We start from the raw sequence: 57,671 nt of genomic DNA on the forward strand, positions 1-57,671 counted from the left end.
ACTTGAAGACATGATTGGGGTGAAACTTTTTAAACGATATAACCGGTCTTTACAACTGACAACGGAAGGTCAGGTTTATCTGTTATCAATCATGGAAGCCTTAGAAAAACTGGAGAAATCAACACAACAGCTTGCAAACCGTAACGCCAAAGGAATGCTAAATTTATCACTTCTACCCTCTTTTGCAACAAAGTGGATGGCGAAAAGGATTTGGAAGTTTCAGGATAAGTTTCCTGAAATTGAAGTCAGTATTTCTGCATTTGAGTGGTTGGCAGATTTTAAAAAGGAAGATATTGATATTTCCATTCGTTGGGGAAAGGGAGATTGGGATGATGTTTATTGCGAGTTATTATTTGAAGAGCGGGTCTTTCCAATTTGTAATCGCAAAGTTTATAAGGCTCTTGGAAAGAATCCTTCTCCTGAAGTTCTACTGGATTATAAACTGCACCATGATGACTTCTCACCGGAGGATTGGGATATGTGGTTCACTGAAGCCGGACTCTCTCAGCACGAACCTATAAAAGGAACACGCTACAGTCATTCTGTGATGATGCTTGAGGCTATAGAAAACAGCGAAGGTTTTGCATTAGGAAGAACCACATTGGTTATTGATGATTTAAAAAGAAAACTGTTTTTTGCCCCTTTTAATATCAGTATCAAAAGTGATTATGCCTATTACTTTGTTTGTCCCAAAGGAAATGAAACGCTACCTAAAATAGCTGCTTTTAAAAAATGGTTATTTGCCGAAGCTCAAGCTAGTATGCAGTATGCTGAAGAAATATTTTCAGGAAATCATCAGCAATAAAAAAGCCGATACAAGAAAACGTTAACCCCTAAAACTTATATCGGCTTCACCCTTTTTATTGATTGATATAATGTGAAATACAATCTTTTGCCTAAAAACCAGGAGTAATGATAAATACTAAGAGACTAAATCTAATTTCTAAGCGTTTTTAATTATACTCAAATTTCGAGTTGTTTTATAATGTGTGTACAATAATGTGCACACTACTATGTCAAATAAACAAATTCAAATATCAACACCGGTGCAATTACAGGTTGCATTGATCCCTGTATGCAAGATGGTTATTCGATTCGGAATGCATTTTTATGAATTCGTCAGAAACATGCAAAAAGCATATATACATGCAGCAGAAGAAATCTTAAATGAATCTGACATCAAGCCAAACCATCAGGCGATAGCCATAAAAACAGGCATGGATCGGCGCACCATTGCAGAACAAAAGAACAATCCGGAAAGTCAAAACCATAACCCTTTAAACAAAATGGACATGGTGATTGTTCAGCTTCAACTCTATTTTGCCAAAGAAGACAAAAGCTCGATTTCAAATGTTATGTTGAAATCAATCATTGATTCCATATACGCAGGACACATTCGTTCAGGCGCAGTGATCGAAGAACTATTATCAAATAAAATTATTATTAAATCATATGACGATCATTACAAACTCAATCTGACTTTGCAACAACAACTTGCCGATATTCAAATGATGGCGGATGAAGTTGATTACACTGCAAAAAGATTGTTTCAAACTTACTACAAAAATATGTTTGATGACAAACATCAATATAAATTAGGGCAACAAACTGTTATTTCAACAAAAATCGCCCCCAGTAAACAAGCCACAGTTCTGGAACTCTTAGGCAAAGAGCTCCAGAATTCGAAGAAACGAATGGAAAAAATTCTCAAAGAGCATGAATCCAATGTTCCGGAAAACACTTACCCCGAACTTGGAGTGACTGAATTTCAGTTTAGTTCATTGGAATAGTTTGAATTGATTCGCAGAAATGAAAGATGTCTTATCATTCCATTTACAATTGATTCAAGGCTAGTAAAATACAGCACAACTATATGGAGGAAAATTATGAAAATTCATAGTTTTATGATTATTGCCGGATTGTTGATAATCACAAATATTGCAGTGGCTGATAAATTAATCATCGATAGGGTTTACGAGTCTGAAGCATTTAACGTTCCGCAAAGAGGTTTGTCAATGAACCAGGTCACCGCAACTTACGGTGAACCTTTAATGAAGTTTGATAGTATTGGCAACCCGCCAATTACGAAGTGGGAATATCCGGATTTTTTGGTTTATTTTGAAAGAAGTTGGGTGATTCGATCTGTTGTAAAAAAAGCCGATGAAACCGAACAAGGACCCAAAGCAATAAAGAACTAATTTTAAATCAAGCCCAACTCAAGTGCTTTCAAAACAGCGCGGGTTCGGTCTCTCACACCTATTTTTGCCAGAATATTGGAAACATGGTTCTTCACAGTTCCTTCGGCGACAAACAGTGATTTGGCGATTTCCTTATTGCTGTGACCACCGGCCATGAGTCTGAGAATTTCAGTCTCACGAGAAGTTAATGGTTCGGGCAAATCAAAACTGATAAAATCATTTTTCAAATCTTCAATGCCTTGTAGTATTTTGCGTGTGACTTGCGGACGCACCAAAGTTTTACCCTCGGCAACTTTTTTAATGCCGTCAACCAAATCTTCCAAAGGCACATCTTTCAGCAAATAGCCTTTTGCACCAGCCTGAACTCCGGCAAGCACTAATTCATCATCATCAAAAGTGGTAAGAATAATAGTCGGAGGTAATTGCTCACGCTTTTGCAATTCATGCAAAACATCCAAACCGGATAATCCGGGCATACGCATATCCAGTAAAACCACATCAGGCTTCGCCTCAGGAATCTTATCAATAGCTTGCTGACCGTTTTCTGCTTCACCAATTACAGAAATATCATCAGCAATTTCCAATAATGCCCGAACCCCTTGTCTGACCAGGTTTTGATCATCTACCAAATATACACTAATCATTTTCTAACTTGCCCTTAAAATAATATTTACACAAATTCCCTGAGACTTATTCAAAATCTCAATTTCTCCATTAAACTGTTTCACTCGTTCCCGAATCCCTGTCAGTCCATTGCCTTCTCTTAATGATTGACTATCACCTGTTCCATCATCCTCAATTGAGAAAATCACCTCATCATCATTTTTGCTAAAATGAATCCACAAATTTTTTGCCTGAGCATGTTTAATGCTGTTCGTAATTAACTCTTGAGTGCATCTTAGCATTGTCTGAGCCAATCGAGGGTCTTCAATCGTGTAATCTTCATCAATATCTATGTGAATATTTAATTTGGGTATATCATCCGTTAATTCAACGATTGCCTGGTAAAAATTCAGATTTCCTTTATTTCTAAAAGCACTGACGACGTTTCTCACATCCGACAACAATAAACGAGCGATACTTTGAGCTTTTTTGACATGTTCTTGAGCCTTGTTTTTGGTGATATGGGAAGCAACTTCCAGATTTAAGCTCAAGGCAGTTAGATGATGCCCAATCAAATCATGCAGCTCTCTGGATATTCTGAGCCTTTCGTTAATCCTTGAACTTTCTGCAAGCAATACCTGAGTGGCTCTGAGTTCTGAATTCAACTTCCTTAATTCCTCTTTGGCATTCTGTTGTCTGAAAGCAACCAATGATAAAACATAAGAAAATGATGAAATTCCAATCCAGTAAAATTGCAATATCACGCGACCGGCTTGCATGCTCTCAAATTCTTCCCAGTATTGCATATCCGCAAAAAGTTGCCATGCCAGAAGTAAATTCTGCAAAATTAAAATCAAAACACCTTGCTTAACCGACATAATCCAAGGCAACAGAATCGCTATAATGAGCGAGTAAAACATCCCGCTCATACTAATTGTTGACCAATTGATGATATAGATGACGGCAATCATCGCAAACAGAAGCACCCATTCATCTTTATTCAACTTTTCATGCCCAAGGTGCTTGGTCAGAAGAATAAAACCAATACCAAACGACAAATGGGACAACAACCATAGGATGCTTTTTGAGTTCAACCATTGCGGATCAATGAAAACCTTCATCACAAACGGCACTGATAAACTCAGCCAGATGATTAATCCTGCTAAGCGTATTAGTGAAATGTGAGAAAAGCGATTAATCATCATTTATAATAATTGTGTAAAACTATCTATAACACCATCGGGATTTGACAAGGCAATATCATTTCCATGATTATAACCATGAGTCACTGCATAAACACTGCAACCTGCATTTCTTGCGGCATTGATATCATGCTCGGAATCACCAATCATCAAACAATCCTTAATATCAACACCACATTTTTCGGCTGCAAACAACAATGGCCAAGGATCAGGTTTTCTGAACTTGACATTATCACCGGCACAAACAACGGTAAAAAATTGGCTAATCATATTCTGCTGGAGTAAAAATTCGGTAAACTCCAATGGTTTGTTAGTGATACATGCTATTTTGATATTGTGCGACAACAATAACACAAGCAAATCTTTAATTCCGTCAAATGGAACACTGTGTTCACCGACACAATCTCTGTAAGCCTTAGAGAAAATTGGAAATGCTTTTTGGAGAAATTCATCATCCGGTTTTTCCCCTGTCGAATCTGTCAATGACCGTTCAACCAATTTTAATGTGCCATTACCAATCCATGTTTTAACCTTTTCCAACGATGGTTTTGAAATATTTAATTCATTCGACATTTGTGAAACAGCGAAAGACAAATCTTTCGCCGAATCAATCATAGTGCCATCCAAGTCAAAAAAAACAGCTTTATATTTTAAAATATCAGCCTGCTGCATTATCTGACTTTATATTTGGCATTTGAAATTTTACGATATTTTTTGAGTTTAAAATTCGGATCACCCACCAACCAGAACCTTTCCTCCACAACGGGAACGCCACCAATTCTTTCTACCAATAAAACATCACCAAAAATATAAATTTCATCATCTGATTTTAAATCAGACAACTTGATTTCTGTTTCAATTTTATTTCCACCATTGCGATTTCGTTCTACACTCCGCCTCTTATCAAGAATATCTTTTGACAAGCCAACAACATCTGCAATTTCTTCAGAGTTGCTCTCACTATTTTGAGAAAATAATTTTTTATTATCAATCACATAGTAACTTTTATCATCTTTTTTTCTAAGCCCTGAGGATTTCAAATTCAAGTTTTCACCCAGTTTATATTGAGTGATGATGTTATTCGCCAAGCGATAAACGTATTGATTACCTGAATCACTAGCAACAACTTTATCATTTCGAATTAAGTCCTTATATGTGAGAAGGTTTTTTGCAATATCAATTTTAGGAGTATTTGTAGTTGCTACACTTTGTTTTTTTTCTACAGTTTGACTGTTTTGAGAGTTTGCGTTTCCTGTCTTGCCGGAAGATCCTTCATCAAACTCTAACAATGGTAACTCTAAATCCGGCAGTTCTGTTTGCAAATTAACTTTTGTATCTTCGTCAAGTTCCACATCTTCTCGGCTAACTGTTTCAATCATTCCGTCAGTTGTGATTTTTTCAGGTTCAGAAGCTTCGGTTTGTGAGAATACCTGAAAGTTTACCAATAAAAGCAAAGCTATCAATGAATATTTAATAAGTGAGTTTTTCATATTATTTACCAATACCTCCGAGGGTCAGTTTTAAGGGGTTAAGATGTTTTTCCAGTTCTTCTCTGGATAATTCGGTATGTTCTAATGCCACATCAATGACAGCCCGACCTTCTTTATAAGCCGTTTTAGCAATTTTTGCACCCAAATCATAGCCGATGATGGCATTCAAAGCAGTAACTAATATTGGGTTGCGATTTAATGATTCAGCAACGGTATCGTGATTGACTATGAATCCTTTAATCGCTGAATCCGCCATCACACGAATAGAATTCGACATAATCTCAATACTTTGCAAGATATTTAATCCAATAATAGGCAACATAACATTTAATTGAAAATTACCCGATGCGCCGGCAATTGAAATTGTGGTGTCGTTGCCCATAACCTGTGCACAAACCATTGCCATGGCTTCAGGAATCACCGGGTTTACTTTACCCGGCATAATACTGCTTCCGGGTTGTAATGAAGGTAATGCAATCTCGCCGATACCTGCTAATGGTCCTGAGTTCATCCAACGCAAATCATTGGCAATTTTCATCATTGTTGAAGCTAAAGTTTTTAGTTGACCTGAAAGTTCAACCACACCATCTTGTGAACCAATTCCTTCAAATTTGTTTTCCATGCTATGAAATGAAGAACCGGTTTTGGCAGAAAGTTGCGCCGCAAACTTCACACCAAAATACTTATCAGCATTGATTCCGGTACCAACCGCAGTTCCACCTTGCGGCAAATTACTCAAACGATTAGTTGCATCTGTGATTCTTTGTTTATTTCTCAATATTAAATCTGCCCAAGTATTTAATTCCTGAGCGAAAGTGACCGGCATGGCATCCATCAGATGCGTACGACCGGTTTTGACGACATCTTTTAGCTCTTCGGCTTTGGCACGGCAGATTTTTTCAATATAATCCAAAGCTGGAATTAGTTTTTCACGAACATTGAGAACAGCACTGACAGCAATTGTTGTCGGAATCACATCATTGCTGCTTTGTCCCATATTAACATGGTCATTGGGATGAACGTGTAAATCATCGGTGGATGCCAGATGCGAAATCACCTCATTACAATTCATGTTCGAGCTGGTTCCGGAACCGGTCTGAAACACATCAATTGGAAAATGTCCGTCCACATCGCCATTTTGAACTTTTTGAGCCGATTCAACAATTGCCGATGCAATATCACCATCCAGATATCCTAAGGATTTATTGACCAAGGCAGCAGACTCTTTTATCAAACCCAAAGCTCTAATAAACTCTCTGGGCATGGTGATTCCGCTAATTGGAAAATTATTAACCGCTCTTTGTGTTTGAGCTCCATACAATGCATTAGCAGGAACCTGAAGTTCCCCCATGCTGTCTTTTTCAATTCTATAGTCGTTCATAAAATATAAAATCCAAGTAATTAAAACTGAGATTTTTAGCAATCTCAAAATTTCTGATTCTCTCACAATTTCAATGAGTTAACCTCATCAAACTGTCGCCAAATCTCCTTTATCCTGTAACCATGACTTTCTGTCTGCAGCTCGTTTTTTTGATAATAACATATCCATCATCTGGAATGTGTTATCACCTTCGTCAATTCTTAATTGCAATAGCCGTCTGGTATCAGGATCAATTGCACTTTCTTTGAGTTGAATCGGATTCATTTCACCCAATCCTTTAAATCGAGTCACACTCACTTTTCCTGATATTTTTTCGGACTCAATTTTATCCAGAATTCGATCTCTTTCCGAACCATCGAGGGCATAATATTTTTGCTTGCCGACATCAATTCGGTACAAAGGAGGCATCGCAATAAACACATGCCCTGCTCTGACTAATGACTCAAAATGTTTTAAAAATAAGGCACAAAGCAAAGTTGAAATATGCAAACCATCAGAGTCCGCATCCGCCAGAACGATCACTTTTCCGTATCTCAAACCGGATAAATCGGTACTTCCCGGATCAACACCAATCGCAACTGCCAAATCATGAACTTCCTGAGATGCCATGACAGAAGAGGAATCCACTTCCCAAGTATTCAGGATTTTTCCACGAAGTGGCATGATTGCCTGAAATTCACGATTGCGGGCTTGTTTTGCCGAACCACCGGCAGAATCTCCTTCCACTAAAAACAGTTCGCCTTGTGAAGGATCTGGACTACTGCAATCGGCTAATTTTCCGGGTAACGCAGGACCGGCAGTAATTTTCTTGCGAACCACCTGCTTGCCTTTTTTCAAACGACTCTGTGCTTTTTCAATTGCAATCGCGGCAATTTGCTCACCGGTTGCAACATTTTGACTCAACCACAAGACAAAACTGTCTTTGACTGAATTCGCAACAATGGATGCAATTCCTCTGCTGGATAATCTTTCTTTGGTCTGTCCGCTGAATTGCGGGTCTTTCATCTTCACCGAAAGCACATAACTCACTCTGTCCCAAACATCATCGGGAGCCAGTTTAACACCACGAGGCAACAAACTATGAGCCTCAGCAAATTCCCGAATCGCTTCAGTCAAACCGGTCCTCAAACCATTCACATGCGTTCCGCCTTGTGCTGTTGGGATTAAATTCACATAACTTTCACTTAAAACTTCACCATCAATTTTCCAACTGACAATCCAGTCAACAGTTTCACCATCAACGGTTTGTGTTCCCTGAAACCCTTCAATTGGCAGAATTTCAGAACCGGACAAAGATTCTAGAAAATACTCTTGCAAACCATCGGCGTAATACCATTTTTCGTATTCTTTGCTTTTATCATCTTTATATTCAAGAGCCAGTCCTGAACAAAGCACCGCTTTTGCTTTGAGCAGTCTTTTTAAATTTCTCAATGAAATTTGAATGGTATCAAAATACTCTTTAGCCGGTTTAAATTTAACTCTGGTGCCGGTATTCCGCTGCCCGACAGTTCCAACTTCAGCCAATTCAGATACTTTATGACCATGCTCGAAGGCAATGTGATACTCTTTGCCATCACGTTTAACCCACACATCCAACCTTTCAGAAAGCGCATTGACAACAGAAACACCCACTCCATGCAAACCACCTGAAATCGCGTAGTTTTTATCAGAAAATTTACCGCCGGCATGTAATTTAGAAAGAATCAACTCAACTCCTGAAACTTTTTCCTCAGGGTGGATATCTACCGGCATTCCCCGACCATCATCAGCGACTTCAATGAAACCATCCTCACACAGCGTAACCTTGATAGTTTTGGCATGACCAGCCAATGCTTCATCAACAGAGTTATCGACAACCTCTTGAATTAAGTGGTTAGGACGAGATGTGTCCGTGTACATTCCCGGTCTACGTTTGACAGGATCCAGACCTGAAAGGACTTCTATATCACTGGATTGATATTGATTTGACATATAACTTTATTTTTCCTTTACGATTTTATCCACTTGATAGAACATCCCATGCTTGGAATTTGTTCAGTTGTTATTTGCCCTTCTTTCGCCAATTGTTTCATGGCATTGACCATATCTCTGGGTAATTGTTCTTCCGATTTATTTCTTCCTGCTGCATCCAGCCTGCCGCGATAATGCAATACACCTTGGTTATCCAACCCGAAAATATCAGGAGTACAAACAGCTCCGTAGGCTTTGGCTACTTCCTGAGTTTCATCCAATAAATAAGGAAAAGGGTAATTTTGTTCTTTAGCAACAAGCTGCATATTTTCAAAAGAATCTTCAGGATAATCATTCACATCATTGGACATAATTGCAACCACATTTACCCCGAACTTTTGCATCGCTAAAGCATCTTCCACTAGTCTTTCCTGAATGGATTTCACATAAGGACAATGATTGCAGATAAACATCACAACCAAACCATTTTCACCCATGCATTTTTGCATATCCCAGTTTTTATTATCCACTCCCGGCAAATCAAAATCGGGCATTTTTTTACCGAATTCAACATCAGGTGTATATGTTAAAACCATTACAAATCCTCTCCTAGAAAAATATCTTTAAACGCCACATAAGCTGAACTGTATGATACCGCCCCTAACACAAATATTAAGGAATAAAACAAAAGCGAATAAATCATTACAGCTACTACTGACTGATTCCCTAAAAGGGATACCAGTAAATTACCCAGCCAGTCGGTGGCAAATATCATAATCACTAATAATAAAATATAGATGACAGCATAAACTATAATTGCCGGAAGATTTCTCAATACTGCCAGAAAGCTTAATTTAATAGCATAAAAAGCCGAATAATTTGAAAAAACAAGAATTATCGGAGCAAATAAATTAATTGCAATCACAGGTAACAGCGACAAAGCACTTACCAATAGAAATTTTGACATGACTTCAGATTCAAGCAGTGATGAAAAGGTCGCATTGGAGTTTTCCTGTAAGGTTTGCAACTCAGAAACCAACTGCTCCTGACTCACACCCATCATTGTTAAAATGATTGTACTCACCATTTGAGCAACAATTATCATCAGCATAAGCAACAACCCATAACGAAACAGATTCAATCGATTAGGGCTATTGAAACCACTTAGCAAATATTCCAGTGACATTTTTTTGTTCTGTTCAATATCAGCGCATGCCAAACTTAACCCAGCCGTGACAAACGGCAATAAAAACAAAATTATTATCTGTAAGACCGGCACTAAGAATTTAACTGCAATTAACACCAACACAATTAAAAACAGAGAAAGTATCCAGATATTTTTATAAGGTGAGAAGTACCTGAATCCTTCATTAATCCAACGCCAACCCGACGAATAGCTAACAGTTCTTGGAGACTTAATATCGAACATTTCTAGAACTTAACGTATTCCACAATTTTTTTCTGCTTCGCTGAATAAACCACATAATAAGTGCTTTGTTCTTTTGTCATGGTAAAGAACATAATTTCCTCATTTGCGTATTTAGAAGAAATACTTTTAATCTCTTCAGCTTTCTTTGGAAACTGACTTAACATGTTTTCCTCAGACAATGAATGAGGATAAAGCATCAGTTTGCTATCAGAAATAGGTTCAATGTCTTTATACGAGTTATAAATATCGAGTGTCGATAGCTGATTGATATATCCATACTTCGGAGAAGAGAATATTCCCGGTTTTAATTCTTCATATTGAATATCACCATTCTTACCAAATTTTTCGGCAAGATAGTGGAATTGCCCACTATTAAACACCACCATACTTGGACGTCCACCATTGATAATATACAGTCCATAGACTAGTGCAGCTATTTGAATAAGTGCAATAATTGACAAATCCATAACTAAAGTTTCTTTGCCTTTTTTATAAACAATCAAGGTTAAAAGCGGTCCAATAATCACATCCACAATAATCAACAATTTCAAAGGTTCAATCACACCTGAAATTTCAAAGAATGGTTTGGGGTACCAAATATAGTAAATATTCAAGAACAGCAGTCCAATCACACCGGCACTGATTAAAAGGTGAATTAAAAACGCTTTAATTTTATTCATTATAATTTTCCAAAAATGTTTTCAGCTGTGAATTTATCACTTTAGCAAAAACCCGAGATTTTAACAAACTCTTACAGTTTAAGCGAGGGAATTTCTTATCAAAAAAATGCACCGCTTTCAGTGTTCTAAAAGCATCAAACCATTCGTGTATAAACTGACTCCATTTTTCTTTGGAATTGATTTGTTTCTTAGCTTTTTGAAATGCATTAAAGCAATTGAATTCATTGAAAAGTTCAGATAACAACTCATCTTTGGGCTGATCAATTTGTAAATTATTCTCCTGCCACAAACCCTGTAAATAGTTCATCCACTTTTTTAAATACACAAAACAATCAGGATTGTAATAGCAATATTCATCTGTACTATTCAAGTCAGCAATTTTTTGCAATGCCGGACCAGTTCCGAATGGAACTCTATCTGAAATTCTGGAATTGATGCTGATTTTGGAGCTTTCATGACAATATTTTACAGGTTTGATTTTTGCCAGTTTATTCAACAAGTAGAAATCCTCGCCGGCAGATCTTTTACTAAATCCTCTGACCTGCGGATAACAATACATACTGATAATCAAAGTGCTTCCTAGGGGAATATAGTTATACCGGCTTCCTGCAAAACAGATTCCAGCATGATAGTAACGAATTTTTAAGTCGTATAAAAATTGTAATTGTGTCAGTACCTCATCATCGCTGATATGTTCAAAATCAAGAACTAGAGCTGAATAACTATCATTATCTTCAACTGAGTTTTTAAAATAATCATGAGGCAATATCACATCCGCATCGGTTGAAAATATCCACGGTTTCTCAATTTTTCCTTCAGAAAACAACTTTAAAGCAATATCACAGCCAATTTTTCTGGCTAAACCAACTCCAAACTTCTCAGGAATTTGCAAATGACCGGAATTTCTGTCCACCAGCAAAATATCATATCGGAAATTTGATTTTATCAAATTGCAATTGGATAAGAGTCGATTTATTTTTATTGAAGAATCATGCAAATATTTAATCAATAAATTATTTTGCTTTTGCCAATCCTTGCTTTGCATGTGATTCTCAGGAGAATTCACGACCAAGATAACTAATATTGCATCATCGGTAATTTGTGAAAAAATTTGATTGAAACAATCAGGCTCTTCATTACAGACAGGAATAACCACTACAAATCTGTAAGAATAGGCAAAATCAGAGATTTCTCTGCTTTCTTTTTCGGCATAAGTTTCCAAATACTGATTGAGACTTTTACCAAATTTATTTTTCATTCTTACTTGGGGAAACTGAATATTTTGGTCTTAGATTGAAGAGGTTTACAAAAATTCAAATTAATATTTAAACTATTGTCTGCACTCATCCCGTAAAAACTGGCGAATCGCTTCTCCTTTTTGTTCTTTAGGAATACTGTTCATTCGATCCTGAGTAGCCTTAAAAAAAGGCGAATTACTCAATTCCCTGCTTTTTTGTTTCATAAAAGCATCTATGTTGGCTGCCCAGTTCGTCATCCATTCTTTATTATTTCTATTATCATTTGGGTCATTTGTATCAGCAGCATTGACCCAAAATCCGGACATTTGCTGAAAAGTGTATAGCTTACAAATATCAGAACCGGATGTTCTTTGTGAAATATTATCCCATTGCTCTTGCGGGTCAAAGTTATTTATTTGATTGAGTCTGTCCATGATATTTCCACTGCGTTGCTGCAACATCTGGTCTTTTATACAGTTTTGTTTGCAATTCGGATCAGCTCTGGCGATCACAGGTTTCAACGCATCAATTTCTTCTTGCTGAATGTTAAAGTTTCCTGTTTTTGTATATTGGAATGCCATTTTTGCCATCATTACGAATCCTCCACAATCAGCACTCATTTGTTGCTGGACACACATTCGGGCCATTTTCTCAGCATCAAAACTATCTTCATTTTTGAACATATTCCTCCATGTTTCCTCATTTGCTTTAATATCTTCCATAGCCCCGCTAAGTGCCTGAACCGGAGCTTTGAGACAGTTTTCTTTACAATCTGAAGCGGCTCTGTTTGCTACACTTCTAACCGCATCCCACTCTTCCTGAGTTGGGTTAACTTGTCCTGTTTTAGTGTATTTAAAGGCAACCATTGCTTTTAATACAAACACATCACAATTATTACCTCCCAACTGAGTCAAGCACAAAGTTGCCATTTCTTCCGGATCAAATTTCTGATTGTTTTTAAACAAATCTCTCCAGTTTGCTTCATCAGCTTTAATCTCATTCAACATGCCTGCAAGAGCTTGCTGTGTTTGATTATTTTGATTGTCTTGATTATTCGTTGCCTGAGTCGTTTGTTGTGTTTGATGTTGAGATGATTGTTGATTTGGTTGCTGTGTTTGCTCAACAGGTTGATTGTTAAATGTATCAGAGCTTTGAGACTGTTGATTGCTTTGAATGGAATCATTTTGATAGTATTCTTGCTCACTCTGTTGTTGGTCTTGATATTGCTCCTCATCTTCATAGTATTCCGAATTATCATCTTGATATTCATCCTGATATTGTCCTTCATCCTCATAATATTCTGAATTGCTATCCTGATAATCGTCCTGGTACTGTTCTTCATCAGCATAACCTTCCGAGTATTCGTCCTGATATTCATCTTCGCTTGTATAGTCTTCTGTATAGTCGTCCTGGTACAGCCCTTCATCTTCATAGTATTCTGAGTTACCATCCTGGCATTGCCCTTCATCCTCATAGTATTCTGAATTGCCATCCTGATAATCATCCTCATAGGGCTCTTCATCTGCATAATCTTCTGAGTAGTTATCCTGATAATTATCTTGGTATTCGGCTTCATCTGCATAATCTTCTGAGTAGTTATCCTGATAATTTTCTTGGTATTCGCCTTCATCTGCATAGTCTTCTGGGTAGTCGTCTTGATAATCGTCTTCATAGTCAACTGTACCTTCAGACTCATCAGAATATTCATCTTCGTAGTAGTCGTCGGTGGCGTAATCTTGTGAGAATGATAAACACGCAAACTGGATTAGTAAAAGTGCAAATATAATTCGATATAGCTTCATCAATCTGATTTCCTCATCTAAGACCTTAAATCTTACATTAGAATTGATGAAACCAAACAACTTAATTTGAGTTTTTTACGGATGAAAGGTCTCAAACAGAACAGAAAAGTTTAGATTACCAAGAAATTTAACGTAAAAGAGACTTGAAAGAAGCCTATATCTAATAGGCGCCGTTATGCTTTTAATATAATCTCTTAAAGTTTTGCAGCCAACAAAACTCCCTGCTTAATCGCTCTTTTGGCATCCAGTTCGCCGGCATATTCTGCACCGCCAATGATATGGCACGATTGAGTATCTTTAAGTTCTTCATAAAGCGAATTGACAGACACTTGTCCGGCACAGATAATGACGTTATCAACATCAAGGATTTCCGTTTTTTTATTTCTGGTGATATGCAATCCCTGATCGTCGATTTTGTCGTAATTACAACCGGAAAGTGTTTTCACACCACGCTTAGTCAATGTCATTCTACGTATCCAACCCGTTGTTTTTCCAAGAGTCTTTCCTGGCTTACCGGTTTTACGCTGTAGCAGATAGATTTCTCTGGGACTTCTTTGGTGTTGAGCTTGAACCAATCCACCTTCTGCTTCGATGTTCATATCAATTCCCCACTCTTTGCAGAAAGCCTGTGGATTGGCATAAATATCATCGCTGGTTCCGTGTAAAGAATCATCTTCTGATAAAAATTCACCAACATCAAAACCAATTCCACCGGCTCCAATGACGGCTACTTTTTGACCTGCAATCTTTTCTTTACGAATGAGTTCGTCATAAAAAATAACTTTGCCATGATCAATTCCCGGGATATTCGGATAACGAGGCTTCACTCCGGTTGCAATAACGACCTCGTCGAAACCGGATAAATCATCTTTGGTAACTTTCATATTGAGTTTCACTTCCACTTCCAGTTTAGCAAACTGGGTTTTGAAATAACGGATGGTTTTGAAAAACTCATCTTTACCCGGAATGTTTGCAGCCAAATTAAATTGCCCACCCAATTTATCAGACGCTTCGAACAAAGTGACCTTGTGTCCTCTTTCTGCCAAAGTAGCCGCACACGACATTCCGGCCGGTCCTCCACCAATAACTGCACATTTTTTGGATTGGGATGTTGGTTCAATTTTGTAGTCGGTCTCATAACATGCCAGAGGATTGACCAAACAGGTGGCTCTTTTATTTTTGAACACATGATCCAAACAAGCCTGATTACAACCAATACAAGAGTTAATTTCATCCGCTTTGTTGTCCATTGCTTTTTTCACAAAATCCGGGTCTGCCAACAGCGGTCTTGCCATGGAAACCATATCAATGTTCTGACTGGAGAGTATTTGCTCCGCCATTCCAGGAGTATTGATTCGATTGGTAGTAACTAATGGAACACTCACATGCGGACGCATTTTTTCAGTCACCCACGAAAATGCCGCCGGAGGAACACAGGTTGCAATTGTCGGGATTCGTGCTTCATGCCAGCCAATTCCGGTATTGATAATGCTAACACCCAGCTTTTCCAGCTCCTTTGCCAGAAACACAACTTCTTCCCAAGTGCTTCCCTGCGAAACCAAATCAAGCATTGATAATCGGAAAATAATAATAAAATCTTTTCCGACAGCCTGACGCACACGTTCTACGATTTCACGGGCAAAACGGGTGCGGTTTTCATAGCTTCCGCCCCATAAATCATCGCGAACATTGGTTCTTTCAACCAAAAACTGATTAATCAAATAACCTTCAGAACCCATAATTTCCACGCCGTCATAACCGGCTTCCTGTGCCAGTTTTGAAGTATTGACGAAAGATTGAATTTGTTTCTCAATGTCTTTTGTTGACATTAATTTCGGCTTAAATGGTGTGATTGGCGATTTAATCCCCGAAGGAGATAGGATAAAAGGATGATAACCATATCGCCCCGTATGCAAAATCTGCATACAAATTTTTCCATCCGCCTGATGCACGGCATTGGTTACAATTTTATGCCTTTTAACCTGAAAGCCATATTTTAGAAAACCTCCGAATGGAGCTGTCCACGCTCGAATATTTGGGCTGATTCCTCCGGTAACAATCAATCCTACCTGACCTTCGGCACGCTTGGCAAAATAGGTCGCTAGTTTTTGATAATTCTTGGCTCGGTCTTCCAATCCGGTATGCATTGATCCCATCAAAACTCTGTTTTTAATCGTAGTGAACCCCAAATCAAGCGGTTTAAGGAGATTAGGATAGTTATTCATTGCAATGCCCCGGTTGTAAAAATTCAGTATTTATTGTTTTCTAATTTCTTTTTCAATTAGCTCCATACTATTGCGTATGGTCTGCCAGTACCTATTCTGCCAAAAAGGTTTTGTTTTTGAAAGTTTTGAATGGCCTTTTAATTGAGGAAATCGTCGATTCGGAACATTTTTGGGGAGTTTATCCAGTAATTCAGCACTTAATTCGTAAGTACAAGCCAAAGCCATATCAACTCCTGATTCGACACAAGCCTGATATCGGGCATGAACATCACCCACACAATCAGCTGCTTTCATACCCAAATCATCTGAAATAATTACTCCTTTAAATCCCAGTTTTTTTTGTAAAACATCCTGACACCAATATTTTGAGTATCCGGCTGCATCCTCGCAAACTTCGGAATAAATCACATGCGACATCATCACAGCATCAATCAAGTTATTTTGAATTAAGCTGGCAAATGGAATTAAGTCTAAATTTTCAATTTCATTCAACGAACGATTATCAATTGGCAACTCGAAATGTGAATCCGCAACTACCGTTCCATGACCCGGAAAGTGTTTTGCAGTTGTCTTCATGCCGGCATCATGCATCGCACGGCAATAAAATTCCGCCAATTCAGTTGCTTCTTCCGGCTTTTGTGAAAAAGCTCTGTCTCCAATCACATTACTACCGTTGTCAATATCCAAAACCGGAGCAAAACTCAAATCAATATCTATTGATAATAATTCCGAACTCATCAACCAAGCATGGACATGAGCAAATGATTTTGCCAAATCCGGGTTAGATGAAAACACTTTGCCGGTTTCTGCTAGTGCCGGTAGTTGTGAAAAAGGTTCTGAGAATCGTTTCACACGACCGCCTTCCTGATCAACTGCAATCAGAAAATCAGAACCAAAGTGGCTTTTAATCTCATCAACGAGTCTCTTGAGTTGAAAATAATCCTGATAATTTCTTTTAAATAAAATGACACCACAAACTAACGGATGTCTGAGGAGTTCAATTTCTTCCTCATTGAGTTTAGTGGAAGTGATTCCACACATAATCGCAGTCATTATTTTTTCCGGTATTTTTGTTGATTATAAACTTAATTGGAGATTTTTGTTACTCAAATAATTGACGCATTTAGTCAGATTTTTACAACTTTGAAAATTCAAACACAGACTCGGATTAGAAAAATTTATCCTTAACACAAAAAACTCTAATTTTCTAAAAAATATATGACAAATGTTTTTTTTTATGATAATTTTGCCAACGTTTTTGGTTTTTAAAAAATGAAATGTAAAAAGTGACAATTATTGTCATGAGAAATAATAAGAATAATTTCGGTCAAAAACAAAGTTCACAATAATATCTTAAAAAGAGAGGAGATTCAATTAATGTTGAAACTAAATAAATTGGCTATGCCAATAATGGCAGCACTCGCGATGTCAAGTCAAGTTGACGCTCAAGGGTTTTCAAACAATGCTAATCTGGATGATAACATCAGTAGCAGCGTAAAAATGAACCCGTTAGCCCCTGGAATCATTGTTAAATATAAAAGCAATAACCGTTCACAATCTCTGGAACACGCAAGTGCCAGAGCGACTGAAATGGGTAATGCTTACGGTTTGAATTTAAAGTTCAAAAGAATGATGTCCGGAAATGCTGAAGTATTAAGCATTGTAAAAGATGATTCTAAGTCAGCAAAAGCAATTGATTTGGATAAAATCGTTCAACAAATCAGCAAAAGACCAGATGTTGAATATGCCGAAATTGATGCTTTGATGGTCCCTTATCTGGTTCCAAATGATACTGCATACAATACACAATGGCACTACTATGAAACTGCCGGTGGCATGAACTTACCAGCAGCATGGGATACAACGACTGGTTCATCTGCTGTTACTGTTGCTGTATTGGATACCGGTTATCGTCCACATTCGGATTTGGCAGGTAATGTCGTTGGTCAATACGATATGATTAGTGATTCAACAGTTGCCGGAGTATGGTGGCGGAAGAGACTCAAATGCGCAAGATCCGGGCGATTATCACAACCGCAGGTCAATGTTATACAGGATCTCCTGCTAGTGATAGTTCATGGCATGGTACTCACGTTGCAGGAACTGTTGCAGCCGTTTCGAACAACAATAGCTGATGTTGCCGGTGTTGCATGGAATGTTGGATTGGTACCTGTTCGTGTATTAGGACGTTGTGGCGGTTCATTATCAGACATCGCCGATGGTATTCGTTGGGCAGCCGGTTTATCAGTTACTGGCGTGCCTGCAAACCCAAATCCGGCTCAAGTTATCAATATGTCTTTAGGTTCAAGCAGCCCGACATCTTGTAGTTCAACTTATCAAAATGCAATTACAGCGGCTTATAATGCAGGAACTACAATTGTTGTTGCAGCAGGTAATGATAATAGTTCTGCCGGTTATCCACCTGCGAACTGTAGCAACGTGATTTCTGTAACCGCTACAAACAGAAAAGGTGGAAGAGCTTATTACTCAAACTACGGTTCAACAACAGACGTATCTGCTCCAGGTGGTGACGGCTGTCAGCCAACTTCAAACTCAGAACCAACATCTCTTTCAGATTGCGAAGGAAGTGTTTGGAGTGAAGCGAATATGATTCAGTCCACATATAACACAGGAACAACAACCCCAGGTTCAGACAGTATTGGTGCTTTACAGGGAACTTCAATGGCTTCTCCACACGTTGCCGGTCTTGCTGCATTAATGTATTCAGTCAAACCAACAACGACTCCGGCAGAAGTTGAAAGTGTTATGAAATCAACAGCAAGATCTTTCCCATCTGTAAGTTCACATCAATGTACAACTTCAAATTGTGGCGCAGGTATTGTTGATGCAGCTGCAGCTGTTGCAGCGATGAATGGTGGAACACCTCCGCCTCCAACAGGTAACGAGTTGACAAACGGAGTTGCAGTAACCGGTCTTTCAGGTTCGACCGGAACTGAACAAAACTTCACAATGGATGTTCCTGCTGGTGCTAGTAATTTGGCATTTAACATGAGTGGTGGAACAGGCGATGCTGATTTGTATGTTAAATTTGGTTCAGCACCAACGACTTCCAGCTACGACTGTCGTCCTTATGCTTCAGGAAATACTGAGAGTTGTCCGGTAGCATCACCTCAAGAAGGAACATATCACGTTATGCTTCGTGCTTATTCAACTTATAGTGGTGTTAGCCTTGTTGGAAGTTATGATGTTTCTGGCTCCGAATGTTGCTCCAAACGCATCATTCACATACAACTGTAACAACTTAGCTTGTACATTTGATGGTTCCGGAAGTTCAGATAGTGATGGTTCAATCTCAAGCTACTCTTGGTCGTTTGGTGGTTCTGGAGCAAATGCTTCTCACACATTCGCCGGAGCAGGCACATATTCAGTCACTCTTACAGTTACTGATAATGATGGAGCAACTGACACTTCAACTCAATCCGTTACAGTTACCGAACCTGCAAATGTAGCACCAACTGCTTCATTTACAGCTAACTGTACAGATTTAACATGTAGCTTTAACGCCTCAGGAAGTTCTGATAGTGATGGCTCCATTGCAAGCTATTCATGGTCATTCGGTGGATCAGGAGTTACAGCATCTCATACTTATGGAAGTGCCGGAACTTACTCTGTAACACTGACAGTAACTGACGATGATGGAGCAACTGACACAGCTACTCAATCAGTAACCGTAACTGAACCACCTGTTTCAGGTAATGCCTTAACAAATGGTGTTCCTGTAACCGGACTGTCCGCATCAACAGGAAATGTTGTTGAATACACAATGGATGTTCCTGCAGGAGCAACAAACTTGAATTTTGACATTAGTGGCGGTACCGGTGATGCTGATATATATGTTAAGTTCGGCTCAGCTCCTACAACTTCAAGTTACGATTGTCGCCCTTATGTTGGTGGAAACACAGAAAACTGTAATTTTGCCAGCCCACAAGCCGGAACTTACTATGTAATGGTTCGTGCTTATAGCGCATTTAGTGGCGTTAGTTTGGTAGGAAGTTATACCGAAGCAGGTGGTGGTCCAACTCCAATCAGCCAAACTGTAAGCAACATCTCAGTTTCACAAGGTGCTTGGAAACACTATACAGTTGACTTGACAAATGGTTATTCAAACCTCAATATAGCTATTAGTGGTGGTTCAGGCGACGCTGACTTATATGTCAGACATGGCGCTCAATCAACAACAAGCTCTTATGATTGTCGCCCTTATAAAAACGGCAATACTGAGTCATGTTCTTTCAGCTCACCGGCAAGTGGAACATGGTACATTGATATCAGAGGATATTCTGCAGCATCAGGAGTTACATTAAACGTAACTGCTGATTAATAAAAGCAGATATTTAAATGAATAAAAAAGGCTCGCAAATGTGAGCCTTTTTTTATTGGGAATTCCCTTATCTCAAAAATATCAGAAACCTCCTATTCCAAATTCTTTAACAAAAGAATATAAACATGATAAAATCTCCGCCTTTCAGGTTTTCACCAAGTTAATTTAAATGTCTTTGTTTGTCATTGGACTCAATCACAATACGGCTGATGTCGATGTTCGGGAAAAGTTATCAATTCCTGAATATGAAATTGGCAATGTTGTTATTCAGATTTGTAAAGACAATCGCATTGAAGCTTGTGTTATTATCTCAACATGTAATCGAACAGAGTTTTATTATTCTTCAGATAACAAACAATTGGCGATAGACTCGTTTTGCAAATGGTTTGGCCTTGATTACGATTCCATCAAACAACATATCTACATCAAATCAAAACTGGAATGTGTTCAGCACCTTTATAAAGTTTCCGCAGGACTGGACTCGATGATTTTAGGAGAGGCTCAAATTTTGGGACAGGTCAAATCATCCTATGAAATATCAAAAGATAACAAGGCATTAGATACAACAACTGATCGCTTGTTTCAATCCGCATTCAGAGTTGCAAAATCAGTCAGGAGCAGCACAGATATCGGCAAAAACCCTGTTTCCATTGCCAATAGTGCGGTCAATTTATCCAAACAAATATTTGGAGACCTTACCGAGCAAAGCATTTTAATGATTGGAGCCGGTTCAACAGCAGAACTATTACTGCGTTATTTGGCAAAAAACAATTACAAACAACTTGCCATTGCCAATCGCAACCTAAACAACGCTGAAAATCTGGCACAACAATTTCAGGGTTTAGCATTTCAACTGGATTTTTTGCATAGCAAGATTTCAGATTATGATCTGATATTTACCGCAACTGCGAGTAAAGAGCCTCTGATTGATTCAGAAATGATTAAAGCCGCTTTGCAGAAACGCAAACACAAACCAATGGTCATCATTGACATTGCTATTCCTCGTGATGTGGATAAATCGGTCAAAAAATTCAATGACGTTTTTTATTACGAAGTTGATGATTTGCAAAAAGTCATTTCTAAAAACCTGCAAAACCGTGAACTTGCAGCCATTGAAGCCGAAAAGATAATTGTTGCCGAAGCTGAAATCTTCATGGATTGGTATAAATCCCAGCAGCACACTCAATTGATTCACAATTTCCAAAGGGAAACTGCTAGAATACGTAAAGAAAGTTTGGATAAAGCGCTTAATAAAATTTCCAGTGGCGGAGATATTGAAGATGTGCTGTTTTATCTGGCGAACAACCTGACAAAAAAATTAAACCATACACCGGTTAAAGCGATTAGAAATGCCATCCAATCCGGCGATATCAATAAAATCAATACAATTAAAGAACTTTTTAACATAGATCAAAATAATGACACCTGAACTCATCGTCAAACTGGAAAAAGCAACCGAGCGTCACGAAGAAATTGCTCACCTACTCTCTGATCCTGATGTCATGGCCGATCAAAATCAGTTTCGAGAATTATCAAAAGAATATGCCAGTCTGGAAGACTTGGTCGTTACATTTGCAAAACTAAAGCAGGCGGAAAATGATATTAAAGAATCACAGGAAATGATGAGTGATCCGGAGATGTCTGAACTGGCAAAAGAAACTCTAGAGGAAGCCAAAGATAACTTTACAGAATTAGGAAAACAATTGCGAATTTTATTAATTCCCAAAGATCCTGATGATGATAAAGACATTTATTTGGAAGTTCGTGCCGGAACCGGTGGAGATGAGGCATCAATTTTCTCAGGCGACTTATTCCGTATGTATTCACGCTATGCCGAAAGAAAGAAATGGAAAATCAACATCGTCAGTGCCAGTGAGGGCGAACACGGTGGTTTCAAAGAAGTGATTGCACAGGTTGAAGGCGACGGTGTTTATTCAAGATTCAAATTTGAATCCGGCACGCATCGCGTGCAAAGAGTTCCGGCAACAGAATCACAAGGTCGCATTCACACATCGGCTTGTACTGTTGCAATATTACCGGTCATTAGCGAAGTTGAAGCCGTTGACATCAATCCGGCTGACTTGCGTGTTGATACTTTTCGCTCCTCAGGTGCCGGCGGTCAGCACGTCAATACCACGGACTCTGCCATTCGTTTAACACACATTCCGACCGGAATTGTGGTCGAGTGCCAAGACCAAAGGTCTCAGCATAAAAACAAAGCTCGAGCCATGAGCTTATTACAAGCAAAAATTACTGATGTGGAAAAACAAAAACAAGCCTCCGAACAGAGTGAAGCAAGAAGACTTCAAGTCGGTTCGGGCGATCGTTCGCAAAGAATTCGAACTTATAACTATCCTCAAGGTCGAATAACCGATCACCGTATAAACCTGACACTCTACAAACTCAGCGAAGTAATGGAAGGAGATTTAGATCAGGTGATTGAACCTTTAATTCAACAAAACCAAGCCGATTTGCTGACAGAAAACTCGTAATATTATGAAAGTTAAAAAAGTAATGCACAAAACAATTTCTTCACTCACCATTTTTATCCTCGTGGTTATGCTCGCTTCTTGTAAAACCACAACGAAATCTGACATGAAGGAAATCGCCGAGGTCAATGCATTACTTCGTAACATCACGGTTGAAGCCATCAAGGAAAAAGACTATCATCAGGCTCAACGCAGTATCAATGCACTCATATTAAATGATAAATTTAGTGCTAACGACAATCAGGAAAACTGGAAATTTATTCATCCCGCACTTGTTAGCTTACCAAAAGATTTGGCTTACGAAGTCATTGAAAACGCACTAAAAAGCAATTCGGTAAACACTTCTTCAGAAAAACTTTTTGGAATGGCAAAAGTTTACACATCTTTCAAAGACACAGAAGCCGCCTCTGAAATTGTTGATAAGTCTATTGCTTTGGACAAAAACAATTTGGACGCTATCTTCTGGCGCGCTCGTTTATCCGCTATCAAAGGCGACAATAAAAATGCTGAAAAAGATTTTGAATATGTCATCAAAAAATCTCCAAAAAACGAAGAATATATCAGCCAATACGCTAGTTTTCTGCAAGAGAATCATCAAGGAACGCAAGCGCAGGAAATGCTTTCTCGTTTAGAGCAAAATCCTGACAATATCTTCAAACGCATTGTTTTTGCGCTACAAGACAAAAACACTCAACAAGCAACCCAACTTTACCAAAAACTAAAGTCTGTTGAAGTCAGCGAAGATAGCAAGAATATGAAGAATTATCTCGCCGGCGAAGCGGCATACTGGCTCGAACTGGATGATGAAAGCATTGAATATTTCAAAAAAGTCAATGGTGGCGAGAGATATATGGATGCCCGGCAAATGCTTAGCCATCTCTATTACAATCAGGAAAAATACGATCAAGCCATCGAAGTTCTGCACCAACTGCAAAATGCCGAACAGGAATATGCCGTTCAAGCCTACCGTCTGGAAGCGACTATCGTTGGTAAACAAAAAAATGATAAAGCCGCTATCCGAATTCTAACCAACAGCCTGAAACTGATACCAAACAATTCTGACCTGCTTTATGATCGTGCCATGCTTTATGAAGCTGATGGAAAAACCAAAAAAGCTATCAAAGATTTAGAAAAAATCATTGAGGACAATCCGGAACATGAATTTGCTTTAAACGCTCTCGGATACACCATGGCAGATCATGATATCGACCTGGAAAAAGCCCATGAGTACATTCAAAAAGCCATGGAACTCAAGCCGGATAGCGCCGCCATTGTCGACTCACTCGGTTGGGTTCAATACAAAATGGGACAATACGAAGAAGCCGAAAAAAACCTGCAAAAAGCCATGGAACTCGACGACAGTGATGCCGAAATCTACCTGCACCTCTATCACGCACTGATCAAACTTGATAAAAAAGAAGAAGCCAGAGAGTTATTAATTAAAGCCAAGGACTTGTTTAAGGACAACAAAAAAGTTTTGGATATCAATCACTGAGAGTAATAATTCAAATAGCTCATACCAGTAACGCAAAAATCTCGAAGAAACTTATTTTCTACCATGAAGCACATAAAGGATATGAAGGTTTTTTGATGGCTATTACAAGAACTCAAAAGCATAAAGTTTCGCAAAGGTGTTGAGAAACTCTCAAACCACAAAACCCGTCATTCTGAGTGAAACAATTCCAACACTCTTGTCATTCTGAGCGTAACGAACTCTACACTCCTGTCATTCTGAGCGTAACGAAGTGGAGTCGAAGAATCTCGTATTTAATTCTCCAACCATTCCATCATCAATTTTTTAATCATGGTCTGGTAAGGAATCCCTTGTAACTTCGCTTTGGTTTTAAAGGCATTCAGCAGATTCTCAGGAACTTTCATACTAATCAACTTACTCTTATCAGGTTCGCGATAATGCAATTCACGGAATCCTTCAATAAACTCCACAATCTCCTCAACAGACATATCTTTGCATCGCTCTAAATACTCATCAGAAAAAGTTTGTAGAGCTTTCATATTTTTTTCAATGCCTCAATGTCCAGTAAATCCTGTTGCCGACCACTTTCCTTTTTCATCTGAATCAAATCTTCTTTGGATAAAACATTGATTGACATTTGCTGATGTCTGACCTTTTTAATTTTCATTCCTGACAAATCATGAGTTATAACAATGTCCAACTGCTCACTTGGTTTTATAGGATTGTAAAAATTCCAGGCAATCAGATTGCGATTATTGATATATTCATCTTTAAAATTAAAAATATCATCCGCAGAAATTGGCAACCTTGATTGTAAACCCATATCGATTAACACTTTTTCCAACTTCCTTAATACCGGCAACGACCATTTCAAAATAATATCAACATCCATAGTCCCACGAACCGCACCATGCAAACCTACAGCATATCCTCCGACTAGTGCATAAGGAATATCGTTTTTATTGAGCTCTTTGATAATTTTGGTAAGAAACATTCTTTAATTATATATTGGTATATACCATAGATACAATAAATAAACTCAGTATGATTCGGTTTCTTTAAAAGTAGATTTTTAAAAAATTGGTTCCCGTGCGTTCCTTAAAAACCCTTCATGAACTTCATGGGCTTCATGGTAGGATTACAATTTTTTTCACTCAAACTTATGCCTTGTCCGATTCACAATCGCTACCAAGGACAGCATAACCGGAACTTCAACCAAAACTCCAACAACGGTTGCCAATGCAGCTTTGGAATGTAAGCCAAATAAGCTGATAGCCACAGCAACGGCAAGTTCGAAGAAGTTAGATGTACCAATCAGGCAACTGGGTGCTGCTACATTATGTTTGAGTTTGATTTTCCAGGCAATCCAATAAGCTAAGGCAAAAATTCCGTAGGTTTGAATCAGTAACGGAATCGAAATCAGCACAATATCCATTGGTTGTTCGATAATTGATTTTGCCTGCAATGCAAAAAGAATCACAATAGTTACCAAAAGTCCTGTGATTGAAACCGGAGCAATTTTATGCAGAAAAGAATTCAGTCCTGATTCGCCGGATGTTGCAACTAAAAGTTTACGAGTGATAATTCCTGCAATCAAAGGAATCACCACATACAACAAAACAGAAACCAATAACGTATCCCAAGGTACAGTGATATCTGTCACGCCCAATAACAAACCGGCAATCGGAGCAAAGGCAAAAATCATTATCACATCATTGACCGAAACTTGCACCAATGTGTAATTGGCATCGCCTTTAGTGAGTTGAGACCAGACAAAAACCATTGCCGTACACGGAGCAACTCCAAGTAATATTGCTCCTGCTAAATATTCGCTGGCAGTTTGCGGATCGAGCCATGAAGCGTATAAATATTTAAAAAACAATGTACCAATTAACGCCATAGTGAATGGTTTAATCAACCAATTGATAACTAACGTCAAAATCAAACCATTGGGATTTTTGGCAACATCTTTGATGGAACTGAAATCCACTTTTACCATCATTGGATAAATCATCAACCATATCAAAACAGCAATTACAATATTGACTTTTGCGACTTCAAATCCGGCAACCAGCTGAAAAACATCAGGGAAGAATTTCCCTAATATCACTCCACCAACGATGCATAAGCCGACCCAAACACTTAAATACCTTTCAAATAAATTCATTCTTTTATAATCTCTTGTATGTTTTTCTGATTCATTTCTTGATCTTGCAAGCCAATCAATTGTTCAATCCAGTATTTTAGTCTTACAAATGTATCTTCAAACGCTTGATAGCGGTTTTGTACGACCTTGTCCGGATCGGGTAATCCCCAATGCACTTTTATCGCTTTGCCTAAATACAAAGGGCAGGTCTCATTGGCAGCATTATCACAAACGGTAATAACTATGTCGAAATCAATTTCGGAAAACTCATCCCAAGATTGGCTTTTAAACCCCTGATTGGATAAACCAAACTTTTCCAGAACCGCCAAACTGTCGGGATTAACTTGTCCGGTCGGTTGACTTCCTGCACTATAAGCCTGAAATCTTGGTTGACCATAATGATTGAGGATGGCTTCTGCAAGAATGGAACGGCATGAATTTCCCGTGCATAAAAATAAGACTTTGTACATTGATTGAAATTTGCAAAAGTAATAATTATAACTTCATATCTCCTGAATTCTGTTCTTTAATCACAGAACTCAACTAAAATAAAACCATGCAGAATCAGTTTAATCAATTTGTCATCAATCGCTATCCGCAAAACCAGCCCAATTTACAAGCATGGGATTCAGCTGATGAATACCTGTTGAGCGAACTGGGTCAATTTGTAGATTTAAAATCTCGGAATATTTTAATTTTCAATGACGCTTTCGGTGCGTTATCGGTGTCATTGTCCGAGTTCAAACCAACAACAGTTTCAGATTCGTTCATTAGCCATCAGGCGATTCAGAAAAATCTTGAATTAAATGGTATTCCGGATAACACAATCACTCTGCTCAATCCTTTGGATGAAATACAATCAGAGTTTGACATTATTTTAATGAAAATACCAAAGTCAGTGGATGACCTGATGTATTTTCTCTCGGCCATACAAAACCATTTGCAGACGGATAGCAGAATCCTACTGGCAGGAATGGTGAAACACATTCCTAAAAATCTTTGGGATGTTCTTCAACAATACGGAGAGTGCATAACCTTGCCGGGTGTTAAAAAAGCCAAGATGTTATATTTTAAATTCATGGATAAAATAACTTCGCCCTACCCTAACTACCCTAAATACTTCAAACTAGCGGATAGTGAAACAAAAATATTTAATCACGCAAATGTGTTTTCCAAAAACTCTTTGGATATCGGTACTCGGTTTTTGCTGGATAATATTCCAAAAATGGAAGCGCCTGAAAAAATCATTGATTTGGCTTGTGGCAACGGTGTGATTGGACTCACTCTAGCCAATATTTATCCTCAAGCAGAAATCACATTTACCGATGAATCGTTTATGGCGGTGGAATCTGCCAGATTGACTATGAAAGCTAATTTTGAGGATTTATCGCGCTTTGAATTTATCACAACAGACTGTTTGGATGGTTTTGAAAAGAATAGTTCTGATTTAATCGTGAACAATCCGCCTTTTCATCAAAACAGCACCATCGGGACTTTTATTGCTGAAAAAATGTTTCGGCAATCGAAAGCTGTATTAAATAAAAATGGAGTGCTGATTGTTGTTGCCAACAGGCATCTGCCCTATTTCCATAAATTGAAAAAACTGTTTAAAAACACTCAAACAACCGCATCAAACCGTAAATTTAATTTATACAAAGCGAGTATGTAGTGATGAATTTATCAAATTATTTAGCGGGGTTCGCATTAGGACTGTCATTGATTCTAGCCATTGGATCTCAAAATGCCTTCGTCCTCAAACAAGGTTTAAAGAACCAATATGTCTTTATCATTTGTTTGGTTTGTGCCTTTTCTGATGCTATCCTGATTTCACTCGGTGTCGCCGGTTTTGGTGTTATAGTCAAACAATATCCGCAAATTGAAATCGTTGCTCGTTATGGAGGAGCTATTTTTCTTGGAGTTTATGCGATATGGAGCTTTAAATCCGCATTCACCAAAAACCATGCCATAATTGCAAATGCTAAAAGTGAAATATCAATGATCAAAGCAATTCTTATCTGTTTGGCATTTACATGGCTGAACCCGCATGTTTATCTCGATACAGTTGTTCTGTTAGGCTCTGTTTCCACACAGTATCAACCAAACCATTGGCAGTTTGCTTACGGAGCAATGCTTGCTTCTTTTGCTTTTTTCTTCGCACTTGGCTATGGTGCTCGCTTTCTTTCACCTTTATTTAGCAATCCAAAAGCATGGAAGGTTCTGGATTTTGTAGTCGGCTTTATTATGACATTCATCGCGATTTCTTTGATAATATAGATTGGAATGAGCTTTCAGAGTTATTTTTCAATACTCCAATACGGAATATCACCAAAATGATTGATTAGATAATCAATCAAAACACGAACCCTGGTTTGTAAATGTCGGGTTTGAGGATAAACCGCGAAAACCCCAATTGACTCTGGAACATAATATTGTGGTAGTACAGGAATTAAATCGCCGTTTTTGACAAATTCATAACAAATGAAATCAGGTGTATTTAGCAACCCCAAGCCATCAAGGGCAGCCTGACATAAAAAATCACCATTATTTGAAATCAATGCCGTAGGAAGATTCATTGAGACATTTTTATTTTCAGAGTTCTTAAAATACAATGATGACGGTGTGTTTTTGTACAATAAATTTTTATATCCTTTCAGCAAATCCTTAGGGTGTTTTGGAATACCAAATTTTGCTAAATAATCCTGTGATGCTGTTAAAATGGTTCTCACCGATGTGATTTTCCTGGCTTTTAAACTGGAGTCATCTAACTTGCCAATTCGTATTGCCAAATCAAATCCTTCGTTAATAATATCTACTTTTTTATCATTAAAGTCGATGTCAAATTTAATCTTTGGATGCTTCTTCTGAAATTCTGTCAAAGCCTTTCTCAAATGCAATAACCCAAATGAAAGTGGCACAGCGAGCTTAATTGTTCCGGAAAGTGATGTCTCATCATTTTTTAAAGAAGTTTCGATTTCTGCGATATCTTCTAATATTTTCAAACACTTTTGGTAATATTGCCTGCCACTATCGGTTAAGGTTTGTGATCGTGTCGTTCGATTAAGCAACGTCACTCCCAACATATTTTCCAGATTTGACAGTCTCTTGCTGATTGCCGATTTGACCGTATTCATTTGCTCAGCAGCTAGGGTAATGCTACCCGATTCAACAATCCGAATAAAGGTTTTCATATCTTCAAATTTATTCATATAAAAGCTATAAACAATCCTATTGTTCATTTTTGGAGAACTATAAGTTTATAAATATACAGTTTATTAAATATTTTTCAACAATATAATAAACATAAGTTTTACAAAAAATGATTATGAAACTTAAAAACACAAATGAAAACTTCGGTTCAATTAGCATTGTGCTTCACTGGCTTATGGCTTTGTTAATTATTGGCTTATTTATTCTGGGAAAATATATGATGAGTCTGGATTATTACGATCCCTTTTATCACACGGGTCCGTGGTGGCATAAAAGTTTTGGATTGATTATTGCCGGACTTCTTATCGCCAGACTCTTGTGGAAATTTTCAAATCCAAAAGTTATACCTTTATCAAACCATAAAAAGCATGAAATTGTAGCAGCAAAGCTGGTGAAATTTATGCTTTATATTTTGATTCTAATATGCTGTATCAGTGGCTATACGATTTCCACTGCTGAAGGTGCAGGAGTTGAATTTTTTGATGTTTTCAAAGTTCCGGCTCTTATTTCAAAAGGTTCAGAGCAAGCAGATATTGCCGGAGAAATTCATGAGATATCGACTCTGGGATTAATTATCCTTGCCGGGTTACATATGCTTGCAGCACTAAAACATCATTTTATTGATAAAGACAAAACTCTATTAAGAATTTTTAAAACAAAAACCTAAATCAAACAGAGGTAATTTTATGAAAACTAAAAACTTTTTTACAACACTTATACTGCTTTCCATCATTTCGTTTGGATTGCAAGCCGCAGAATACAAGATTGACACATCAGGAATGCATGCGTCCGTTAATTTTAAGATTTCCCACTTAGGAACATCTTGGATGATGGGGCGTTTTGACAAATTTGAAGGCACCTACAGTTACGAAGCCGAAAAACCTAATGAGTCGAAAATCAGCATAACAGTTGATACAACAAGCGTCAATACGAACCATGCTGAAAGAGACTCTCATATTCGTGCAGAAGGATTGCTCAATACGGACAACTTTTCATCAGCAAATTTCGTGAGCGATTCTATCGTTTTCAACACTGAAACCAATGGAGTTGTCAAAGGCAAATTAACTCTTCATGGAGTCGAAAAAGAGGTTTCTATGGATATTGTGAAAGTTGGTGAAGGAAAAGATCCTTGGGGTGGCTATCGCACCGGTTTCGAAGGAACGATGACTTTACGTCTTGCAGATTTCGGAATCACGCGTAACCTGGGTAAAGCCTCTGAAACTCTTGAGTTAACTGTAATGCTCGAGGGTATTCGCCAATAATTCATCTCATTAAAAAAAACAACCCTTTGGAGTTTGTTCCAAAGGGTTGGTTCATTTCACAGTTGTGAAAACTTAAAGTCTCCTCAAACCATAAGATATTGCCATCAATAACTATTCATCATCTTTAGCGTTTAGCTTGGCAATTTTCTTTAATGCTTTATTTTTTTTTGCTGCTTTACTGGCAATTTCAACAATTTCATCACGAAGCAAGTCTCTTTTGTCATCCGACATTTTTTGCAATGCAATGATTTTCTTCTTGGAGGACTTCACTTTCAGCTTTATGCTCTCAACTTGTTTCACTGCTTTTTTTGCTTGTTTAGCTGCATTTTTGGCAGCTTTTGCTGCTTTTTCAGCACGCTCAATCGCTTCCAGCAAAACCTTTTCCAAATTTTCCGTATTACTTTCAGTCATATAAACTCACCCTCAATCTTCAATATAATCTACTTTCAATTTAAAAACCTGTCTAAAATCAATCTCTGTCAACGGCACGGTTGCCATAAATTGACTTAACAGAACCCACAATGTTTTCATCCGGTGAATAGGCAACAGCTTCGTCTTTATTTGGATAATCCAAATGATGCAAGAAATAACGGATACAAGCGATTCTTGCTCGTTTTTTGTCATCTGATTTAACAACAGTCCAAGGAGCATCACCGGTATCGGTATGGAAGAACATTGATTGCTTCGCATCAGTATAGTCATCCCACTTATCCAAAGATTGGATATCAATAGGAGATAGTTTCCACTGTTTCAATGGATCGAATTTTCTGGAATGAAAACGTCTTAACTGTTCCTGCTGTGTTACTGAGAACCAAAATTTAAACAGAATAATTCCTGAATTGACCAACATTCTTTCTAAGTTGGGAGCTTGACGCATAAATTCTAAGTACTCTCTGTCAGTACAGAATCCCATAACACGTTCAACACCGGCACGGTTATACCATGAACGGTCATAAAATCTCATCTCACCTTTGGTTGGCAAGTGGTTGATGTATCTCTGAAAATACCATTGACCTCTTTCTCTGTCGTTTGGCTTTTCCAGTGCGATTACTTTTGCAGCACGAGGATTCAAATGTTCCATATAACGCTTGATAGTTCCACCCTTACCGGCAGCATCACGACCTTCAAAAAGCGCAACGATTCTTTGCCCTGTTTCTTTAACCCACGACTGAACCTTCAAAAGCTCACGCTGTAATAAATGCTTTTCACTTTCATAATCAAAAAGCGACAATTTTTTATCATAAGGAAAATCGCCTGCCAGATAACTCAACCTTAATAACTTGCTTCCGCTCATGACCTTATCTGATGACATCACCTTCTCAGCATCAGTCAACTTCTTAATGACCTTCTTCGCTTGTTTTGTCGAATTCACATCTGAATATTTTAACTTTTTGACTTTTTTGTCTTTGTTAGCTTTTTCATCTTTCTTTGAATTCTTTTTTTTGTCTTCCAATTTAATAACTGTATCTTTCATTTGTTATCCATTATCATTTTATTAACCCACTATTAATTATATCAGCACCCTGTTTTCGGAATATTGATTTATATCAAAAAACAAAACATTTGCTCAAAATATTAAACAAATATCTGAACCGCATAAGTTTAATCATACATAAATATCACTATTCAAAAAGTTAATGTTAAAATACGCCTATGAAATTCGTAGATGAAGCAAAAATTGTCGTAAAAGCCGGAAATGGAGGAAGTGGTTCTGCCAGTTTTCGTCGTGAAAAATTCATTCCAAAAGGCGGCCCTGATGGCGGAGATGGAGGAAAAGGCGGAGATGTCATCCTCATTGGCGATGAAGGACTGAATACCTTGATTGATTTCACCCATAAAAAACACTTTGAGGCCGAAAATGGAGTGAGTGGCAAAGGACGACAAATGTACGGCAAAAATGGCAATGATTTAGTTATCAAAGTTCCGATTGGAACAGAGATATACGATATGGAAATGGATCGAAAAATTGGTGATGTCACAGAAAATGGTCAGACTGCCGTTGTTGCACAAGGTGGCAAGGGAGGCCTGGGGAATATGCACTTCAAAAGTTCGACAAACAGAGCTCCGCAGCAATTCACACGAGGCGAAGATGGAGAGCTAAGACATTTACGTTTGGAGTTAAAAGTTCTCGCCGATGTTGGGTTATTGGGTTTCCCAAATGCCGGCAAATCAACTTTTGTGAATGCGGTTTCCAAAGCCCGTCCAAAAATTGCCGATTATCCGTTTACAACACTTTATCCGGCTCTTGGAGTGGTTAGAATTGACTCTGAGACTTCATTTGTGGTGGCTGATATCCCCGGAATCATTGAAGGAGCCGCCGAAGGAGCCGGATTGGGAATTCAATTCCTGAAACATCTTCAGAGAACAGGATTGTTACTTCACATGGTTGAGTTGCCTGCTTATGAGGGTGTAGATGGACCGGTTGAACAATTTAAAGCCTTGGAAATCGAACTGGAGAAATTCTCCAATGAACTACAAGGTAAAGAGCGTTGGCTGGTATTCACTAAATCTGATTTGTTGCCTGCCGATGAAATTGAACAAAAAGTAAAAAAATACACAAAACAACTCAAATGGAATCGACCGGTTTTTGTTATTTCTTCGATAACTCATAACGGATTGAATGAGTTGAATCAAAAAATTGCAGAGTATTTAAACACAGCCGATGAAGATATTTGGGATTAAAAATTGCGATAAAATTAAAAAGACCATTCTTTGGTGTGCACAAAATCAGAGAATGTGTTACTTCCATGATTATCGAGTTGATGGAATCAATGAGGAGTTGTTAAACCATTTTCTTCAGCAACACTCTTTGGAAGAATTGGTAAACAAAAAAAGTACGACATGGAGAAACTTATCAGATGACGAGAAAAACCATCTTAACAAGAATCTTGTGATAAATAATCCAACACTTTTAAAACGCCCTATTGTTGAGAACAATGGTAAAATTACAATCGGTTTTGTACCTGAACAATGGTAAAATCTCAGCCAGAAGTCATTTCGCTTTCACAAGCATTGATTCGTAGGCAGTCCGTTACTCCTAATGACGAAGGATGTCAGCAAATCATCTCGCAATTATTAAGTAATTCAGGATTTGAAATACTTCACCAACGCATTGAAAATATTGATAATTTTTTTGCATGGCACGGAGATAACAATGGTGTTGGCTTACTTTTCGTTGGTCATACCGATGTTGTTCCCAGTGGAGATGTAAAACTATGGGATTCACCTCCATTCGCTGCTGAAATCAAAAAAGGAGAACTGATAGGCAGAGGTGCCGCCGATATGAAGAGCTCGGTGGCCGCTTTTGTTTTAGCCGCCAAAAATTTTGTCAATCAGTTTCCACAACACAAAGGAAAACTGTCAGTCATGTTGACCAGTGATGAAGAGGGCGAAGCTATCAATGGCATACAGAAATTCATGCCGATAATTGCCAAACAACATCATTTCGATTTTTGTCTTGTTGGCGAACCATCATGCTCAGAAACCCTTGGAGATATTGCCCGAATTGGCAGACGTGGTTCGCTTCATGTACAAATAACAATTCATGGTAAACAAGGTCATGTTGCCTATCCTGAAAATGCTGTCAATCCGGTTTTTATATCAGCAGACTTTATCAGCGATTTATCAAAACAGAATTGGGATAACGGAAATGAGGATTTTCCGCCAACCAGTTTTCAAATTTCCAGCGTTAGAACCTCAACCAATGTATCAAATATAATCCCCGGAGATCTGATTATTGAGGCCAATTTCAGATACAGTCCTGAATCCAATGAAATCGGTCTGGTTCAACAAATCAGACAGTTATTAGAGAAACATAATCTTAAAAGTACTATCAAAACAAATTTATCCGGGAAACCATTTCATAGTGTCAGTAAGAAGTTGAAGAAGGCTTTATCAGACGCAATTCGTGAAACAGTTCAAAAAGATGTCGAATTTAATACGGCCGGAGGCACTTCTGATGGTCGCTTTATTGCACCATTTGGTATTGATGTAGTAGAATTTGGTTTGATTAATAAAACCATTCATCAAATCAATGAAAGAGTCGATGTTGCTGATATTATTGATTTAGAAAAAATATATTTCAAAGTGATTGAAAATATATTAAATAAATAACCCCGATATTACAAAACAACAACTCATGGAATGAAACTTTGACCCCAGACAGGATTAAAGTTTTTTAATATCAAAACACAGACCATGAGGTGTCTATGAAAATTTTTCAATACATATTGATTAGCATTGCAATTTTACTGACGCACAATATCGCTAATTCAACCAGCCCCTGGCTGAAAAATTTGAACTCTCCCGAAAAACAAGAACAAATGCAACTTCGCTGGAAAGCCTATGGTGGTGAAGTGGATTTGAAGTTCATGTATAAAAAACTGAGTGATATGAAAATCTCAGTTTCTCCAGAACCACAGTTTCCGAACAAGCATTGGGACTTTAACCATATTGTTTATCCAATCAGTAAGAGTTCTCAATTGGAATTGCAAATGCCTTATGGAAATATTGAGAAAGTAACCTCCGGTTTGCTCAATGTCGACTCTGACTTCTCACTCACTCATGGTAAAACAACAATCAAAGTGAATTCTTTTAAGTTAATTCCTACAGAAAATCCGCTCAATCAAAGTGATATTGTGACTTTTAAGTTTATTGATCAAAATAACAACCATTTGTTCACAATCGATAGTGTTCACATCGAATATGACCGTGAAAAGGAATTGCTCCTAATGTCTAATATGGATTTATTCGCGACTCCTGAATTAGCAAAACTTCTTAATTATCCAGAACTCTCAGGACAAGTTGTTGGGCAAATACATACCTATAACCAGTTACAAGTCCCTGAGAATGCTGAGAAAGAATTACTCGGCTCATGTGTCGATCATCCTGTATGGCCACCTCAAGGGCAAGTAGACGTCACTTTAATTGATATCGGTTCAGTTCAATGGATGAGAGATATCGGAACCGATAAAATTGTTGTTGCTCCTTCAGCCCGATTAAAAAATGACGGCACGGCGGATGTTCCATGGTATTCAAAATTTTCAGGCACCTTCGCTCCATATAATAATGACCAACACCCTTTTCTAAACTGGGCTATCTACCGAGAAATTGACGGACGATTTGAACAACTAGGTTATTCGGGTGTTAAACACGCCTTCTGGACAATTAACAGCAACTGTACAATCAATTGCGGAAATAATCATATTTTATGGCTCGGTTGCGAAGATGTCTATGGTACCGGCAATAACGACTCCTCAGGTGCATTAGGTCCTCGAGCTGAAATTGAAGCGGATACCGGCTATTGGGAGAGCACATGTTCATTCTTTGATCCGGGTTGTATAGGAAGCCAGACAACCGGATCCAATGCAACCGATGAAAACCGATTGGTCGTTTACAACGATGATTTAACAGATGTGAATAACACCCAAATGTTTATTCAAGCATGGTATTTGATTCGTGATGATGTCAATATTTTTAACACAATGGGATACCGCACTATTTCTCCTGTTGACAATGGAAACAGCTGGAGTATGAATGCTGGCCCAACTTTTTCACAAGGTGCTGCACTGGATAATTATGTCCCGCCCAACACGAGTGGAGCCATGCAAGCTTCATCTACTGTAGAAACAGGTGAAGGTCAGTTTACGGTTGCTGTCAAGGTGATTGATTTGGGAGGTGGTTCATACCGATATAATTATGCAATAGAGAACTACGAATTTGATCCCCGTTTTATCTCTTATCATGTTCCTCTTTCGACAACAGCGCCACTTATAAATCCGGTGTTTGCTGACCCCGATCATGATATTGCCAATGATTGGCAATTCGGACAAAGTGGAAACATGTTGAATATCACAGGAGCTTCCAATAATGAACAAGATTGGGGAATGTTATTCAGTTTTTCATTCACAACGAACGCTGCTCCCGTACCCGGTCAAATTACGATTGGTGCGGCACATACTCCAGCAATTCCGGGTAATAGCTCAGTTACAGCAAATATCCTTATACCGGAAACTGTGATTCTTCCTGATGAGATTTTTAAAAATGGATTTGACAGGAGAATTGACTTTGAGGATTAACTGATTGGAAAATTTATAAGCTATTGATAAAATATTCTATCACAGCCGAAAAAAATATGCATTTTTAATAACAAACCGTTATACTACGCATCCTTATTTATTCTGCGAGTTTATATAAAACTCCCGAACAAAGGGCCCGTAGCTCAGTTGGTTAGAGCGTCCGACTCATAATCGGCAGGTCCCCCGTTCAAGTCGGGGCGGGCCCACCATTAAATCAATGAACACTCTATCAATCCTTCCAGCAAATTGTTTTAAGACGTAAAGTTTTGATTTTTACAGATTCTATGTTCTCACTCTGCTATCATTAACAATAATATACATAACAATAATTAATAATGAAAAAATTGGGGAATGTGCTGTCCTTTCTTGTTATTGTAATGGTAATGAGCAGTTTTGTTCTGGTTTCTATCAGATACCTGTTCAACATCGTACCGGTTAAATTTCAAGAGATAGTAGTTTATTTGCATGCCATCATTTTCATGATTGGAATCGTTTATGCCTATGCCAGAAATAGTCATGTCCGAATTGATATTTTCTATCAAAATTTCAATAAAGAAAAACAACGAAAAATCGACCGTTTTGGCGTCATATTTCTGCTAATCCCATTCTTCGCATTCATGTTATTTGTGTCGTACGATTACGTTTGGTCATCCATATCAAAACTCGAATCCTCACCCGATGCCGGAGGATTACCTTTTGTCTATGCATTAAAAACGTTGTTAATAATTATGCCAGTCTTGATGATTCTCACATCACTTTCAAAACTTTGGAGACGTGATTAAATGGAAATAATCTGGGCGTTGGGTTTATTTGTTGCGATCGCTTTAGCATTACTTATTGGTTACCCGGTAGCAATCACACTCGGTGGTGTTTCACTCTGGTTTGCATTAGCAGGATGGTTTGCAGGATGGTTTGATACCTCTTTCCTGATGGCAATGCCAAATCGTGTTTATGGAATTATGACCAATGTCACGCTCATGGCCGTTCCTGTTTTTGTTTTTATGGGACTGATACTTGAAAAGGCAAAACTCGCTGAGTCTTTACTCGAAAACATGGCTGCTTTATTCGGCAGAGTACGTGGAGGATTAGGATTTGCTTTGCTGTTTGTGGGAATGCTGCTGGCTGCCAGTACCGGAATTGTTGGTGCAACGGTTGTGACTTTAGGTTTGTTGGCATTACCGGTGATGAAAAAAAATGGTTATGATGAATCTTTAAGTGTCGGAACAGTTTGTGCAACCGGCACTCTTGGACAAATTATTCCTCCATCTATTGTATTGGTTTTATTGGGCGATGTTCTGTCCAATGCTTACCAGCAGGCTCAGATTGACATGGGAATTTTTTCTCCGAAAACGGTTTCCGTAGGTGATTTATTCGCCGGAGCTATAATTCCCGGGCTGTTGCTTGTGTTGTTTTATGCTTTGTATTGGTTGATTATTGTTTTCAAATCTCCTCAAAAAGCACCGGCGATTGAGTTTGAAAACAAAAAAAACATACTGGAAATTCTTGGCTCATTACTTCCGCCATTGCTGCTTATTATCGCTGTTCTAGGGTCAATTCTTAGTGGCTTTGCATCTCCGACGGAATCTGCTTCGGTGGGTGCTGTTGGCGCTATGTTGCTGGCAATCGCAAAAAAACAGTTATCATTATCCGTGTTAATGGAAGTGGGTAGAGAAACGGTTAAAGTCACTGCAATGGTATTTATGATTTTAATTGGAGCCGCATTGTTTTCGTTGGTATTTAAAGGCTTTTCAGGTGATGAAATCGTCCGTGACTTATTAGTTGATTTGCCCGGAGGGAAATACACCGCATTATTTGTTGTCATGGTTGTGATATTTCTGTTAGGTTTTATTCTGGACTTTATCGAAATTACTTTTATCGTGATTCCAATCATCGGCCCAATTTTACTGGCACAAGGTTTTGATCCCGTTTGGTTAGGAGTTTTATTTGCAATTAATTTACAAACTTCATTCCTGACGCCACCATTTGGCTTTGCACTTTTTTACATTAAAGGAGCCGTTGAAATTGATTCTGCCAAACTATATAAAGGCGTTATCCCGTTTATTATTATCCAAATACTTGTACTATGTTTACTGGTTTGGCAACCTCAACTCACTGATTTAATTAGTTTTTAGTACCGTGAAAGTATTTCTTTGTATTTTTTGTTTTTTGCTTTTCCCAAATTTAGGGTTATCCAGCTCATTTGATGATTTATCTAAAAACTCAAGTATGGCTAAATATGAAGAAATTAAATCAGATTGGTTCTCCAATCAATGTCACCAACTCATTGAAGACTTACATTTAGAACAATTGAAAAATTGTAAATTGATAAAATCAAAATATAGCAATGCCTATGTTTTAGCCAATGGTGACGTCTATTTCACTCTTTCAATGATGAAATTGATTCACAATAAACATCAATGGGCAGTTATATTAGCTCATGAAAATGCTCATTTAGAGCTGAAGCATTATCAACAATTAGCCGATAAAATCCAAAACCCCGACTTTTTCTTCCCAAAGAAAAAATATAAAAAATTACGCGAAAAGGTCGAATTAGAAGCCGATGATTGGGCAAAAACAATCGTGGAAAAACATGGATTTAACTCGGATCAAGTTAGTTATTACCTACAACGAATCGAATCTGGCAAAAAAGATAAAAGAACCAGCCAAAAAATTAAAAAAGATGATGCCAATGAAGTTTTGGATATGGAGTTAATCCAATCAATTGGTGAAATCAAATAGTTAATATTTTTTTGCGACTATGACTAATCTTTCAGATTCCAAATCATAAGGTTCTGCATCTAATGAACCATATACATCCACCTCGTTAAAACCTGCTTGAAAACACATGGTTTTCAGCTCTATTGGTGTATAAACAAAATGCTGATAGTTTTTCCGATATACTTTCTCTCCACTAATATAAATCCATTCATTCGAAAAAACCTGCATATCATCAATCAACAAAGGTCTCTCAATTCGCAAGTCACCGTTTTCATACTCTGTCAAATGAACTGGTTCAATAGTTCTGGCAAGCGTTTCTTTTCCAACGGTATCGATGATTAAAGTTCCGGTTTCCGAAAGGTTTGCAAAAACATTATTGATGAGTTTTTGATTCTCTTCCTGTGTATCAAAATACCCAAAAGAATTAAACATATTTACAATCAGGTCAACTTTTCTTTCAGAAACGTAATCCAGCATATTTTTATGCACGAATTTCACGCTCAGATTTTGTTGATCTGATTTTTCTTTTGCCTTGCTTAACAAAAATTCACTGCTATCTACACCAATCACTTTCATGCCCATTTTGGCAAATGACAGACAATGTCTGCCCGGGCCACAGGCTAAATCAAGAACCGTGTCTACTTTATGTTCAACCAATGCCAAGACTTGTGAAATTTGCTGTTCGGCGAGTTTAAAACTTTCTTCATCAAACATGCAATCATAGAAAACTTGCCACAGCTCTTCATCGTTATACCAATTCATTTCTCTTCCTCAAACAAAAAGAGCTCAAAAAATGAGCTCTTAATCCATTGATTTACTTAAATAATTATCTTTCATCAACCACAGTTGCATCTGCAGCATTTTTAGCAACCGATGCCATACCATTATCGCAACCACTTTTAGTTTTGTACATTTGGCTACGGCCGATTTCCTGACCATTACTTGCTTTCAATACAAAATATGTGCGTCCGTCTTTGGCTTCTCTACACTCAAATTTTGACTCATCCTGAGAGTTCTCTCTGACAGACTCAATTCCATTTTCACAACCTGATGCTGACTTGTAGCCTTGAGACTGAAGAATCACTTCACCATTACCAGCTTTTAATACAAAATAATCTTTATCGTCTTTACCTTTTGAAATTACAAATTTACCAGCCATAACTATTACCCCTTGATAAAATAAAAAAATAATCACGAAATCCGCTGTGATTTTCGTGGAAAAACATGAATATCAACAGACATTCTATCATTCACATATTAAATTATGTCGCATCTGTTGTAAAATAGAAACTCGAATATTTAACAAAAGTTTATATGTACAAATTCATTCTATCCGGATTTATTTATTTTCTCTTAATAACAAATGTTTACGCTGAATGCTATCTGGAAGAAGATGTTCAGCAAGAGCGAATTTGTCCTGAAACAGAGGTTTCAAATGATACGGTCATTGAAGCCTTTCATATTACACCATTGGAAGACAACACTTATCAACTTGATGGCGATATTTGTATTTCCATGCAAGATCAAAAGGTTAAAACTGAAAAAATAAATTATGATGATAAAAATGGTATCATTGATATTCAAACTCCTCTGATTTATCAAGATAAAAAACAAACTATCAATGCTGCCGGCGCGGTTATGGATACCAATAATGAAAAAACAGAGTTGTCACAAATTTCATACTTTGTTCATGATACCAAAGCCAACGGGGAAGCCGATACTGTCAATACAAATAAAAACCTAAGTGATTTAGAATCCATGACTTATACCACATGTCCAGCCAATGATAAACAATGGTATATTAAAGCCAAATCGGCTGAATTGGACTCCGAAACCCAAATTGGCAAGTTTCGTAAAACAACTCTTTACTTCAAAGATGTGCCTATCTTACATTTACCTTATGCCAAACTACCGCTTGCGAATCAAAGAATGACCGGTTTTTTAATTCCCGAAGTTCGCAATTCATCACGCAGTGGTTTTGACTTGGCTCTTCCCTATTATATTAACATCGCTGAAAACATGGATGCGACGATTACACCGAGATATATGACGGATCGTGGAGCTATGCTCAGCGCTGAATACAGATATTTAGGTCAGGATTATGCAGGAGAGTTGAGTGGTAGTTATATACCTAATGACAAGGAATTTGATGATAACAGAGGCTATTTGGAGTTCAGCCACTCGCAAAGATTAGGTAAAAATTGGGCTTTCAACACCAAGCTGGCGAATGTGAGCGATAATCAGTTTTTTGAAGACTTTGGAAATAATATTTACGCGACATCACAATCCTATTTATATTCTTTTCTGAACTTCAAAGGGTTTGGTGAACAATGGAAATTTGCTGCTTCGTTTGATGACTATCAAATTATTAGTGAATCCATACCACTTAACAGACAACCCTATCAAACTTTACCTGAGATTAGTTATTCTTGGTTTAACAACTCTCTTACAAGCACTTTAAATTATGGAGTTGATGTCCAATGGTCCGGCTTTTATCGAGATGATTCCATTACTGCAAATCGTCTGGATGCAATCCCCTATTTGCAAAAAACATTTCAGAACAATTATTCAAAACTGACCCCAAGACTGGCATATCGCTATACAAATTGGAGTTATTCTGATTTAGAATTCTCAGACACTGAGTTCCTTAAGGAAAACCGTGCACTTCCAATTGCTTCGCTGGATTACTCCATTTATTTTGAAAAACAAAATGATGATGGTGGGTTTAGCAGTTTAGAACCTCGTTTGTACTACTTAAGAGTTCCGTATGAAGATCAATCAGATATACCATTGTTTGATACCCATGAACTGACATTTGGCAGAAGCATTCTGTTTCAGGAAAATTCGTTTTCGGGTGCTGACAGACAAACAGATGCCAATCAACTTTCTGTTGGTTTAACACAGAGAAATTTCGACGCCAATGGCGATGAAAAATGGAATTTGACAGTTGGACAAATCCGCTATTTTTCCGACCGAAAAGTAGCTTTGGATGACACAATTGAGACATCGAACTCTTCACCAATCATTTCAGAGTTCAATTATTTTTATCGCAATTGGAAACTCAGCATGAGTTTAAACTGGGATACTGAGCTTGATGATTCTGAGCGCGCACTGGTAAGAATCCAGCATAAAGCGAAAAATAATTCCGTGTTTAACTTCGCCTACAGATACAGACGAGGTAAAATTGAACAGTTAGACAGTTCTGTTGTCCTACCCATAGGATTAAACAACAGATTTATCGCTCGTTGGAATTATTCATTAGATGCGAATCAAACCATCGAAGCCATTGCCGGCATTGAACATAAGAACTGTTGTTGGGCAACACGATTAGTTGCCAGACGGTATGTTTATAATGAACAAGGTGATGTGAATAACGGAATTTATTTTGAGCTGCAATTAAATGGCTTGGGTGCTTTGGGTAGAAATCCACGACGTTTGCTGAAACAATCAATTATGGGATATTCAGAGGAATTTTAAAACATGATAAAAAAGATACTAATTTCGAGTTTACTAGCGACACAATTAAACTCAACTGCAACTGCTGAACAACTTCTGGATGAAATTGTCGCTGTTGTTGAAGATGGAATCATTCTCAGAAGTGAGTTGGATCGTTCCGTCAATAACGTAGTTAAACAATTAAATGCAAGAGGCGGTCAGCTGCCACCTAAGTCTGTTCTTGATGAGCAAGTGCTTGACAGATTAATATTACAAGAACTGCAAATCCAAAAGGCGGATGCTGCCGGTGTGAGAGTTTCAGAGTCCGAAATTGATGCGGCTTTATCTCAGGTTGCCAGACAAAATAATCTGACTTTAGAACAAATGCAAATGGCTCTTGAAAATGACGGTTTAAATTTTGCGGAATTCAGAAATGAAATGAGTCGCGAAATCAAAACTGAAAAAATTCGTAACGGGCTCGCCAATCAAAGTGTCAGAGTCAGCGAACATGAAATTGATTTGTTCCTCGCTGACAACGAATTGTCCCAAAAAGATGTTCGTCTGAGCCACATACTCATAGCACTGGATGCCAATGCTTCTGAACAAGAAGTCGATGAAGCAAAAAACAAAGTCAACAATATATATACATCTTTGGAACAAGGAGAAAACTTTTCAAAACTGGCTACGGAGTTATCAGACGGGCAAAAAGCATTGGAAGGCGGTGATTTAGGATGGCGTAAAACCAATGAACTTCCCACTCTGTTTTCCGATCAATTGAAGGTTATGAAAGTGGGTGAGTACACTCATCCTGTTAGAAGTGCAAACGGGTTTCACATTATCAAGCTGGAAGACTCTCGCGAAGATGCCGCGCAAATGATCACACAATATAATGCACGCCACATTTTGATTGAAAACTCTGAGTTGGTCACTCCTTCTCAAGGTATGGAAATGATTAACGACCTCTACAAACAACTACAAAATGGTGGTGATTTTTCTAAAATTGCAGAAGAAAAATCCGATGATGTCAGTTCAGCGCCTTTAGGTGGAGATTTGGGTTGGTTTGAAATCAACAAATTTGGTCAACGGTTTGGAGATGTGGTAAAAAGTCTGGAAGATAATGAAATGTCAGCTCCATTTCAAACTCAGGCAGGTTGGCATATCGTCCAAAAATTGGGACAAAAAGAAACTGACATCTCTGAAGAACTTAAAAGAGAACAAGCCAGACGCGCGATTCATGCACGCAAGATGGACGAAGAAATTGAGAGTTGGTTGAGAGAAATTCGTGGCGAAGCATTCGTCGAAACCCGAATTTAATTATAAGTGACACAAAAAATTGCGATTACACTTGGCGAACCGGCAGGCATTGGAGTTGAACTGGTCGCCAAGTTAGCTTTGCAAAAGCAATTGAATGATTGCATTGTCATCGGGGATGAAAACCTGATACGAAACCATATTTCAAAGCACGATTTAAATCTAACGGTCAATTGTCCTAATCATGAAAGTTCTACTCAAAACATTCAATGCTTCCACATACCTGTTTGCGAAGAAGTAACTCTCGGACAACTAAATTATAAAAACTCAAAATATGTTCTTGAGATATTAAACCATTCTGCACTTGGATGCATGAACGGTGAGTATTCGGCAATGATTACTTGTCCTCTTCATAAAGGAATCATCAACCAAGCAGGATATAAATTCTCTGGACATACTGAATATTTGGCGGAATTGAGTGGAACTAAAAAGGTAGTGATGATGTTACTCAACAAACACATGAAAGTTGCTCTGGCAACCACTCATCTCCCACTTAAAGAAGTTGCAAATTATATAAATCGTGACTCTCTGACCGAAACACTGAATATTCTCATTGAAGATATGCAGAAAAAATTTAAGATCTCAAAACCTAAAATTGCTGTTTGCGGACTCAATCCTCATGCGGGTGAGGACGGACATTTAGGAATGGAAGAAATTGAAATCATAAACCCTCTCATACAGGAATTTCAACAACAAGGACATGATGTTTATGGAAGCATTCCGGCTGACAGTTTGTTTACGCCTGAAAAACTAAAAAAATATGATGCCGTTTTGGCCATGTATCACGACCAAGGATTAGCTCCGCTTAAATACGCCGGATTTGGTAAGTCTGTCAATATCACTTTAGGTTTACCATTTATCCGCACTAGCGTTGATCATGGAACAGCACTCGACATTGCCGGGAAAAATATTGCTTCCGCCGATAGTTTGCTGGAATCCATCAAACTCACCAGAAAGTTGGTCAATCATGTCTAACAAATACTCCGCCAAAAAGCGTTTCGGGCAGAACTTTCTCCAAGACCATAGCGTTATTGAGCGAATCATCAATGCTTTTGTTCCAAAAGAAAATGACACTATTTACGAAATCGGCCCGGGACAAGCGGCTCTGAGCAATCATTTGGTTGAGTATTGTAACCATGTTCAACTCGTCGAAATTGATGATGATTTAGTTCCGGCTTTGAAAGCTCAATTTGTAACCAAGCCTAATGTTACCGTACTCCATCAAGACGCTTTAGAACTGGAGCTGACCGAACCCAATTGCCGAATCATCGGTAATCTTCCTTATAATGTTTCTACACCTTTACTGATTTGTTTTCTGTATCAATCAGAAAACATCAGCGATATGCTATTTATGTTGCAAAAAGAAGTGGTAAAAAGAATCTGTGCAGAAGTTGGAACAAAAGCCTACGGGCGATTAAGTGTGATGTTGCAATATGCTTTTGATTGTGAAGAACTTTTTATCGTCAAACCGGAGTCCTTCCATCCGCAACCAAAAGTAGATTCTCAGATTGTACGTTTAGTCAAAAAGCAGGAAATTCCAATTGTTGATTTACAAAAAATGGAGAGTTTGGTTAAACAAGCATTTGGGCAACGCCGAAAAACTATAAAAAATAATCTGAAAGGAATTTTGACTGATGATGATTTCGAGAAACTGGCAATCGACCCAAAACTACGTCCCGAATCAATTACTATAGAAGAGTATGTGAACATCACCAACTTCATCTCTGACTGAGTTAGTGATGTTCAAATAAGAGAGCAGTTTAAGATTCTTTAGTAACCTTAGTGCTTACTTTTTTAGTTGTTTTCTTTGCAACTTTTTTTACCGCTGGCTTAGCTTCAGCAACGGCTTTTTTTGTTGCATCTTTAACATCCGCAACATAGTTTCCGGTTAATTTCGAAACTTCAGTCGCAAGCAATTCTACTTTTTTCAAAAGCGCTGTAATTTCTTCACTGGTTGGCACATCTAATTTTTGTAAAGTTTTTGCAACACGATTTTCAAAAATATTTTCCAACTTATCCCAACCTTGGCTCGCTTTTCCTTTCACTTGATTGACTTTGGATTTCACTTCCTTAGTCGCATTTTGGGAACTTTTCTTGATGACTTTCTCGAGCCCTTTACCTTCATCAACCAATTTATTAAAGATTTTTACGCCTTCTTGTTGAGCTTTGGCGAACGCACCCAAACCTGCTAACCAGATTTCATTGGCTGATTCCATGATATTTCCGGCTAAATTCGGTTTTTTAGTTGTTGTTTTTTTAGCTGTAGTTTTCTTAACTGCAGCTTTTTTATTCAATGTTTTTTTAACTGTCATTTATTTATCCTCGATTTTGATGTTGCCCATTAAATCGTAAATGTCTAGAGCAAACACACTATTTATTAGTTCTGAACGAAAAATTTTAGCATAACCGTTTAAATAATCATTTACTATTTTTTATGAAGCTTTAACAGCGAACCAATCATGTAATAAACTTATCAAAGACAAAATCGGACCATTACATAAAATAATGAATGACAACTACTTGATCTTTTATCACCCTTCATTGTTTTGGATATTACTTATCAACCAGCCATTCAATAATATCTGTTAAAATACTGGAGCGACTTGAGATATCATAGGTTCTGGTAATTTTCGCTGTTTGCTTTTCGGCTTGAATTTTAGCTTTTGCTTTGGTGACTTCCTGTTTCGCTTTGCGTGCGGCTTTTTGCTGTTGTTGAAGTAATTGTCCGGAACGAATATATTGAAGAACTTCATCCAATTCATGAATATCAAACCAGATTCCGTGTTTGCTGCAAACATCAACGACAATACCGCTGGCTTGAGCGTAATTTCTGCGATTCATTAATTGTTGGCATTGTGGACATTGTCGATAGAACTTCGTCGGTGTTTCACGGGACTGAGCAGAATGCTGAATATTAGATTCCTTGACGCCGCTTTCAACACCTGATGCCACTTCATTTTGTGCTTTACGCTCCAAATGTTTGAAAACATCCGCAGTAATCCATAAACCGGCACAATGAGAACATTCTTTCATACTAAATGCATGAGAGTTCATCTTGCGTGAATGCAACTTTACGTTATCGCAAACCGGGCAATCCATATCTGTTTTATCAAAATCCACATCTTCAGATGCAATTGGAGTTGCACAGGAATGACAAAACTTGGCTTTTGAGCTTATCCGGGTCATACAGTGCGGACAAATAGTATTTAAGTCTCTTTCGTGAATCGTAAAACTCGATCCGCAATAACTGCAAAATGGCTCTCTGTCTTTACCACGAGCTCCACCACAAGAAGAACAACGCACAACCGCCGCATCGTGAATCTTAACCGAAGGAACTGTCAGGGTGTTTCCACAAAAGCAATGAAACTTCTCTCCGACTCTGCCTTCGTGAACTTTATACTGATGCTTACAGACATTGCATTCAATGATGATATTAGTCATAAGGATTCGGGATATTGAGTTTTGCTAAAAGTTTAACTTCAAGGGATTCCATTTCTTCGGCTTCCTGTTCATCAACATGATCATATCCGAGCAAATGCAAACACCCGTGAATCGTCATGTGTGCCCAATGATTCAATAATGGTTTGTTTTGCTCAAGAGCTTCTTTTTCAACCACATCAGCACAAATTGCCAAATCACCGATGAGTTCACTTTCCACACACTCAGGCAATTCTAAAGGAAACGAAAGAACATTGGTCGGTTTGTCTTTGTGACGATAAGTATTATTGAGTTCTTGACTGGTTTGTTGATCAACAATTTCAATACTCACCTCAAAAAACTTTCCATGTTCCTCAATAACAGTTTCAACCCACAAACTAAAATGACTCTCTTCAGGAGCTGATTCCGAGTGAGTATCATTATTGAATAAAACAGATTTCAGCATTGTCAATCAAAGGTTGATTTATTGCTGAAGATTATAACAAATGGAAAAACTTTACTCCAATAAAGTCTCTTATCACTGTTCAATTAAAATACGGAAATAATATTTGAGTATAAAGAAGTTGATTCCTGTCAACTTCTTTAAGTGGTAATTATTTTTTTCCAAATAAATTTTTGAATAGAGATTTTTTAGATTTGTTTTGTTTTTCCTTTTCTGCTTTTTGCTTTTCTGCCAGAATTCGAGCCTCTTCCTGAGCCTTGTGGTGCTCTTCCAGCCTTTTTGCAAGTTCCAGTTTTTCCCTGATTTTGGTAATGGCTTGATCGCTTATTTTTTCGGTATAAAGTTCTGGATTTTTCCCAAGAATATATTTTGCCAAGCCATCCATGTACTGCTCATTGATATTTTTGATATCCAGCCTTTTTATTCGGTTAGAACTGCTGCCGATATTGATATACTGAACGAAAAAATCTTTTTCATCTCTCAGTATAATTTTAAAAATTGAAGGAATTCTCGTATTAATCTCAACTAAAAAACCATGTTCAGGAGCTTTTTTAACGCTAGATAAGATACTACTGTCTTTGCTGAGTTTTTGTTTCAGAATCTCAGCAGAGCGCATATCGTTACGACTCACTTGAACACCTTGTTTCAAGACTGTGTTGAATTTAAGTTCCAGTTTGAGTTCATTGCCGGCTCCGGCACGTTTAATTTCATAAGGACCACAAATTTGACACTCTCTTCTGGTATCCAAAGAAATTAAGCTGAATTCAGAATCAAACCTCTTATCTTCCTTTTGTAGAATTGATGTAAAATGTTGAAAATATTTGAAACAACTTTCCCATAATTGACGATTATCGCCTTTTGGCTGTTCATTATTATTTTCGTCGTTATTACTGGCTAATTCGTCTAAAAAACTCATCTCTTTCTGTACTTGTTAGTTTTTCCTGCAAACAATGCGCGAGTAATCCAATCGGGTAATGCACTACTCATCGCAGCTATAGTTCTGTTTATTTTACCATTAACTTTTACCGGCTGATTCTTTTCAACGGCAATTATTCCTTGTTTTACTACATCTTTGCTTTTCATCCACATGAATTTCGGCAATTGTGACACCATTTGTCTGGTACCATTCACATCGTGAAACTCTGTATATGTAAAACCCGGACATAAAGCGGTTACATGAACCCCTTTTTCTTTTCCTTCCAAATTCAAACTGTGTGAAAATCGAATCAAAAAGGACTTCGTCGCACCATACAAAGTATGTCCTGCTGTTGGTGGTGCAAAACCTGCCAGAGAAGCCACATTGATAATTCTACCATATTCGTTTTCAAGCATTTGAGGGTAAAACAAATGGCAAAGCTCAACAACGCTATTGAGCATCACTTGCAATGAATCTTTATGCGTTTTCCAATCACTTTTTTCAAAATCACCCGGTACTCCGTAACCGGCATTATTCACCAGCATAGCAATATTCAAATTCTCACAATTGCAAAAATCAAAAATTTTCTGCGGTTGTGACTCCTCTGACAAATCGGCTATATAATATCGGGCATCAATGCTATATTTTGTGATTAAATCCTCAGAAATTTCCTTTAATGACTCTTCTCTGCGTGCGACCAATAGTAAATTCCAACCACTTTCAGCCAGTTGATAAGCAAACTCCTTGCCAATACCGGCTGAAGCTCCCGTGATTAAAGCATATCTTTTCATAAATTCTTATTTAGGTTTTCTATTTGAGATATTATTACATAAAATATCGCCCCATGCAGAAAACAAATCAACAAAACAAAGACACTCTTTTCGAAAAACAGTTTGAGTCCGTCAAAGCATTTGCTTTTGATGAGCAAGTTGCTGAAGTTTTTACTGATATGATTCAACGCTCTGTTCCCGGCTATGAAACCATATTGAAATCCATTGCCATGTTTGCGATGAAATACACTCGGGAAAACAGCAATATCTATGATTTAGGCTGTTCCTTAGGAGCTGTTTCGGTCACTATTGCCAAAGCAATTGAGAAAAAAAATTGTACGATTCATGCTATTGACACTTCTGAAGCCATGATAAAAAGATGTCAGGCGATTGTGAATAAAGAAAATCTGGACGAACAAATAGTAGTTCATCAAGATGATATTCTGAAACATAAATTGGAGAATGCTTCAGTTATTGTGAGTAATTTCACTTTACAATTTCTACCTCAAAATCAACGACAAAAAGCCATTGAGAATATATTCGCAGGGTTAAATAATGGAGGAATTTTTATCCTCTCAGAAAAAGTTTCCGGTTGTAACGCAACGGATGATTTTATGATTGATCACTATCATGCTTATAAAAAAATCAATGGATATTCGAACAAGGAAATTCAACAAAAAAGGCAAGCATTGAAAGATGTATTGGTTCCCGATTCCGAGGGAGAAATTACCCAACGATTATCTGATATAGGTTTCATGAAAATATACAAGTGGTTTCAATGTTTTAATTTCTCATCTTTTATAGCTATCAAATAAACTTTACTCATGATTCATTTATACGATTCATTTTGGTCGAAATTGTCAGAAACTGAATTCGATGCCGGCGGTATTGAAAAGCTCAAAAAACTCACTGAAGACAAACTTATCAATCCTATTTCCGGAGATTTTCCTCGATGGTATGATGCCTATGAAAATCTTCCTGAGATTAGTAACATTGAACTTTGCGAGAACTCCGATGCTATTAAATGTATTGCAAAGAATCTCGAAAAGTCTGTTCTATCACAAGTCAATGAATCATATAAACAACTCATTCCTTGGCGAAAAGGTCCTTTTGATATGTTTTCCACATACATTGATTCGGAGTGGCAATCATACATGAAATGGCATCGAATTGAGAAACACTTACCGGATATGCGATACAAAGCTATTTTAGATGTGGGTAGTGGAAATGGTTTCTACATGTTTAACATGCTGAAACATAACCCAAAATTGGTAATGGGAATTGATCCGGGAATTTTACAAATTATTCAATTCTGGAGCATTGAAAAATACATCAACAGTGGATTTGCCGTTCTGCCAATCGTAATGAATGATTTTCCGGAAGAAGTAACCACTTTCGATATGGTTTTTTCGATGGGAGTTCTATATCACAGAAAATCACCTATTCAGCATTTAAGGCAACTTCACAACACACTGAAAACCGGTGGAGAGTTGATTTTAGAAACATTGGCTGTTGATGGCAATGAATCGACTTGTCTGATTCCAACTGACCGTTATGCTCAAATGCGGAATGTCTGGTTTTTACCATCTGTTTCAATGCTCGAAATCATGCTACAAAGAACCGGATTTACTAACATCAAATGTGTTGATGTATCAACCACAACGATAACTGAACAAAGAACCACCGAGTGGATGAAGTTTCATTCCCTGGAACAGTTTCTTAATAAAGATAAAACCCAAACCATTGAAGGCTACCCTCCTCCAACACGAGCGACTTTGATAGCTACAAAAAAATAGCAATTTGTTTCTCTGGAATTTATTTGTGAAATGGTGTATCGTATCAGGATATTAGAGTTGTATTCCGAAATGTTCAAACCCTTAGCTAAGTTACTTTTTTTATTACTGATAAGTAGCTTGGTTTATGCCCAAAACAACCTCAAACCATCAGACTCCGTTTCGATAGGTCTCACACACGCACCACCAATGATTTACATCGCAGAAGACGAAGAACCTCAAGGAATGATAGTTGACTTTCTCAAAGAAATAGGTCAAAAAGAAGGTTGGCAGATTCAATGGAAAATTGGTAGTTGGTCTGAGATTTATGAAAAAGCCAGAGCTGGTGAAATTGACTTAATGACATTTATTGCATTTTCACAGGAAAGAATGAATTTCTTTAATTTCTCAAAGGAAATTTTTATTACCGGTTGGGGACAGGTTTATGTCAATGAAGATAGCGATTTGCGAAATATTCTTGATTTCGACAATAAGTCGATTGCCGTTGTAAAGGATGATATCCACTCTGCAGGAATCAAGGAAATGTGTGAAAAATTCAAAGTGAATTGTTTGATTGAGTATGTTGCCAATTACGACGTTGCCTTTGAGAAATTGGTCAATAATGAAGTTGCTGGTGCTGTTTCAGGAAGTATCGTTGGTGTTACCTATGAAAGAAAATACGATATTGTACGTTCTTCAGTCATGTTTAATCCCACAAATGCCCATTTTGCTGTCTCCAAGAATAACGGTAATACAAAACTCTTAGATACAATTGATTACTATATGCATCAGTGGCATGATGACCCACTATCTCCATATAACACATTAAAAAATAAATGGATGAGTACCACCCAAGGTATCGTTATTCCAAATTGGGTCAAATACACACTTGCAATCTCAGCTATTCTTTTCATAGCTTTTCTGGTTATTATGCAATATCTGAGAAGCCAAATAAAAAAACACACTCACCAACATATCAATCAAAGCAAACAACTGAAACAAATCATTAATTTAGTTCCACACATTATTTATGTAAAAGATGAAGCTGAGAATTTCAATCTCATTAATAATAATGCGGCTGACTTTTTTGAAGTCAAATCGGATGATGCTACTCCAAACTCTAAACCCCGGAAGGATAATCCGAGTTTTACTGATTTTTTTGAAGGTGATGAGAAATTACTCGAACAAGGGAAAAGAACATTATTTAAAGAAATTACAACATATAAAAATGGTGAGAAAAAAGTTTTCAACCTTTCCAAAGTACCTTTGTTAACCGAAGATGACATTCCAGCTGTCTTAACCGTTGCCGTGGATGTTTCCGAAGAGAAAAAATACCTGGAAAAAATTAACTACATGGCACATCACGATGAGTTGACACAGTTACCTAATCGCGAGTTATTAAAAAACCGTGTCGTTTTAGAGTTAAAACAGGAAGTGTCGAATAAGTATCAAAATGCCTTATTGTTCATTGACTTGGACTACTTTAAGAACGTTAACGATTCTCTCGGTCACGCTGCCGGGGATCAGCTCTTGAGAATTATTTCTGAGCGTTTAAAATCAATCGTCTCATCTCAGGATACCGTTGCTAGAATTGGTGGCGATGAGTTTATTTTATTGTTAAAAACCGAGTATGAAAATTACTCAGACATCTATGAACATGCCAATGAAGTAGCTCATTCAGCTCTGGAATCTCTAACAGAAAAAATTGTGATTAACCGCCATGATTTATTTATTACCGCAAGTATTGGAATCATTATTTTTCCTTATCATGCAAAGACTTACGAAGAGATTATGCAAAAAGCAGATATTGCCATGTACCAGGCTAAAGCCCGTGGAAGAAATGGAATTGCTGTGTTTGAACCCAAAATGTATGAAGATATTTTAAGACATCATCAATTGGTGTCTGACTTGCATAAGTCTCTTGAGACAATGGATTTTTATATCCAATACCAACCACAAATGTCCGGAGCAAAAGCTGACTTCATAGGTTTGGAAGCACTGATTCGCTGGAACTCTGATAAAGAAAAAATTTACAGTACATCGGACTTTATTCATGCAGCAGAAGAAAGCGGATTAATCATTCCAATCAGTTATTGGGTGATTGAGCAGGTTATCATTCAATTGCAAAAATGGTCGGAAACATACAAGCAACTTCCCTTTGTTACCATCAATATTTCGGTGTTACAACTTCACGATGATGACATCGTAAAATATTTAAATTACTTATTACGAAAGTACAAAGTTCCTCCTTCTCTCATTGAGCTCGAAATTACAGAGTCCGTACTCATTGATAAAGTCAAAGAAACAGTAAATACACTCGAAAAGCTCAGAGATATAGGAATACGTCTGGCAATTGATGATTTTGGAACCGGGTATTCATCATTGAGTTATCTCAAGAAACTTCCTTTTGACAAATTAAAGATTGATTACTCATTTGTTAAAGATATTGTTGAAAACAGTGAAGCAAGAACCATCGTTAGAACAATCATCGGTATGGCTGAAGACTTATCATTAGAAGTTATAGCAGAAGGTGTCGAAACCAAAGAACAACACCATATGTTATTAGAAATGGGATGTGACAAGTTTCAAGGATTTTACTTTGACAGACCGCTATTAGCCGATTACATTGAAGAAAAATACTTGGCTAATTCCAATTCTCGATAGCTAATCAGTTCCTGTTTTTTCACTAGTAGCCTCAACTTCGCCTTTATAAGGTGTGATTTTCACAATACTCCCAAACCAAGGGGAATCAAAGTAATGCAAACCATCGGCTTCCAGACGTCTTCTTTCTTCTAAAGAAAAAACCATATTGCTAATAGCTTTAGTATCAGCATCCTGAGCTAATCGAAAGAGATTAAGCAAATGTCCAAAATGCAGATAACGACCTTGTGAAAGAGCAACACTCCCAGTAACGCTGAAATCTGAATAATACATTTTAGATTGTTGTGAAAATTCGAGTGAATCTTTAAGTTCTCTGTTAAGAAAAATTCCAAAATGTTCGGAATCAATATTATTTTCTACAATTTTATCATTGTTTAAAACTGCGTCTTCTAATTCGGAAAACGGGGCTTCGATTGTTTCTTCTTGCTCAGTTTCTAACATTATGTTGGATAACTTCACATATTGAGGGGCATCGAAAGGTGTTTCAGGTTGTCTCCATGCTTTGTGTAACAAAGGTACTATGTGGCTTTGATTCTGCAACCTCTCCCAAATCGGTAACAATTCGTACTGCTCTAGACTATGCTCAAACCATACCAGAACCTGAGTGTCTTCCTCATCAGAGCCATCAATCGACACGGTTAATTCGGTGTTGTTATTTAAATTTTCAGTTTCATTAGATTCCTCTTTAACTTGAAAGCTAAAATCTTCAGGTTTCAAATCCAGTTCAATGGCATTGGAATCATCAAACACAGGTTTGTTTGTATAAGTCTTGGAATTGGGCAAAGGATTGAGATAGGCAAATATTATGATTTCTACATCAAATACCTTATTATCTTTTAGTGAAACATATCGGTAACTAGGAATTTCCTGTAATTCATCAATAACTGATTCTTCACCAATGGATTCATCTGTTATTACTTGTGCCGTGGCATTGAACCCCACAAACAAAAAAAGAGTTAGAAAAAACTTCATTATTCTTCTTCCAATTGGCCACTGGCAAAGCTAATATCACAATTTTGAACCGCATCTTTGGCTTCCTGATTGACGGCATGCTCATACAACTCGTAGATTCTGTCAGATGCTTTATCACCTTCAAGCAGCATCAAACCATTTGCATACTCTATCGAAGTGATTGGAATATCCGGGGTCAACTCAATTGATTTTTCAAAGTGTTCAATTGCAATTGATTTTTTTGCACCATAAGTCAATCCACCAATCATCGAGCCAACTTTATTGATAATTTCTGCATGATACAAGCCCAACGCTGTATGAGCTTCTGCATGATTAGGCTCAAGTTCTAAAGTTTTATCGAGATACTTTTTGACCTTACCGCCAAGTCCTTTGCTCAACGCTTTTGTGATTGAAATCCTCTGTGAATATCTGCCAATCAGCAAAGCATTTACAAATTGAACATTCGCACAATCCGGTAAAGACTCAACAGCTTCCTCACAAAAATCCATAGCATCAGTCAATAACTGCAAAGCTTGATCTTCATCTTCACACAGGTAATCACAATAAGTTGCAACTGATTTAGCCAGAATCACAGCACCATGTTCTACCAATTTAACTCCTTTCTTTGCAGCACTTTCAAAGTCTCCGTTATGATAATCCAACCAGGCATCGGCCTGTTTTTTCAGAATAGACTCATCATATCCTTCCAAATTCAGAGGATATTCATAACAGTCACCTGCATGCAATTCATCCCACAATTGTTCTAATTCTTTTTGAGAATAGCCGAATTTGAAGTCATCAGGTAATTGTTCCCAGTTTGAAATTTTCATAGTCTTTTCCTGTTTTCCAATCGAGTTATCATTCTATCAGTAGTCAAAATATTGTAAAGTGAAATTCGTTAACGATAAATTGCATTATGTGGATACAAACAAATTAACCGTTATCAGCATTACAGCAATAAAAATAATCGACATCAAACTTCCCACACGCAAGAAGTCTTTAACTTTGTAACCGCCCGGTCCCATTATTAAAGCACTCACTTGGTGAGTTGGTAATATAAAGGCATTGGAAGTTCCCAATGCCACGATTAAGGCATAAATAGCAGGGTTTCCACCAGTTTCCAGTGCAATATTTATAGCTAAAGGAACCAGCAATACTGTTGCACCGACATTTGACATCACCAGTGAGAAAACAGTTGCCAATATGGCAATTGCCAACTGATAAATATACTGACTGACACTACCAAGGTGCGTAATCGTTTGCTGAGCGACCCAAGCCGCCGTTCCGGTGTGTTCCATTGCATATCCTAAAGGAATTAAACATGCAAGGAGGAAAACTGTCTTCCAACTCACCGCCCGATAGGCTTCATCAATATGAATCACTCCTGTAATTATCATCCCGATGGCGCCGGTCAATAAGGCAATTGACAACTTCAACTTAGTGAAAATCACCAAACTCAAAGCCACTGCGAAAAAGAATAAGGCGAATGGGACTTTTTGAGGTCTTTCTTGTTGTGTCGGAATATCTCCGACAACCGCAACATTACGACTCCGACTGATTCCTGCTTGATCACGCCAGCCACCAAAAATTACAAAAGTATCGCCTAACCTGAGTGTTAAAGTGTGAATATCTTCTCCCCGATACACCTCATCAGCTCTGGAAATAGCAATCACAGTTATCCCAAACTCCTGCCTGAAATGAAAATCTCCCAACTGCTTGCCTAGAAAACGGGAACCAGGAACAATAACTGCTTCTGAAAAACCGGCATTGGAAGCATTAAACGTATGCTTGAACTGTTTGAACCCATTTACGATAGTTAATTTATTTTGCTCGGCAAACTGTGTAATTTGTTCATCATCACCAAGTATTCCCAGACTGTCACCCGACCATATAAAATGTTTTCTTGATGGAGATAATTTGGTATTTCCTTCTGAACTCAATGCCAAAACCTTAATGGTATCGTGCATCATAGTTTCAATTTCAAGAATTGTTTTACCAATTAACGGGCTGTTTTTACCGACAAGCAGTTCCTTTTTAATATTTGGAATCCCATAGGTTTCTT

The 57,671-nt window shown here is 37.8% G+C and carries 55 protein-coding genes, 1 tRNA gene and 1 pseudogene (2 of these 57 only partly in view); 27 read left to right on the forward strand and 30 right to left on the reverse strand.

Features of this window, described 5'->3' with window-relative positions:
- From gcvA to R3F25_02115, 3 genes are all read left to right on the forward strand, one after another.
- Positions 1-805, forward strand: the 3' portion of a protein-coding gene (gene gcvA, locus R3F25_02105) for a transcriptional regulator GcvA (GenBank protein MEZ5495617.1). The gene continues 134 nt to the left of window position 1, outside the view; 805 of the gene's 939 nt are visible here — the last part of the coding sequence; its start codon lies beyond the left edge, outside the window; it ends in the stop codon at positions 803-805.
- 208 nt (positions 806-1,013) lie between these two features.
- Positions 1,014-1,790, forward strand: coding sequence for a hypothetical protein (locus R3F25_02110; protein MEZ5495618.1), 777 nt, complete (start codon positions 1,014-1,016; stop codon positions 1,788-1,790).
- 96 nt (positions 1,791-1,886) lie between these two features.
- Entirely contained in the window at positions 1,887-2,198 is a 312-nt protein-coding gene (locus R3F25_02115; protein MEZ5495619.1) for a hypothetical protein, read from the forward strand.
- A 2-nt stretch (positions 2,199-2,200) separates the two neighbouring features.
- On the opposite strand, the gene R3F25_02120 is transcribed toward R3F25_02115, so the two are convergent.
- From R3F25_02120 to nagZ, 13 genes are all read right to left on the reverse strand, one after another.
- Positions 2,201-2,842, reverse strand: coding sequence for a response regulator transcription factor (locus tag R3F25_02120; protein MEZ5495620.1), 642 nt, complete (start codon positions 2,840-2,842; stop codon positions 2,201-2,203).
- 3 nt (positions 2,843-2,845) lie between these two features.
- On the reverse strand, positions 2,846-4,006 hold the full coding sequence (locus R3F25_02125) for a sensor histidine kinase (protein MEZ5495621.1): 1,161 nt from the start codon (positions 4,004-4,006) through the stop codon (positions 2,846-2,848).
- Positions 4,007-4,675 (reverse strand): phosphoglycolate phosphatase, encoded by a 669-nt coding sequence (locus R3F25_02130; GenBank protein ID MEZ5495622.1) that lies wholly within the window; start codon positions 4,673-4,675, stop codon positions 4,007-4,009.
- On the reverse strand, positions 4,675-5,493 hold the full coding sequence (locus tag R3F25_02135) for a hypothetical protein (GenBank protein MEZ5495623.1): 819 nt from the start codon (positions 5,491-5,493) through the stop codon (positions 4,675-4,677). The genes R3F25_02130 and R3F25_02135 overlap by 1 nt, the downstream gene beginning before the upstream one ends.
- A 1-nt stretch (position 5,494) precedes the next feature.
- Positions 5,495-6,874, reverse strand: coding sequence for a class II fumarate hydratase (locus tag R3F25_02140; protein MEZ5495624.1), 1,380 nt, complete (start codon positions 6,872-6,874; stop codon positions 5,495-5,497).
- Positions 6,875-6,961: 87 nt separating this feature from the next.
- Entirely contained in the window at positions 6,962-8,845 is a 1,884-nt protein-coding gene (parE, locus tag R3F25_02145) for a DNA topoisomerase IV subunit B (protein ID MEZ5495625.1), read from the reverse strand.
- A gap of 17 nt (positions 8,846-8,862) precedes the next feature.
- Positions 8,863-9,420: a thioredoxin family protein gene (locus tag R3F25_02150; GenBank protein ID MEZ5495626.1), complete on the reverse strand. Its 558-nt coding sequence runs from the start codon at positions 9,418-9,420 to the stop codon at positions 8,863-8,865.
- Positions 9,420-10,253 carry a BPSS1780 family membrane protein gene (locus tag R3F25_02155; protein ID MEZ5495627.1) on the reverse strand — a complete coding sequence of 278 codons (834 nt, stop codon included), beginning with the start codon at positions 10,251-10,253 and terminating at the stop codon, positions 9,420-9,422. Before R3F25_02155 ends, R3F25_02150 begins: the two co-directional genes overlap by 1 nt.
- A gap of 2 nt (positions 10,254-10,255) precedes the next feature.
- A complete protein-coding gene (locus R3F25_02160) occupies positions 10,256-10,933 on the reverse strand; it encodes a hypothetical protein (protein ID MEZ5495628.1) in 678 nt (225 codons plus the stop codon).
- A complete protein-coding gene (locus tag R3F25_02165; protein MEZ5495629.1) occupies positions 10,926-12,191 on the reverse strand; it encodes a hypothetical protein in 1,266 nt (421 codons plus the stop codon). Before R3F25_02165 ends, R3F25_02160 begins: the two co-directional genes overlap by 8 nt.
- A 72-nt stretch (positions 12,192-12,263) precedes the next feature.
- Positions 12,264-13,973: a hypothetical protein gene (locus tag R3F25_02170; GenBank protein MEZ5495630.1), complete on the reverse strand. Its 1,710-nt coding sequence runs from the start codon at positions 13,971-13,973 to the stop codon at positions 12,264-12,266.
- Between the two features lie 194 nt (positions 13,974-14,167).
- Entirely contained in the window at positions 14,168-16,198 is a 2,031-nt protein-coding gene (locus R3F25_02175; protein ID MEZ5495631.1) for an NADPH-dependent 2,4-dienoyl-CoA reductase, read from the reverse strand.
- A gap of 30 nt (positions 16,199-16,228) precedes the next feature.
- Entirely contained in the window at positions 16,229-17,251 is a 1,023-nt protein-coding gene (nagZ, locus tag R3F25_02180) for a beta-N-acetylhexosaminidase (GenBank protein MEZ5495632.1), read from the reverse strand.
- A gap of 651 nt (positions 17,252-17,902) precedes the next feature.
- Between nagZ and R3F25_02185 the strand changes: the two are divergent.
- The 5 genes and pseudogenes from R3F25_02185 (at position 17,903) to R3F25_02205 (ending at position 24,524) form a co-directional block, all read left to right on the forward strand.
- Positions 17,903-19,456: pseudogene (locus tag R3F25_02185) on the forward strand (S8 family peptidase).
- Complete coding sequence (locus tag R3F25_02190; GenBank protein ID MEZ5495633.1) at positions 19,401-20,540, forward strand: PKD domain-containing protein; 1,140 nt, start codon at positions 19,401-19,403, stop codon at positions 20,538-20,540. Before R3F25_02185 ends, R3F25_02190 begins: the two are co-directional and overlap by 56 nt.
- Positions 20,541-20,709: 169 nt before the next feature.
- Positions 20,710-21,969, forward strand: a complete 1,260-nt coding sequence (hemA, locus tag R3F25_02195; GenBank protein MEZ5495634.1) for a glutamyl-tRNA reductase — start codon at positions 20,710-20,712, stop codon at positions 21,967-21,969.
- Complete coding sequence (gene prfA / locus R3F25_02200) at positions 21,959-23,032, forward strand: peptide chain release factor 1 (GenBank protein MEZ5495635.1); 1,074 nt, start codon at positions 21,959-21,961, stop codon at positions 23,030-23,032. Before hemA ends, prfA begins: the two co-directional genes overlap by 11 nt.
- A 4-nt stretch (positions 23,033-23,036) precedes the next feature.
- Positions 23,037-24,524, forward strand: coding sequence for a tetratricopeptide repeat protein (locus R3F25_02205; GenBank protein ID MEZ5495636.1), 1,488 nt, complete (start codon positions 23,037-23,039; stop codon positions 24,522-24,524).
- Between the two features lie 272 nt (positions 24,525-24,796).
- Here the strand turns inward: R3F25_02205 and R3F25_02210 are convergent, their stop codons facing one another.
- The 4 genes from R3F25_02210 to R3F25_02225 form a co-directional block, all read right to left on the reverse strand.
- Complete coding sequence (locus R3F25_02210; GenBank protein MEZ5495637.1) at positions 24,797-25,042, reverse strand: CopG family antitoxin; 246 nt, start codon at positions 25,040-25,042, stop codon at positions 24,797-24,799.
- Positions 25,039-25,497, reverse strand: a complete 459-nt coding sequence (locus R3F25_02215; GenBank protein ID MEZ5495638.1) for a hypothetical protein — start codon at positions 25,495-25,497, stop codon at positions 25,039-25,041. Before R3F25_02215 ends, R3F25_02210 begins: the two co-directional genes overlap by 4 nt.
- A gap of 156 nt (positions 25,498-25,653) precedes the next feature.
- Entirely contained in the window at positions 25,654-26,670 is a 1,017-nt protein-coding gene (arsB, locus tag R3F25_02220; GenBank protein MEZ5495639.1) for an ACR3 family arsenite efflux transporter, read from the reverse strand.
- Positions 26,667-27,119: an arsenate reductase ArsC gene (locus R3F25_02225; GenBank protein MEZ5495640.1), complete on the reverse strand. Its 453-nt coding sequence runs from the start codon at positions 27,117-27,119 to the stop codon at positions 26,667-26,669. Before R3F25_02225 ends, arsB begins: the two co-directional genes overlap by 4 nt.
- A gap of 86 nt (positions 27,120-27,205) precedes the next feature.
- On the opposite strand from R3F25_02225, the gene R3F25_02230 reads away from it, so the two are divergent.
- Together R3F25_02230 and R3F25_02235 are read left to right on the forward strand one after the other, a co-directional pair.
- A complete protein-coding gene (locus R3F25_02230; protein ID MEZ5495641.1) occupies positions 27,206-28,318 on the forward strand; it encodes a methyltransferase in 1,113 nt (370 codons plus the stop codon).
- A gap of 2 nt (positions 28,319-28,320) precedes the next feature.
- The gene (locus R3F25_02235; GenBank protein ID MEZ5495642.1) at positions 28,321-28,923 is read left to right on the forward strand and encodes a LysE/ArgO family amino acid transporter; all 603 of its coding nucleotides are present in this window, start codon (positions 28,321-28,323) and stop codon (positions 28,921-28,923) included.
- A 20-nt stretch (positions 28,924-28,943) separates the two neighbouring features.
- On the opposite strand, the gene R3F25_02240 is transcribed toward R3F25_02235, so the two are convergent.
- Entirely contained in the window at positions 28,944-29,855 is a 912-nt protein-coding gene (locus R3F25_02240) for a LysR family transcriptional regulator (GenBank protein ID MEZ5495643.1), read from the reverse strand.
- 116 nt (positions 29,856-29,971) lie between these two features.
- Between R3F25_02240 and R3F25_02245 the strand changes: the two genes are divergently transcribed.
- Both R3F25_02245 and R3F25_02250 read left to right on the forward strand, forming a co-directional pair.
- Positions 29,972-30,523: a cytochrome b gene (locus R3F25_02245; protein ID MEZ5495644.1), complete on the forward strand. Its 552-nt coding sequence runs from the start codon at positions 29,972-29,974 to the stop codon at positions 30,521-30,523.
- A 19-nt stretch (positions 30,524-30,542) separates the two neighbouring features.
- The gene (locus tag R3F25_02250; protein MEZ5495645.1) at positions 30,543-31,118 is read left to right on the forward strand and encodes a YceI family protein; all 576 of its coding nucleotides are present in this window, start codon (positions 30,543-30,545) and stop codon (positions 31,116-31,118) included.
- Between the two features lie 111 nt (positions 31,119-31,229).
- Here the strand turns inward: R3F25_02250 and R3F25_02255 are convergent, their stop codons facing one another.
- Together R3F25_02255 and ppk2 are read right to left on the reverse strand one after the other, a co-directional pair.
- Positions 31,230-31,529: a hypothetical protein gene (locus R3F25_02255; protein ID MEZ5495646.1), complete on the reverse strand. Its 300-nt coding sequence runs from the start codon at positions 31,527-31,529 to the stop codon at positions 31,230-31,232.
- Between the two features lie 58 nt (positions 31,530-31,587).
- A complete protein-coding gene (gene ppk2, locus R3F25_02260) occupies positions 31,588-32,430 on the reverse strand; it encodes a polyphosphate kinase 2 (protein ID MEZ5495647.1) in 843 nt (280 codons plus the stop codon).
- Between the two features lie 341 nt (positions 32,431-32,771).
- On the opposite strand from ppk2, the gene obgE reads away from it, so the two are divergent.
- The 8 genes from obgE (at position 32,772) to R3F25_02300 (ending at position 39,934) form a co-directional block, all read left to right on the forward strand.
- Entirely contained in the window at positions 32,772-33,800 is a 1,029-nt protein-coding gene (gene obgE / locus R3F25_02265; protein ID MEZ5495648.1) for a GTPase ObgE, read from the forward strand.
- Positions 33,781-34,095, forward strand: coding sequence for an ArsC/Spx/MgsR family protein (locus tag R3F25_02270; protein ID MEZ5495649.1), 315 nt, complete (start codon positions 33,781-33,783; stop codon positions 34,093-34,095). The genes obgE and R3F25_02270 overlap by 20 nt, the downstream gene beginning before the upstream one ends.
- Entirely contained in the window at positions 34,089-35,231 is a 1,143-nt protein-coding gene (gene dapE / locus R3F25_02275; protein MEZ5495650.1) for a succinyl-diaminopimelate desuccinylase, read from the forward strand. The genes R3F25_02270 and dapE overlap by 7 nt, the downstream gene beginning before the upstream one ends.
- Positions 35,232-35,326: 95 nt before the next feature.
- Positions 35,327-37,195 carry a hypothetical protein gene (locus tag R3F25_02280; GenBank protein MEZ5495651.1) on the forward strand — a complete coding sequence of 623 codons (1,869 nt, stop codon included), beginning with the start codon at positions 35,327-35,329 and terminating at the stop codon, positions 37,193-37,195.
- A 132-nt stretch (positions 37,196-37,327) separates the two neighbouring features.
- Positions 37,328-37,404 (forward strand) — tRNA-Ile (locus tag R3F25_02285).
- Positions 37,405-37,578: 174 nt separating this feature from the next.
- Positions 37,579-37,977: a TRAP transporter small permease subunit gene (locus R3F25_02290; GenBank protein MEZ5495652.1), complete on the forward strand. Its 399-nt coding sequence runs from the start codon at positions 37,579-37,581 to the stop codon at positions 37,975-37,977.
- A complete protein-coding gene (locus R3F25_02295; protein ID MEZ5495653.1) occupies positions 37,978-39,327 on the forward strand; it encodes a TRAP transporter large permease subunit in 1,350 nt (449 codons plus the stop codon).
- A gap of 94 nt (positions 39,328-39,421) precedes the next feature.
- Positions 39,422-39,934 (forward strand): M48 family metalloprotease, encoded by a 513-nt coding sequence (locus R3F25_02300; protein ID MEZ5495654.1) that lies wholly within the window; start codon positions 39,422-39,424, stop codon positions 39,932-39,934.
- On the opposite strand, the gene R3F25_02305 is transcribed toward R3F25_02300, so the two are convergent.
- Positions 39,935-40,675 carry a class I SAM-dependent methyltransferase gene (locus tag R3F25_02305; protein ID MEZ5495655.1) on the reverse strand — a complete coding sequence of 247 codons (741 nt, stop codon included), beginning with the start codon at positions 40,673-40,675 and terminating at the stop codon, positions 39,935-39,937.
- A 64-nt stretch (positions 40,676-40,739) separates the two neighbouring features.
- Positions 40,740-41,072, reverse strand: a complete 333-nt coding sequence (locus R3F25_02310) for a YegP family protein (GenBank protein ID MEZ5495656.1) — start codon at positions 41,070-41,072, stop codon at positions 40,740-40,742.
- A 155-nt stretch (positions 41,073-41,227) separates the two neighbouring features.
- Here R3F25_02310 and lptD point away from each other — a divergent pair, with 155 nt between their 5' ends.
- The 4 genes from lptD to rsmA are packed head-to-tail and all read left to right on the forward strand — an operon-like array spanning position 41,228 to position 46,391.
- Complete coding sequence (gene lptD / locus R3F25_02315) at positions 41,228-43,390, forward strand: LPS assembly protein LptD (protein MEZ5495657.1); 2,163 nt, start codon at positions 41,228-41,230, stop codon at positions 43,388-43,390.
- A gap of 3 nt (positions 43,391-43,393) precedes the next feature.
- A complete protein-coding gene (locus tag R3F25_02320; GenBank protein ID MEZ5495658.1) occupies positions 43,394-44,662 on the forward strand; it encodes a peptidylprolyl isomerase in 1,269 nt (422 codons plus the stop codon).
- Between the two features lie 6 nt (positions 44,663-44,668).
- On the forward strand, positions 44,669-45,634 hold the full coding sequence (gene pdxA / locus R3F25_02325; protein ID MEZ5495659.1) for a 4-hydroxythreonine-4-phosphate dehydrogenase PdxA: 966 nt from the start codon (positions 44,669-44,671) through the stop codon (positions 45,632-45,634).
- On the forward strand, positions 45,627-46,391 hold the full coding sequence (rsmA, locus tag R3F25_02330; protein ID MEZ5495660.1) for a 16S rRNA (adenine(1518)-N(6)/adenine(1519)-N(6))-dimethyltransferase RsmA: 765 nt from the start codon (positions 45,627-45,629) through the stop codon (positions 46,389-46,391). The genes pdxA and rsmA overlap by 8 nt, the downstream gene beginning before the upstream one ends.
- Positions 46,392-46,419: 28 nt before the next feature.
- On the opposite strand, the gene R3F25_02335 is transcribed toward rsmA, so the two are convergent.
- The 5 genes from R3F25_02335 to R3F25_02355 all read right to left on the reverse strand — a co-directional run bounded on the left by R3F25_02335 (position 46,420) and on the right by R3F25_02355 (position 50,246).
- A complete protein-coding gene (locus R3F25_02335; GenBank protein ID MEZ5495661.1) occupies positions 46,420-46,971 on the reverse strand; it encodes a phasin family protein in 552 nt (183 codons plus the stop codon).
- Positions 46,972-47,212: 241 nt separating this feature from the next.
- A complete protein-coding gene (locus R3F25_02340; GenBank protein ID MEZ5495662.1) occupies positions 47,213-48,100 on the reverse strand; it encodes a zf-TFIIB domain-containing protein in 888 nt (295 codons plus the stop codon).
- Positions 48,093-48,542 carry an rRNA maturation RNase YbeY gene (ybeY, locus tag R3F25_02345; GenBank protein ID MEZ5495663.1) on the reverse strand — a complete coding sequence of 150 codons (450 nt, stop codon included), beginning with the start codon at positions 48,540-48,542 and terminating at the stop codon, positions 48,093-48,095. Before ybeY ends, R3F25_02340 begins: the two co-directional genes overlap by 8 nt.
- Positions 48,543-48,690: 148 nt before the next feature.
- A complete protein-coding gene (locus R3F25_02350) occupies positions 48,691-49,455 on the reverse strand; it encodes a hypothetical protein (GenBank protein MEZ5495664.1) in 765 nt (254 codons plus the stop codon).
- The gene (locus R3F25_02355) at positions 49,452-50,246 is read right to left on the reverse strand and encodes an SDR family oxidoreductase (GenBank protein MEZ5495665.1); all 795 of its coding nucleotides are present in this window, start codon (positions 50,244-50,246) and stop codon (positions 49,452-49,454) included. The genes R3F25_02350 and R3F25_02355 overlap by 4 nt, the downstream gene beginning before the upstream one ends.
- 53 nt (positions 50,247-50,299) lie before the next feature.
- Between R3F25_02355 and cmoA the strand changes: the two genes are divergently transcribed.
- From cmoA to R3F25_02370, 3 genes are all read left to right on the forward strand, one after another.
- Positions 50,300-51,040, forward strand: coding sequence for a carboxy-S-adenosyl-L-methionine synthase CmoA (cmoA, locus tag R3F25_02360; protein ID MEZ5495666.1), 741 nt, complete (start codon positions 50,300-50,302; stop codon positions 51,038-51,040).
- A 9-nt stretch (positions 51,041-51,049) separates the two neighbouring features.
- Complete coding sequence (gene cmoB / locus R3F25_02365; protein ID MEZ5495667.1) at positions 51,050-52,021, forward strand: tRNA 5-methoxyuridine(34)/uridine 5-oxyacetic acid(34) synthase CmoB; 972 nt, start codon at positions 51,050-51,052, stop codon at positions 52,019-52,021.
- A gap of 69 nt (positions 52,022-52,090) precedes the next feature.
- On the forward strand, positions 52,091-54,661 hold the full coding sequence (locus tag R3F25_02370) for an EAL domain-containing protein (GenBank protein ID MEZ5495668.1): 2,571 nt from the start codon (positions 52,091-52,093) through the stop codon (positions 54,659-54,661).
- On the opposite strand, the gene R3F25_02375 is transcribed toward R3F25_02370, so the two are convergent.
- The 3 genes from R3F25_02375 to R3F25_02385 all read right to left on the reverse strand — a co-directional run.
- Positions 54,662-55,630: a CsiV family protein gene (locus R3F25_02375; GenBank protein ID MEZ5495669.1), complete on the reverse strand. Its 969-nt coding sequence runs from the start codon at positions 55,628-55,630 to the stop codon at positions 54,662-54,664.
- Positions 55,630-56,439, reverse strand: coding sequence for a hypothetical protein (locus R3F25_02380; protein MEZ5495670.1), 810 nt, complete (start codon positions 56,437-56,439; stop codon positions 55,630-55,632). Before R3F25_02380 ends, R3F25_02375 begins: the two co-directional genes overlap by 1 nt.
- Positions 56,440-56,523: 84 nt before the next feature.
- On the reverse strand, positions 56,524-57,671 hold the 3' portion of the coding sequence (locus R3F25_02385) for an SLC13 family permease (protein ID MEZ5495671.1). Its footprint extends 706 nt past the window's final position; only the last 1,148 of its 1,854 coding nucleotides appear in the window; its start codon lies beyond the right edge, outside the window; it ends in the stop codon at positions 56,524-56,526.

The sequence above is a fragment of the Gammaproteobacteria bacterium genome (genome assembly GCA_041395445.1).
Taxonomy (GTDB): domain Bacteria; phylum Pseudomonadota; class Gammaproteobacteria; order Xanthomonadales; family Marinicellaceae; genus NORP309.

Coding starts and splice junctions, on each gene's coding strand:
- R3F25_02165 (MEZ5495629.1), bottom strand. CDS start 12,191: ATGAAAAATAAATTTGGTAAAAGTCTCAATCAGTATTTGGAAACTTAT.
- dapE (MEZ5495650.1), top strand. CDS start 34,089: ATGGTAAAATCTCAGCCAGAAGTCATTTCGCTTTCACAAGCATTGATT.
- arsB (MEZ5495639.1), bottom strand. CDS start 26,670: ATGAATTTATTTGAAAGGTATTTAAGTGTTTGGGTCGGCTTATGCATC.
- R3F25_02135 (MEZ5495623.1), bottom strand. CDS start 5,493: ATGAAAAACTCACTTATTAAATATTCATTGATAGCTTTGCTTTTATTG.
- prfA (MEZ5495635.1), top strand. CDS start 21,959: ATGACACCTGAACTCATCGTCAAACTGGAAAAAGCAACCGAGCGTCAC.
- obgE (MEZ5495648.1), top strand. CDS start 32,772: ATGAAATTCGTAGATGAAGCAAAAATTGTCGTAAAAGCCGGAAATGGA.
- R3F25_02150 (MEZ5495626.1), bottom strand. CDS start 9,420: ATGGTTTTAACATATACACCTGATGTTGAATTCGGTAAAAAAATGCCC.
- R3F25_02120 (MEZ5495620.1), bottom strand. CDS start 2,842: ATGATTAGTGTATATTTGGTAGATGATCAAAACCTGGTCAGACAAGGG.
- R3F25_02280 (MEZ5495651.1), top strand. CDS start 35,327: ATGAAAATTTTTCAATACATATTGATTAGCATTGCAATTTTACTGACG.
- cmoA (MEZ5495666.1), top strand. CDS start 50,300: ATGCAGAAAACAAATCAACAAAACAAAGACACTCTTTTCGAAAAACAG.
- R3F25_02175 (MEZ5495631.1), bottom strand. CDS start 16,198: ATGAATAACTATCCTAATCTCCTTAAACCGCTTGATTTGGGGTTCACT.
- R3F25_02140 (MEZ5495624.1), bottom strand. CDS start 6,874: ATGAACGACTATAGAATTGAAAAAGACAGCATGGGGGAACTTCAGGTT.
- R3F25_02225 (MEZ5495640.1), bottom strand. CDS start 27,119: ATGTACAAAGTCTTATTTTTATGCACGGGAAATTCATGCCGTTCCATT.
- R3F25_02230 (MEZ5495641.1), top strand. CDS start 27,206: ATGCAGAATCAGTTTAATCAATTTGTCATCAATCGCTATCCGCAAAAC.
- R3F25_02235 (MEZ5495642.1), top strand. CDS start 28,321: ATGAATTTATCAAATTATTTAGCGGGGTTCGCATTAGGACTGTCATTG.
- parE (MEZ5495625.1), bottom strand. CDS start 8,845: ATGTCAAATCAATATCAATCCAGTGATATAGAAGTCCTTTCAGGTCTG.
- lptD (MEZ5495657.1), top strand. CDS start 41,228: ATGTACAAATTCATTCTATCCGGATTTATTTATTTTCTCTTAATAACA.
- R3F25_02350 (MEZ5495664.1), bottom strand. CDS start 49,455: ATGAGTTTTTTAGACGAATTAGCCAGTAATAACGACGAAAATAATAAT.
- R3F25_02155 (MEZ5495627.1), bottom strand. CDS start 10,253: ATGTTCGATATTAAGTCTCCAAGAACTGTTAGCTATTCGTCGGGTTGG.
- R3F25_02255 (MEZ5495646.1), bottom strand. CDS start 31,529: ATGACTGAAAGTAATACGGAAAATTTGGAAAAGGTTTTGCTGGAAGCG.
- R3F25_02215 (MEZ5495638.1), bottom strand. CDS start 25,497: ATGTTTCTTACCAAAATTATCAAAGAGCTCAATAAAAACGATATTCCT.
- R3F25_02305 (MEZ5495655.1), bottom strand. CDS start 40,675: ATGAATTGGTATAACGATGAAGAGCTGTGGCAAGTTTTCTATGATTGC.
- R3F25_02335 (MEZ5495661.1), bottom strand. CDS start 46,971: ATGACAGTTAAAAAAACATTGAATAAAAAAGCTGCAGTTAAGAAAACT.
- R3F25_02310 (MEZ5495656.1), bottom strand. CDS start 41,072: ATGGCTGGTAAATTTGTAATTTCAAAAGGTAAAGACGATAAAGATTAT.
- R3F25_02295 (MEZ5495653.1), top strand. CDS start 37,978: ATGGAAATAATCTGGGCGTTGGGTTTATTTGTTGCGATCGCTTTAGCA.
- R3F25_02380 (MEZ5495670.1), bottom strand. CDS start 56,439: ATGAAAATTTCAAACTGGGAACAATTACCTGATGACTTCAAATTCGGC.
- R3F25_02300 (MEZ5495654.1), top strand. CDS start 39,422: ATGGCTAAATATGAAGAAATTAAATCAGATTGGTTCTCCAATCAATGT.
- R3F25_02270 (MEZ5495649.1), top strand. CDS start 33,781: ATGAAGATATTTGGGATTAAAAATTGCGATAAAATTAAAAAGACCATT.
- R3F25_02290 (MEZ5495652.1), top strand. CDS start 37,579: ATGAGCAGTTTTGTTCTGGTTTCTATCAGATACCTGTTCAACATCGTA.
- ppk2 (MEZ5495647.1), bottom strand. CDS start 32,430: ATGTCATCAGATAAGGTCATGAGCGGAAGCAAGTTATTAAGGTTGAGT.
- R3F25_02205 (MEZ5495636.1), top strand. CDS start 23,037: ATGAAAGTTAAAAAAGTAATGCACAAAACAATTTCTTCACTCACCATT.
- R3F25_02115 (MEZ5495619.1), top strand. CDS start 1,887: ATGAAAATTCATAGTTTTATGATTATTGCCGGATTGTTGATAATCACA.
- cmoB (MEZ5495667.1), top strand. CDS start 51,050: ATGATTCATTTATACGATTCATTTTGGTCGAAATTGTCAGAAACTGAA.
- ybeY (MEZ5495663.1), bottom strand. CDS start 48,542: ATGCTGAAATCTGTTTTATTCAATAATGATACTCACTCGGAATCAGCT.
- R3F25_02125 (MEZ5495621.1), bottom strand. CDS start 4,006: ATGATGATTAATCGCTTTTCTCACATTTCACTAATACGCTTAGCAGGA.
- rsmA (MEZ5495660.1), top strand. CDS start 45,627: ATGTCTAACAAATACTCCGCCAAAAAGCGTTTCGGGCAGAACTTTCTC.
- R3F25_02370 (MEZ5495668.1), top strand. CDS start 52,091: ATGTTCAAACCCTTAGCTAAGTTACTTTTTTTATTACTGATAAGTAGC.
- R3F25_02110 (MEZ5495618.1), top strand. CDS start 1,014: ATGTCAAATAAACAAATTCAAATATCAACACCGGTGCAATTACAGGTT.
- R3F25_02160 (MEZ5495628.1), bottom strand. CDS start 10,933: ATGAATAAAATTAAAGCGTTTTTAATTCACCTTTTAATCAGTGCCGGT.
- R3F25_02245 (MEZ5495644.1), top strand. CDS start 29,972: ATGAAACTTAAAAACACAAATGAAAACTTCGGTTCAATTAGCATTGTG.
- R3F25_02240 (MEZ5495643.1), bottom strand. CDS start 29,855: ATGAATAAATTTGAAGATATGAAAACCTTTATTCGGATTGTTGAATCG.
- R3F25_02355 (MEZ5495665.1), bottom strand. CDS start 50,246: ATGAAAAGATATGCTTTAATCACGGGAGCTTCAGCCGGTATTGGCAAG.
- R3F25_02340 (MEZ5495662.1), bottom strand. CDS start 48,100: ATGACTAATATCATCATTGAATGCAATGTCTGTAAGCATCAGTATAAA.
- R3F25_02320 (MEZ5495658.1), top strand. CDS start 43,394: ATGATAAAAAAGATACTAATTTCGAGTTTACTAGCGACACAATTAAAC.
- R3F25_02170 (MEZ5495630.1), bottom strand. CDS start 13,973: ATGAAGCTATATCGAATTATATTTGCACTTTTACTAATCCAGTTTGCG.
- R3F25_02210 (MEZ5495637.1), bottom strand. CDS start 25,042: ATGAAAGCTCTACAAACTTTTTCTGATGAGTATTTAGAGCGATGCAAA.
- R3F25_02190 (MEZ5495633.1), top strand. CDS start 19,401: ATGATGTTTCTGGCTCCGAATGTTGCTCCAAACGCATCATTCACATAC.
- R3F25_02375 (MEZ5495669.1), bottom strand. CDS start 55,630: ATGAAGTTTTTTCTAACTCTTTTTTTGTTTGTGGGGTTCAATGCCACG.
- hemA (MEZ5495634.1), top strand. CDS start 20,710: ATGTCTTTGTTTGTCATTGGACTCAATCACAATACGGCTGATGTCGAT.
- R3F25_02250 (MEZ5495645.1), top strand. CDS start 30,543: ATGAAAACTAAAAACTTTTTTACAACACTTATACTGCTTTCCATCATT.
- R3F25_02130 (MEZ5495622.1), bottom strand. CDS start 4,675: ATGCAGCAGGCTGATATTTTAAAATATAAAGCTGTTTTTTTTGACTTG.
- nagZ (MEZ5495632.1), bottom strand. CDS start 17,251: ATGACTGCGATTATGTGTGGAATCACTTCCACTAAACTCAATGAGGAA.